This window comes from Paractinoplanes ovalisporus, from assembly GCF_016834655.1.
In the GTDB taxonomy this organism is placed as follows: Bacteria; Actinomycetota; Actinomycetes; order Mycobacteriales; family Micromonosporaceae; genus Actinoplanes; species Actinoplanes ovalisporus.
This window is the reverse complement of the sequence record NZ_JAENHP010000004.1, coordinates 1-55,804: the sequence shown is the minus strand read 5'-3', so window position 1 is coordinate 55,804 and position 55,804 is coordinate 1. Positions and strand designations below refer to the sequence as shown.

58 protein-coding genes, 3 tRNA genes and 1 rRNA gene (1 of these 62 cut by a window edge) are annotated in these 55,804 nt (G+C 70.7%); 34 read left to right on the top strand and 28 right to left on the bottom strand.

What is annotated here, in order from left to right:
- Both JIG36_RS14405 and JIG36_RS14400 read left to right on the top strand, forming a co-directional pair.
- A protein-coding gene (locus JIG36_RS14405; protein WP_203376801.1) for an ADP-ribosylglycohydrolase family protein crosses the window boundary here: on the top strand, positions 1–317 show its final stretch. 685 nt of this gene lie to the left of the window's left edge; only the last 317 of its 1,002 coding nucleotides appear in the window; its start codon lies beyond the left edge, outside the window; its stop codon occupies positions 315–317.
- 78 nt (positions 318–395) lie between these two features.
- Complete coding sequence (locus tag JIG36_RS14400; RefSeq protein WP_203376800.1) at positions 396–818, top strand: DUF3151 domain-containing protein; 423 nt, start codon at positions 396–398, stop codon at positions 816–818.
- 4 nt (positions 819–822) lie between these two features.
- Here JIG36_RS14400 and JIG36_RS14395 read toward each other — a convergent pair whose 3' ends face one another.
- The 3 genes from JIG36_RS14395 to JIG36_RS14385 form a co-directional block, all read right to left on the bottom strand.
- The gene (locus tag JIG36_RS14395; RefSeq protein ID WP_438870724.1) at positions 823–2,706 is read right to left on the bottom strand and encodes a MinD/ParA family ATP-binding protein; all 1,884 of its coding nucleotides are present in this window, start codon (positions 2,704–2,706) and stop codon (positions 823–825) included.
- Positions 2,707–2,769: 63 nt separating this feature from the next.
- Positions 2,770–3,726, bottom strand: coding sequence for a diacylglycerol kinase family protein (locus JIG36_RS14390; RefSeq protein ID WP_203376799.1), 957 nt, complete (start codon positions 3,724–3,726; stop codon positions 2,770–2,772).
- A 1-nt stretch (position 3,727) separates the two neighbouring features.
- The gene (locus JIG36_RS14385) at positions 3,728–5,020 is read right to left on the bottom strand and encodes an adenylosuccinate synthase (RefSeq protein ID WP_203376798.1); all 1,293 of its coding nucleotides are present in this window, start codon (positions 5,018–5,020) and stop codon (positions 3,728–3,730) included.
- Positions 5,021–5,139: 119 nt separating this feature from the next.
- Here JIG36_RS14385 and purD point away from each other — a divergent pair, with 119 nt between their 5' ends.
- Positions 5,140–6,381 carry a phosphoribosylamine--glycine ligase gene (gene purD, locus JIG36_RS14380; RefSeq protein WP_203376797.1) on the top strand — a complete coding sequence of 414 codons (1,242 nt, stop codon included), beginning with the start codon at positions 5,140–5,142 and terminating at the stop codon, positions 6,379–6,381.
- Here the strand turns inward: purD and JIG36_RS14375 are convergent.
- Positions 6,327–6,929: a hypothetical protein gene (locus JIG36_RS14375; RefSeq protein ID WP_203376796.1), complete on the bottom strand. Its 603-nt coding sequence runs from the start codon at positions 6,927–6,929 to the stop codon at positions 6,327–6,329. The genes purD and JIG36_RS14375 overlap by 55 nt on opposite strands.
- Before the next feature lie 137 nt (positions 6,930–7,066).
- On the opposite strand from JIG36_RS14375, the gene JIG36_RS14370 reads away from it, so the two are divergent.
- Together JIG36_RS14370 and JIG36_RS14365 are read left to right on the top strand one after the other, a co-directional pair.
- The gene (locus JIG36_RS14370; RefSeq protein ID WP_203376795.1) at positions 7,067–8,170 is read left to right on the top strand and encodes a sensor histidine kinase; all 1,104 of its coding nucleotides are present in this window, start codon (positions 7,067–7,069) and stop codon (positions 8,168–8,170) included.
- On the top strand, positions 8,167–8,802 hold the full coding sequence (locus JIG36_RS14365; protein ID WP_203376794.1) for a response regulator: 636 nt from the start codon (positions 8,167–8,169) through the stop codon (positions 8,800–8,802). The genes JIG36_RS14370 and JIG36_RS14365 overlap by 4 nt, the downstream gene beginning before the upstream one ends.
- A 34-nt stretch (positions 8,803–8,836) precedes the next feature.
- Here the strand turns inward: JIG36_RS14365 and JIG36_RS14360 are convergent, their stop codons facing one another.
- A complete protein-coding gene (locus JIG36_RS14360) occupies positions 8,837–9,289 on the bottom strand; it encodes an SCP2 sterol-binding domain-containing protein (protein WP_203376793.1) in 453 nt (150 codons plus the stop codon).
- A gap of 132 nt (positions 9,290–9,421) precedes the next feature.
- On the opposite strand from JIG36_RS14360, the gene JIG36_RS14355 reads away from it, so the two are divergent.
- From JIG36_RS14355 to purL, 6 genes are all read left to right on the top strand, one after another.
- The gene (locus tag JIG36_RS14355) at positions 9,422–9,952 is read left to right on the top strand and encodes an ArsR/SmtB family transcription factor (protein ID WP_236047063.1); all 531 of its coding nucleotides are present in this window, start codon (positions 9,422–9,424) and stop codon (positions 9,950–9,952) included.
- Positions 9,952–11,208, top strand: coding sequence for an MFS transporter (locus JIG36_RS14350; protein WP_203376792.1), 1,257 nt, complete (start codon positions 9,952–9,954; stop codon positions 11,206–11,208). Before JIG36_RS14355 ends, JIG36_RS14350 begins: the two co-directional genes overlap by 1 nt.
- Positions 11,205–12,626 carry an adenylosuccinate lyase gene (purB, locus tag JIG36_RS14345; protein WP_203376791.1) on the top strand — a complete coding sequence of 474 codons (1,422 nt, stop codon included), beginning with the start codon at positions 11,205–11,207 and terminating at the stop codon, positions 12,624–12,626. The genes JIG36_RS14350 and purB overlap by 4 nt, the downstream gene beginning before the upstream one ends.
- 338 nt (positions 12,627–12,964) lie before the next feature.
- Complete coding sequence (gene purS / locus JIG36_RS14340) at positions 12,965–13,222, top strand: phosphoribosylformylglycinamidine synthase subunit PurS (RefSeq protein ID WP_203377391.1); 258 nt, start codon at positions 12,965–12,967, stop codon at positions 13,220–13,222.
- The gene (gene purQ, locus JIG36_RS14335) at positions 13,219–13,926 is read left to right on the top strand and encodes a phosphoribosylformylglycinamidine synthase subunit PurQ (RefSeq protein WP_203377390.1); all 708 of its coding nucleotides are present in this window, start codon (positions 13,219–13,221) and stop codon (positions 13,924–13,926) included. Before purS ends, purQ begins: the two co-directional genes overlap by 4 nt.
- Positions 13,926–16,505 carry a phosphoribosylformylglycinamidine synthase subunit PurL gene (purL, locus tag JIG36_RS14330; protein ID WP_203376790.1) on the top strand — a complete coding sequence of 860 codons (2,580 nt, stop codon included), beginning with the start codon at positions 13,926–13,928 and terminating at the stop codon, positions 16,503–16,505. The genes purQ and purL overlap by 1 nt, the downstream gene beginning before the upstream one ends.
- Before the next feature lie 58 nt (positions 16,506–16,563).
- Here the strand turns inward: purL and JIG36_RS14325 are convergent, their stop codons facing one another.
- A complete protein-coding gene (locus tag JIG36_RS14325) occupies positions 16,564–18,555 on the bottom strand; it encodes a carboxypeptidase-like regulatory domain-containing protein (protein WP_203376789.1) in 1,992 nt (663 codons plus the stop codon).
- 155 nt (positions 18,556–18,710) lie between these two features.
- Here JIG36_RS14325 and JIG36_RS14320 point away from each other — a divergent pair, with 155 nt between their 5' ends.
- From JIG36_RS14320 to amcA, 5 genes are all read left to right on the top strand, one after another.
- Positions 18,711–19,082 carry a sterol carrier family protein gene (locus tag JIG36_RS14320; protein WP_307872714.1) on the top strand — a complete coding sequence of 124 codons (372 nt, stop codon included), beginning with the start codon at positions 18,711–18,713 and terminating at the stop codon, positions 19,080–19,082.
- 93 nt (positions 19,083–19,175) lie between these two features.
- The gene (purF, locus tag JIG36_RS14315) at positions 19,176–20,741 is read left to right on the top strand and encodes an amidophosphoribosyltransferase (protein WP_203376788.1); all 1,566 of its coding nucleotides are present in this window, start codon (positions 19,176–19,178) and stop codon (positions 20,739–20,741) included.
- A gap of 34 nt (positions 20,742–20,775) precedes the next feature.
- On the top strand, positions 20,776–21,927 hold the full coding sequence (gene purM, locus JIG36_RS14310; protein ID WP_203376787.1) for a phosphoribosylformylglycinamidine cyclo-ligase: 1,152 nt from the start codon (positions 20,776–20,778) through the stop codon (positions 21,925–21,927).
- Positions 21,928–22,081: 154 nt separating this feature from the next.
- Positions 22,082–23,185, top strand: coding sequence for a cyclophane-forming radical SAM peptide maturase AmcB (gene amcB / locus JIG36_RS14305; protein ID WP_203376786.1), 1,104 nt, complete (start codon positions 22,082–22,084; stop codon positions 23,183–23,185).
- On the top strand, positions 23,154–23,378 hold the full coding sequence (gene amcA / locus JIG36_RS14300; protein ID WP_203376785.1) for a multiple cyclophane-containing RiPP AmcA: 225 nt from the start codon (positions 23,154–23,156) through the stop codon (positions 23,376–23,378). The genes amcB and amcA overlap by 32 nt, the downstream gene beginning before the upstream one ends.
- Positions 23,379–23,734: 356 nt before the next feature.
- Here the strand turns inward: amcA and JIG36_RS14295 are convergent, their stop codons facing one another.
- Together JIG36_RS14295 and JIG36_RS14290 are read right to left on the bottom strand one after the other, a co-directional pair.
- Positions 23,735–23,947: a DUF3073 domain-containing protein gene (locus tag JIG36_RS14295; RefSeq protein ID WP_133873684.1), complete on the bottom strand. Its 213-nt coding sequence runs from the start codon at positions 23,945–23,947 to the stop codon at positions 23,735–23,737.
- A gap of 243 nt (positions 23,948–24,190) precedes the next feature.
- Entirely contained in the window at positions 24,191–25,270 is a 1,080-nt protein-coding gene (locus JIG36_RS14290) for a Glu/Leu/Phe/Val family dehydrogenase (protein WP_203376784.1), read from the bottom strand.
- Positions 25,271–25,423: 153 nt separating this feature from the next.
- On the opposite strand from JIG36_RS14290, the gene JIG36_RS14285 reads away from it, so the two are divergent.
- A complete protein-coding gene (locus JIG36_RS14285) occupies positions 25,424–26,263 on the top strand; it encodes a DUF8083 family protein (protein WP_203376783.1) in 840 nt (279 codons plus the stop codon).
- A 282-nt stretch (positions 26,264–26,545) separates the two neighbouring features.
- Entirely contained in the window at positions 26,546–26,755 is a 210-nt protein-coding gene (locus JIG36_RS14280) for a BldC family transcriptional regulator (RefSeq protein ID WP_014687221.1), read from the top strand.
- Positions 26,756–26,842: 87 nt separating this feature from the next.
- Here the strand turns inward: JIG36_RS14280 and JIG36_RS14275 are convergent, their stop codons facing one another.
- Positions 26,843–27,220 (bottom strand): PPOX class F420-dependent oxidoreductase, encoded by a 378-nt coding sequence (locus tag JIG36_RS14275; protein ID WP_203376782.1) that lies wholly within the window; start codon positions 27,218–27,220, stop codon positions 26,843–26,845.
- Between the two features lie 18 nt (positions 27,221–27,238).
- Here JIG36_RS14275 and JIG36_RS14270 point away from each other — a divergent pair, with 18 nt between their 5' ends.
- From JIG36_RS14270 to JIG36_RS14255, 4 genes are all read left to right on the top strand, one after another.
- The gene (locus tag JIG36_RS14270) at positions 27,239–28,015 is read left to right on the top strand and encodes a class I SAM-dependent methyltransferase (RefSeq protein ID WP_203376781.1); all 777 of its coding nucleotides are present in this window, start codon (positions 27,239–27,241) and stop codon (positions 28,013–28,015) included.
- Complete coding sequence (locus JIG36_RS14265; RefSeq protein WP_307872713.1) at positions 28,012–28,578, top strand: RNA 2'-phosphotransferase; 567 nt, start codon at positions 28,012–28,014, stop codon at positions 28,576–28,578. Before JIG36_RS14270 ends, JIG36_RS14265 begins: the two co-directional genes overlap by 4 nt.
- Positions 28,579–28,650: 72 nt before the next feature.
- The gene (locus JIG36_RS14260) at positions 28,651–29,217 is read left to right on the top strand and encodes a hypothetical protein (protein ID WP_203376779.1); all 567 of its coding nucleotides are present in this window, start codon (positions 28,651–28,653) and stop codon (positions 29,215–29,217) included.
- The gene (locus JIG36_RS14255; RefSeq protein ID WP_307872712.1) at positions 29,214–30,482 is read left to right on the top strand and encodes a PrsW family intramembrane metalloprotease; all 1,269 of its coding nucleotides are present in this window, start codon (positions 29,214–29,216) and stop codon (positions 30,480–30,482) included. Before JIG36_RS14260 ends, JIG36_RS14255 begins: the two co-directional genes overlap by 4 nt.
- Positions 30,483–30,484: 2 nt before the next feature.
- Here JIG36_RS14255 and JIG36_RS14250 read toward each other — a convergent pair whose 3' ends face one another.
- Positions 30,485–30,733 (bottom strand): hypothetical protein, encoded by a 249-nt coding sequence (locus JIG36_RS14250; RefSeq protein WP_203376777.1) that lies wholly within the window; start codon positions 30,731–30,733, stop codon positions 30,485–30,487.
- Between the two features lie 146 nt (positions 30,734–30,879).
- Here JIG36_RS14250 and JIG36_RS14245 point away from each other — a divergent pair, with 146 nt between their 5' ends.
- Both JIG36_RS14245 and JIG36_RS14240 read left to right on the top strand, forming a co-directional pair.
- Positions 30,880–31,299 (top strand): PaaI family thioesterase, encoded by a 420-nt coding sequence (locus JIG36_RS14245; protein WP_203376775.1) that lies wholly within the window; start codon positions 30,880–30,882, stop codon positions 31,297–31,299.
- A gap of 51 nt (positions 31,300–31,350) precedes the next feature.
- The gene (locus tag JIG36_RS14240) at positions 31,351–31,740 is read left to right on the top strand and encodes a hypothetical protein (protein WP_127505369.1); all 390 of its coding nucleotides are present in this window, start codon (positions 31,351–31,353) and stop codon (positions 31,738–31,740) included.
- A 28-nt stretch (positions 31,741–31,768) separates the two neighbouring features.
- On the opposite strand, the gene JIG36_RS14235 is transcribed toward JIG36_RS14240, so the two are convergent.
- Positions 31,769–32,077: a hypothetical protein gene (locus tag JIG36_RS14235; RefSeq protein ID WP_203376773.1), complete on the bottom strand. Its 309-nt coding sequence runs from the start codon at positions 32,075–32,077 to the stop codon at positions 31,769–31,771.
- Between the two features lie 42 nt (positions 32,078–32,119).
- On the opposite strand from JIG36_RS14235, the gene JIG36_RS14230 reads away from it, so the two are divergent.
- A complete protein-coding gene (locus JIG36_RS14230) occupies positions 32,120–32,746 on the top strand; it encodes an HAD family hydrolase (protein ID WP_203376771.1) in 627 nt (208 codons plus the stop codon).
- Here JIG36_RS14230 and JIG36_RS14225 read toward each other — a convergent pair.
- A complete protein-coding gene (locus JIG36_RS14225) occupies positions 32,738–33,940 on the bottom strand; it encodes an RNA polymerase sigma factor (RefSeq protein WP_203376769.1) in 1,203 nt (400 codons plus the stop codon). The genes JIG36_RS14230 and JIG36_RS14225 overlap by 9 nt on opposite strands.
- The gene (locus tag JIG36_RS14220) at positions 33,928–34,299 is read right to left on the bottom strand and encodes a YciI family protein (RefSeq protein WP_203376767.1); all 372 of its coding nucleotides are present in this window, start codon (positions 34,297–34,299) and stop codon (positions 33,928–33,930) included. The genes JIG36_RS14225 and JIG36_RS14220 overlap by 13 nt, the downstream gene beginning before the upstream one ends.
- A 112-nt stretch (positions 34,300–34,411) precedes the next feature.
- Between JIG36_RS14220 and JIG36_RS14215 the strand changes: the two genes are divergently transcribed.
- Entirely contained in the window at positions 34,412–34,834 is a 423-nt protein-coding gene (locus JIG36_RS14215) for a YybH family protein (RefSeq protein WP_203376765.1), read from the top strand.
- Positions 34,835–34,927: 93 nt separating this feature from the next.
- Here the strand turns inward: JIG36_RS14215 and JIG36_RS14210 are convergent, their stop codons facing one another.
- Positions 34,928–35,824, bottom strand: a complete 897-nt coding sequence (locus JIG36_RS14210; protein ID WP_203376763.1) for a LysR family transcriptional regulator — start codon at positions 35,822–35,824, stop codon at positions 34,928–34,930.
- 70 nt (positions 35,825–35,894) lie between these two features.
- Here JIG36_RS14210 and JIG36_RS14205 point away from each other — a divergent pair, with 70 nt between their 5' ends.
- Positions 35,895–36,938: a TDT family transporter gene (locus tag JIG36_RS14205; RefSeq protein ID WP_203376761.1), complete on the top strand. Its 1,044-nt coding sequence runs from the start codon at positions 35,895–35,897 to the stop codon at positions 36,936–36,938.
- Between the two features lie 41 nt (positions 36,939–36,979).
- On the opposite strand, the gene JIG36_RS14200 is transcribed toward JIG36_RS14205, so the two are convergent.
- From JIG36_RS14200 to JIG36_RS14150, 11 genes are all read right to left on the bottom strand, one after another.
- The gene (locus JIG36_RS14200; RefSeq protein WP_203376759.1) at positions 36,980–37,684 is read right to left on the bottom strand and encodes a hypothetical protein; all 705 of its coding nucleotides are present in this window, start codon (positions 37,682–37,684) and stop codon (positions 36,980–36,982) included.
- A 21-nt stretch (positions 37,685–37,705) separates the two neighbouring features.
- Positions 37,706–38,437: a hypothetical protein gene (locus JIG36_RS14195; RefSeq protein WP_203376757.1), complete on the bottom strand. Its 732-nt coding sequence runs from the start codon at positions 38,435–38,437 to the stop codon at positions 37,706–37,708.
- A gap of 59 nt (positions 38,438–38,496) precedes the next feature.
- Positions 38,497–40,857, bottom strand: a complete 2,361-nt coding sequence (locus tag JIG36_RS14190) for an ATP-binding protein (RefSeq protein ID WP_203376755.1) — start codon at positions 40,855–40,857, stop codon at positions 38,497–38,499.
- A 156-nt stretch (positions 40,858–41,013) separates the two neighbouring features.
- Positions 41,014–41,310, bottom strand: coding sequence for a hypothetical protein (locus JIG36_RS14185; RefSeq protein ID WP_203376753.1), 297 nt, complete (start codon positions 41,308–41,310; stop codon positions 41,014–41,016).
- A gap of 857 nt (positions 41,311–42,167) precedes the next feature.
- Positions 42,168–42,241, bottom strand: a tRNA-Phe gene (locus JIG36_RS14180).
- Between the two features lie 22 nt (positions 42,242–42,263).
- Positions 42,264–42,337: transfer RNA gene (locus tag JIG36_RS14175), tRNA-Asp, on the bottom strand.
- A gap of 52 nt (positions 42,338–42,389) precedes the next feature.
- Positions 42,390–42,462 (bottom strand) — tRNA-Glu (locus JIG36_RS14170).
- Positions 42,463–42,611: 149 nt separating this feature from the next.
- Entirely contained in the window at positions 42,612–43,505 is an 894-nt protein-coding gene (locus JIG36_RS14165; protein WP_203376751.1) for a MerR family transcriptional regulator, read from the bottom strand.
- Positions 43,495–44,064, bottom strand: a complete 570-nt coding sequence (gene idi / locus JIG36_RS14160; protein ID WP_203376749.1) for an isopentenyl-diphosphate Delta-isomerase — start codon at positions 44,062–44,064, stop codon at positions 43,495–43,497. Before idi ends, JIG36_RS14165 begins: the two co-directional genes overlap by 11 nt.
- Positions 44,061–45,542, bottom strand: a complete 1,482-nt coding sequence (crtI, locus tag JIG36_RS14155) for a phytoene desaturase family protein (protein WP_203376747.1) — start codon at positions 45,540–45,542, stop codon at positions 44,061–44,063. The genes idi and crtI overlap by 4 nt, the downstream gene beginning before the upstream one ends.
- 23 nt (positions 45,543–45,565) lie before the next feature.
- Positions 45,566–46,699 (bottom strand): polyprenyl synthetase family protein, encoded by a 1,134-nt coding sequence (locus JIG36_RS14150; protein ID WP_203376745.1) that lies wholly within the window; start codon positions 46,697–46,699, stop codon positions 45,566–45,568.
- A gap of 67 nt (positions 46,700–46,766) precedes the next feature.
- On the opposite strand from JIG36_RS14150, the gene JIG36_RS14145 reads away from it, so the two are divergent.
- From JIG36_RS14145 to JIG36_RS14125, 5 genes are all read left to right on the top strand, one after another.
- A complete protein-coding gene (locus tag JIG36_RS14145; RefSeq protein WP_203376743.1) occupies positions 46,767–47,654 on the top strand; it encodes a phytoene/squalene synthase family protein in 888 nt (295 codons plus the stop codon).
- A 1-nt stretch (position 47,655) separates the two neighbouring features.
- Entirely contained in the window at positions 47,656–48,981 is a 1,326-nt protein-coding gene (locus JIG36_RS14140; protein WP_203376741.1) for a cryptochrome/photolyase family protein, read from the top strand.
- A gap of 232 nt (positions 48,982–49,213) precedes the next feature.
- Complete coding sequence (locus tag JIG36_RS14135) at positions 49,214–49,696, top strand: MarR family winged helix-turn-helix transcriptional regulator (protein ID WP_203376738.1); 483 nt, start codon at positions 49,214–49,216, stop codon at positions 49,694–49,696.
- A gap of 363 nt (positions 49,697–50,059) precedes the next feature.
- A complete protein-coding gene (locus JIG36_RS14130; RefSeq protein WP_203376736.1) occupies positions 50,060–50,404 on the top strand; it encodes a hypothetical protein in 345 nt (114 codons plus the stop codon).
- Positions 50,405–50,524: 120 nt separating this feature from the next.
- Positions 50,525–51,457 carry a phosphotransferase family protein gene (locus JIG36_RS14125; protein WP_203376734.1) on the top strand — a complete coding sequence of 311 codons (933 nt, stop codon included), beginning with the start codon at positions 50,525–50,527 and terminating at the stop codon, positions 51,455–51,457.
- On the opposite strand, the gene JIG36_RS14120 is transcribed toward JIG36_RS14125, so the two are convergent.
- The 3 genes from JIG36_RS14120 to JIG36_RS14110 all read right to left on the bottom strand — a co-directional run bounded on the left by JIG36_RS14120 (position 51,446) and on the right by JIG36_RS14110 (position 54,252).
- The gene (locus tag JIG36_RS14120) at positions 51,446–52,306 is read right to left on the bottom strand and encodes a hypothetical protein (protein WP_203376732.1); all 861 of its coding nucleotides are present in this window, start codon (positions 52,304–52,306) and stop codon (positions 51,446–51,448) included. The genes JIG36_RS14125 and JIG36_RS14120 overlap by 12 nt on opposite strands.
- A 99-nt stretch (positions 52,307–52,405) precedes the next feature.
- Entirely contained in the window at positions 52,406–53,422 is a 1,017-nt protein-coding gene (locus tag JIG36_RS14115; RefSeq protein ID WP_203376730.1) for a serine hydrolase domain-containing protein, read from the bottom strand.
- Between the two features lie 17 nt (positions 53,423–53,439).
- A complete protein-coding gene (locus tag JIG36_RS14110) occupies positions 53,440–54,252 on the bottom strand; it encodes an MEDS domain-containing protein (RefSeq protein ID WP_203376728.1) in 813 nt (270 codons plus the stop codon).
- Between the two features lie 48 nt (positions 54,253–54,300).
- On the opposite strand from JIG36_RS14110, the gene JIG36_RS14105 reads away from it, so the two are divergent.
- A complete protein-coding gene (locus tag JIG36_RS14105; protein WP_307872711.1) occupies positions 54,301–55,155 on the top strand; it encodes a Rieske (2Fe-2S) protein in 855 nt (284 codons plus the stop codon).
- A gap of 581 nt (positions 55,156–55,736) precedes the next feature.
- Positions 55,737–55,804, top strand: a 16S ribosomal RNA gene (locus tag JIG36_RS14100); the annotation flags it as partial.

Here is a 55,804-nt window from a genome sequence, read left to right as displayed (position 1 = left end):
TCGACCGGGTGCGCGACGCCCTCGCGGCCGGCCGCTTCGCGGGCGACCCCTGCCTGGCCACCGGCGAGGGCTGGATCGCCGAGGAGGCGCTGGCGACGGCGCTCTACTGCTATCTGATCTCGCCCGACGAGCCGGTGGCGGTGCTGGGCCGGGGCGCCGCGTCGTCCGGCGACTCCGACTCGATCGCGTGTCTGGCCGGGGCGTTCGCGGGTGCGGCGCTCGGCCTGGCGGCGTGGCCGGCGTCGTGGCGCGAGCAGATCGAATACACCGACCGACTGGCGCGCATCGCCTCCGCGTGGGACGTCGGGGCGGCCTGAGCGAACGTCCGGCGAAATCCTGGGTGATCTCTGCCGCCCGGCCGGAATGCATCGGTGCCGGGCCGGTTGAATAGGGTCATGCAGAACCTCCTTCCCGAGCCTCCGGCCACCCGCCTCCCCGCCGACGTCGAGGCCGACAAGGCTCTCGCGGAGGCCACCGCGAGCGGAACCACCGTGGCCCTCAAGACCGTGGCGGCCGCTCACCCGGCCTACAGCGGTGGCTGGGCCGCCCTCGCGGCCGAGGCCCTCGCCGCCGACGAGCCGGTGACGGCTTACGCGTACGCCCGCACGGGTTACCACCGCGGCCTCGACGCGCTGCGCCGCAACGGCTGGAAGGGCCACGGCCCGATCCCGTGGTCGCACGCGCCCAACCAGGGTTTCCTGCGGTGCCTGCATTCGTTGTCGCAGGCCGCGGCCGAGATCGGCGAGGCCGACGAGGCGGCCCGGTGCGCCCAGTTCCTCCGCGATTCGGACCCGGCGGCGGCTGATGCTCTGACCTGAGTCCCTACAGCCCTTCCGCTACGGCTGCGGCGATTTTTAGCCAAGCGTCCTTGGTGTTGCTGGACAAGTGGCCGTAGCGGATGGGCTCTCCGGAGTCGATCAGCTTTTCGTAGGGGGCCAGCAGGACTGCTCTGGTGCGGGCGGCGAAGTGGCGTTGGATTGCTGGGAGGTCGATGTCTTTGCGGGTGGGGGGCATCGACACGACGCTCACGGCCTGGCGCACCAGGCGCTGGCGGCCGCTTTGTTCCAGGTGGTCGAGCATGCGGGCGGCGGTCTCGGCCGAGTCGTTACGGGCCGACATGGTGATCACGAGCTGGTCGGTGGCGTCCATGGCCGCCTGCCAGTTCTGGGCTCGCACGTTGTTACCGGTGTCCACAAAGATCAGTTTGTAGAACCGGCTCACGATCTCGCGGATCTCGCCGAAGGCGTCGGCCGTCAGCATCTCGCCCGCGGTGGCCGACTCGTCGGAGGCGAGCACGTCGAACATGCCCTCGCCCTGGGCCCTCACGTACTGCGAGAGATCGCCGACCCGGCCGTGGGAGCCGCGGAACAGGTGCAGGTCGCGCATCATGTCGCGCACCGTGCGGGCGTGGAAGTCCTGCTGGGCCCGCATGCCGAGGGTGCCCTGGGTCTCGTTGTTGTCCCAGGCCAGCACGTAACCGCCGCGCTTCTGCCCGAACGTCATCGCCAGCAGCAGCACGGCCACGGTCTTGCCGGCGCCACCCTTGGGGTTGACGACGGTGACCTGCCGGAGCCCGCCGAAGTTGCGGCGGACCATCTCGACGTCCTGCTTGAACTCCTGCTCACGCTTGCCCGGGGCCAGCTTGACCAGGCCCATCGTCCCCTTGCGGAGCATCGCCCGGGCGCCCTGCGTGGCCACCGGGTCGGCCGGCTTGGCCATGCGGCGACGGGCGAACTCCTCGGCCGTCGGCGTGCCGTCGGAGACCCACGGAAGGTCTTGGAACGGGTCGGTCGAGGGCTGCGGAGGCACCGGGGCCGGCGGGTGCTGCATGGCCCGCGGGTCCATGGTCGGCGGATAGGGGCCCGGCATCTGCCGAGGCGGATAAGGCTGCTGCGGGGGGTACGGCGGGTGGGCCGGCTGCTGCGGCGGCGGGGGCGTTTGCGGCGGTACGGCGGCAGCGCCGTGCGCGGGCGGCGGGGGAGCGGCCGGCCGGTAGACCGCGCCGTTGGCCGGTTCCTCGTCGGCGGGCGGCTCGGCCTGCGGGGCCGGGGACGTCTCGGGCCGCGTGACCGGCACCGCAGCAGAGGCGGCCGCTGGCCGAGGATCTTGCGGCTCCGGCGTGGGCGCAGTGCGGTGCGGCGGCTGCGACCAGGGCGAATCGGGCGAACTGTGCACACCGGACTCGTGTGAACTGGACTCGGGACCGCCGGATGTCGGCGCGGGCGACAGCGGCTCAGGCTCGACGGCTGGACCGGAGACGGGAGAGGGCGCGGGAGCCTGCGGCGGCTCGGCCGGGGCAAAAGGCTCATGCGTGAAGGGCTCTTGCATGAAGGGCTCTTGCGCGAAGGGGGCCTGCGGCTCCAGGTTCGGCCAGGCCTGCGTCGGCGGCGGACCGGGAGCGGGCCGCGGCGCGGGGATCGGGACCTGCCCGGACGGCGGCGGCACCGGCACGGCGTTGGGCGGCGGCACCGGAATGCGGTCGCCCGGCCGATACATGCCCGGCGCACCGTTCGGCGGGTGCGGCGTCGGCGAGTGTGGCAGCGGAACGGCCGGCGGCGCGTCGTGCGGCACGGGCCGCCCGTGCACCGGCGCCTCCATCTCCTCCGGCTCCCAGAACGGTTCGACGTCCCGATCGGGCGGCGCGGGGTTGCCGGACGTGCCCGGGACGTAGACGCGGTCAGCGTCCTCGTCCTCCACCGGTGCCACTGATGCAACCCTCCCCAGGATGCCGACTCGTACCTGCGTACTACTTCAGACTTGCACAGTAGGTCAGCCTGCGTACACCGCCCAGGCCCCGGCCTCGGTCCACCACGAGCGCTTGCGGTTCATCGCCCCGCCGACCCCGTCGTCCAGGAACTGGATCTCGCCGTCGCGGGGGAGCACCGACACCGCACGACCGCGGGCCCGGCGCACCTCGACGCGCATCTTGGTGCCCCGGAAACGCTGCTTGACCACCGTCGGCACGGCCACCGCGACCTCGACCTGGCCGTCGAGCGCATCCCCCTCGGCCAGCATGCGCATGCCCGCGAACTCGGCGTAGCCCGCGCTGTTGCCGATCGCGCAGGCCAGGATCGGGTCGTCACCGTTGGACAGCACCGCGTCGTCGACCTCGACCCGGCCGCGCCACGGCACCGCTCGGCCGTCGTCGTCCATGCCGCCGACCAGCGCACCGTCCACCGTGACCGAACCGCCGTCGTTGCGCAGCAGGTCGAGGCGCCGCACCGAGCCGTTCATGACGGCGGCGGCCACGGCCTCGGGCTCCCGGGGAAGCCCGAGCTGAGCGGCCAGATCGGTGGTGTTGGACGCGTCGAGCGGCAGGATCGCCAGCGGCGGCAGGTCGGGCACCGTGCGACCGGCGACCAGGTCGTCGGGGCGTTTGCTGGGCGGCGGAGCGTAGCGGCGGACGAGCCGGCGCACGACGGCCCGCAACTGCCCGTCGGTCGCCGTGGCCACCACCAGCCGCAGTTTGCTCTGCGCGTCGGGCCAGGTCAGGCCGTCGGGCCGGGCGGGGGCGTCGAACCGGGCGATGACGTCGTCGATCTCCTGGTCGGAGCCCGCCGTGACCGTCTCGACCCGGGCCCCGGCCGCGGTCAGCGCGTCAGTGATCTTGAGCACCGGCACCCGCGGGGCGCACGCCGTGGTGGGCGCGCACCCGCCGCACCCGTCGCCGCACGCGCCCCCGGAACCCTGCCCCTCGGCGAGGCTGAGCACCACCACGTCGTACATGTCAGGCTCCGCTCAGCACCGAGTGGCGCTCGATGACCTGGTCGCGGGCCGGTCCGACGCCGACGACCGAGATGCGGGCCCGGATGCGCTCCTCGACGAAGACGACGAAGTCTTGTGCCTCCTTGGGCAGATCGTCGAACGAACGGGCACCCGAGATCGTCTCCTTCCAGCCGGGCAGCGTCTCGTAGATCGGGATCGCGTGGTGGAAGTCGGACTGGCTGATCGGCATCTCGTCGTGGCGGACGCCGTTCACCTCGTACGCGACGCAGACGGGAATCTCATCGAGGTCGTCGTAATTGTCCAGTTTGGTCAGGACGAAGTCGGTGACCCCGTTGATCCGCTGGGCATAGCGGGCCATGACCAGGTCGAGCCAGCCGATGCGGCGCGGACGTCCGGTGGTCGTGCCGTATTCCTGGCCGACCTCACGCAGGTGGTCGCCGAACTTGTCGTGCAGCTCGGTCGGGAACGGGCCCTCACCGACGCGCGACGTGAACGCCTTGAGCACCGCGACCACGCGGTCGATGCGGGTCGGGGGGATGCCGGAGCCGGTGCAGGCGCCCCCGGCCGTGGCGTTCGAGCTGGTCACGAACGGGTAGGTGCCGTGGTCGACGTCGAGCAGGGTCGCCTGGCCGGCCTCGCACAGCACGACCTTGCCCTCGTCCAGCGCCTCGGAGAGCTCGAGAGCGGTGTCACCCACGTACGGGCGGAGACGTTCGACGTAGGACAGCAGCTCGTTGACGACATCGTCCGGCTTGACCGCCGACCGGTTGTAGATCTTCGAGAGCACCTGGTTCTTGAACGACAGGGCCGCCTCGACCTTCTGCCGCAGAATCGACTCGTCGAAGAGGTCCTGGATGCGGACGCCGACGCGGTTCATCTTGTCGGCGTAGGTCGGGCCGATGCCGCGACCGGTGGTGCCGATGCGCCGCGCGCCCAGGTAGCGCTCGCTGACCTTGTCGAGCGAGCGGTTGTAGGACGCGATGACGTGCGCGTTGGCGCTGATGCGCAGCCGCGACGTGTCGATGCCGCGCGACTCGAGGCCGTCGATCTCCTGGAAGAGCACGTTGAGGTCGATCACCACACCGTTGCCGATCACCGGGGTCACGCCCGGCGAGAGGATGCCGCTCGGCAGCAGGTGGAGCGCGTATTTCTCGCCCTCGATCACCACGGTGTGACCGGCGTTGTTCCCGCCGTTGAACTTCACCACGTAGTCAAGCCGGTCGCCCAGCAGGTCAGTGGCCTTGCCCTTGCCCTCGTCGCCCCATTGGGCGCCGACCAACACGATCACCGGCACTTGCTTGACGCCTTCCGTCGAACAGGTCGTACTCGGCAGAGGTCCGGGTACTGCCGAAGTTTACGCGACTGCCCTGGTGTGCGACGTGGGGAAGCGGAGCGCCGGTAGGATCGCCCGTCGTGCGCGTACTTCTGATCGGTTCCGGCGGCCGCGAACACGCCCTCGCCGTCGGCCTCGCCGCCGACCCCTCCGTCAGCTACCTGGCCGCCGCTCCCGGCAATCCCGGCATCGCCCAGGTCGCCGAGCTGCACCCGGTCACGGCGACCGATCCGGCCGCGGTCGCCGCGCTCGCCGTCGAGCTGGCCGCCGACCTGGTCGTGGTCGGTCCCGAGGCGCCGCTGGTGGCCGGGGTGGCCGACGCGGTGCGGGCCAAGGGCATCGCCTGCTTCGGCCCGAGCGCCGCGGCCGCCCAGCTCGAGGGCTCCAAGGCGTTCGCCAAGGACGTGATGGCCGCCGCCGGGGTGCCGACCGCCCGCTCGTACGCCTGCACCGATGAGGCCGCCGTGCGGCGCGCGCTCGACGACCTGGGTGCGCCGTACGTGGTCAAGAACGACGGTCTCGCCGCCGGCAAGGGTGTGGTCGTGACCGACGACCGCGCGAAGGCGGAACAGCACGCGGCCGACTGTGGCACGGTCGTCATCGAGGAATACCTGTCCGGCCCCGAGGTCTCGCTCTTCGTGGTCACCGACGGCACGACCGCCGTCCCGCTGATGCCGGCCCAGGATTTCAAGCGGCTGGCCGACGGCGACGAGGGCCCCAACACCGGCGGCATGGGCGCCTATGCCCCGCTCCGCTGGGCTCCGAAAGACCTGGTGCCCCGGGTGCTGATCGAGACGGTGGAGCCCACGCTGGCCGAGATGCGCCGCCGTGGCACCCCGTTCGCGGGTCTGCTCTATGTCGGGCTCGCGCTCACCCCCGACGGTCCCAAGGTGATCGAGTTCAACGCGCGCTTCGGCGACCCCGAGACCCAGGTGGTGCTGGCCCTGCTCGAGACGCCGTTGGGCGGGCTGCTGAACGCGGCCGCCACCGGCACCCTGGCCGAGCAGCCGGCCCTGCGGTGGAGCGACGGGGCCGCGGTCACGGTCGTGGTGGCCAGTCAGAACTATCCGGCCACCCCGCGTACGGGCGATGTGATCGAGGGCGCCGAGGTGGCGGGCGTGATCCACGCGGGTACGGCCCGGCGCGACGACGGCGCCCTGATCTCGGCCGGCGGCCGGGTGCTCAGCGTCACCGCCACCGGTCCCGACCTGGCTTCGGCCCGCGACGCCGCCTACACCTTGGTCGACGGCGTGCGGCTGGACGGGGCTCAGTTCCGCCGCGACATCGCGCTGGGCGCGGTCGAGGGTCGCATCCGGCTGTAGCCGAGCAGGGCGGTCGAGAGCCAGAGCACGCCGGCCGAGCCGACGAGCAGGCCGCCCAGATAGACCGCCTCCGGCACCGAGGTGCGCAGGGCGGCCGCGCTCAACCCGGCCGCGTAGAGCACGAGCGCGCCCCGGGGGAGCACTCCGGCCCGCCACGACGCGAAGCCGAAGACGAGCACGCCGATCAGGAAGATCAGCGCCACCACCAGGAAGTAAGGCCGGCCGGGACCGGTGAGGATCCGCTCCCGGCCCGCCGCGTCCTGATACTGCAGCACGGCGTGGGTCAGGAACTCGATCGCGAACAGCCCGCTCAGGCCCAGGTGGTTGAGCACGAAGCCGACCAGGCCCACGCGCCCGGCCGACCCGCGTTGCACCAGGTAGAACGCGGTCAGCGTGAACAGCAGCAGGGCGGTCGCGGGCGGGGCCAGGGCATGGGTGAGGGCGTTCTCGGGAACGAGGCCGGCGCGACGCGCGGCGGCCAGCACGGTGAGGCCGCCGCCGGTCAGACCGGCGATGGCGGCGAGGCGGTACAGCATGCTCTCGGTCATGCCGTCACCGTGCCGGGGCGGCGTCCGCACCCGACAGTGCCGACCGGCCACGATCGACCTCGACCGGCACATGACCAATGGCCAAACCTCGCCGCGGAAGGTAGGCAGCGCGGCGGTGCGGCCCTAGCGTCACTGACATGGTCCGCTGGATGGCGTCGGCGCTCTATTCCGCCGTGCTCGCGACCGGCCTCTATTTCGCAGCGGCCGGATTGGCGCCGGACCGGCCGGTGGCGTCGCTCGCCGTGTTCGTGGCCGGGCTGGCCGCGCTGCTGGCGATCGAGTGGATCCCCGGGAATGGCCGCCGCCGGGCGGTCGTGCTGCTCGCGACGCGCGTCCTCCTGCTCGGCGCAGTCGTGGCGGCCGACCCGGGCGGGTTCGCCCGGGCGCTGTTCGTGCTCGTGCCGTTCTTCGCCTATTTCTCGCTCGGCCGCCGGGTTGCGCTCGGGCTGGCCGCCGCCTGCCTGCTGGCCGCGACGACGCAGGCGGCGCTGTCGCCGGGCTGGCCGGACGATCCCGAGGTGGTGTCGGACCTGCTGATGTTCTTCGTCGGGCTGGTGCTGACCCTGGCCACGGCGGCGGTCGCGGACGGTCAGCGACGCGCCCGGATGCAGCTCGAGGCAGCGCACCGGCAGGTCGCCGAGCTGAGCGCGGCGGCCGAGCGCAACCGGCTGGCCCGCGACATCCACGACAGCGTCGGGCACCACCTGACCGCGGTCAGCGTGCAGCTGGAGAAGGCCGAGGCGTTCCGGAGCCGTGACTCCGCCGTGGCCGACCGGGCCGTGTCCGACGCGCGCTCGGCCGCGACCCGGGCCCTGCAGGAGGTCCGCGAGTCGGTCGGCGCGCTCCGGGCCGAGCCGTTCTCGCTGGTGGCCGCGATCGCGGCGCTGGCCGACGGGCTCGACGACCCCAGTTTCCGGGTGGCCGTCGAGTGGACCGGCAGCGAGACCGGGCACGCCCGGGCCGGTCTGGAGGCGCTCTACCGGGTCGTGCAGGAGGCGCTGACCAACGCCCGCCGGCACGCGGGCGCCGACCGGGTGCGGGTCGCGGTCCGGTTCGGCGATCCGGGGGCCGCGACCGTCGAGGTGGCCGACAACGGCCGGGGATTCGCGGTCGAGGCGGCGAGCGGCGGTGGGTTGCGGGGCATGCGGGAGAGGCTGGCCGGGCTGGGCGGGGTGGTCAGCGTCGAGTCGGCTCCGGGCCGGGGCACCCGGGTCACGGCCAGTGTGGGCGGTGCGGCATGACCGAGCCCGTACGGGTCCTCGTCGTCGACGACCAGGCCCTGATCCGGGAGGGGATCGCGTCGCTGCTGGGCATCGAGGAGGGGATCGTCGTGGTCGGCACCGCCGAGGACGGGCGGGCCGCCGTCGAGCGCGCGGTCGAGACCACGCCGGACGTCGTGCTGATGGACGTCCGCATGCCGGGGCTCGACGGGCTGCGGGCGGCCGAGATCCTGCGGGAGCGGCTGCCGTCGTGCCGGGTGCTGATGCTCACCACGTTCGACGACGAGGAGTACGTGCTGAGCGCGCTGCGCGCCGGGACCAGCGGATATCTGCTCAAGAACCTGCCCGCGCGCGAACTGGCGCAGGCCGTGCGGCTGGCCCACGCCGGGGTCGCCCAGCACGACGCCTCGGTGGTGCGGAGGCTGGCCGGGGCGCTCGACCGGGCACCGGCCGTCCGCCGGCCCGACCTCACCGAGCGGGAGATCGAGGTGCTGAGGCGGATCGCCCGTGGTGCCACCAACCGCGAGATCGCGGCCCAGCTCTTCGTGAGCGAGGGCACCGTGAAGAACCACGTGTCGCACATTCTGAGCCGGCTCGGGCTGCGTGACCGCACCCAGGCCGCGCTCTACGCCCGCGAGAACGGGCTGCTCTGAAGGGGACGCCGCGGGGCGTCCCCTTCCACGAGCGTCAGGCCTTGGGGATGTCGAACAGCTTGGCCACGTTGGCGGCCAGGCCCAGGTCGCCCTTGGCCTTGATCTTGCCGGTCATGAACAGCATCATCGGGTTGCCGTCGCCCGAGACGACCTTGAGGAACGTGACCGCGTCCATGGTCATGGCCAGCTTCGGGTCGCGGACCGGCTGGTTGGTGACCGTGCAGGCGCCGTTCTCGATCACCGTCTCGTAGGTGTCGCTCGCACCGCCGGCGCCGCCGGTGATGATCCAGTGGATGACGGCCGTGGTGCTGCCGGCCCGCTCGGGGCGGAACAGCGCGGGCATCCGGTTGAAGACCTCGTCGAGGATCTTGGTGCGGGAGTCGCCGGACATCACCTCGGCGATCTTCGAATCCGGAGTCGCCTTGACGAGCTGCGCGAACTCCTTCGGCCCGATGGAGGCGAGCGCGTCGGGGTTGAAATCAGTCATCGGTGGACCTTTCGGGATGAGCCAACTACCTACTCGTCAGTAACCCTAGCGACAATGCCGCGTCTCCGTGCAGTGTGCCACTCCCAAACAAGCATTGGACAGTCGACGCGCGGGTGCCCTAGACTCCCCAACATGTCTTTGGGAGAGGGAAACGCCGGGCTGCGAGCGATGGCCCACCCCGTACGGCTGCAGATCTTGTCGCTGCTGACCGGTTCCGCCCTGACCGCGGCCGAGGTGGCCCGCGAGCTCGGCCTGACCCACGCCAACGCCAGCTACCACCTGCGCAACCTGCACTCCGCCGGCGTGATCGTGCTGGCCGGCGAGGAGAAGATCCGCGGCGGCGTCGCCAAGCGCTACCGCTACGAGGCCGCCCGTGACCGGCTTCCGGAGAGCGCGGAGGAGCGGGGTGAGATCTTCGTGGCCCTCGGGCACGAGCTCATCCGCCGCGCGGCCCAGGGCCGCTGGTCGGCCACCGCCGAGCCGCCGCCCGCGCCGGCCCTGATGGCGGACGGCGATCTGTGGATCGATCCCGTTAAATGGCGTGAGATTCACGGCAAGATCGCCGAGGCTGTCCGCGAACTGCACGACATCGCCCAGCCGCCCCGCACCCCCGGCACCATCCGCACCAACACCAGCGTCGCGATGTTCGAGATGGAGTCTTGATGAGCGGCACCTTCACCCCGCTGCGCTACGCCCCCTACCGCTACCTCATCGCCGGCCGCACGATCAACGCGCTCGGCAACTCCTTCGCCCCCATCGCGCTGGCCTTCGCCGTCATCGACCTGGGTGGCTCGGCCACCGACCTCGGCCTGGTGGTAGGCGCGCGCACGGTGGTCAACGTCGCCTTCCTGCTCTTCGGCGGCGTGCTGGCCGACCGGATGCCCAAGCACCTGCTGATGGTCGGGGCCAGCGCCGCCGCGGCCGTGACGCAGGGCCTGGTGGGCGCCCTGGTGCTCACCGGCACGGCCACCGTCCCGCTGCTGATGGCGCTCGGCGCGATCAACGGCATGGTCGGCGCGCTCGCGCTGCCCGCCAGCTCCTCGATCCTGCCGCTCACCGTCCCGGCCGAGATCCGTCAGCAGGCCAACGGCTTCAACCGGCTCGCGTTCAACTCGGCTGCCATCCTCGGCGCGCCGCTGGCCGGCGTGGTCGTCGCCGCCACCAACCCGGGCTGGGGCATCGTGGTCGACGCGGTGACCTTCGCCCTGGCCGCCCTGCTCTTCCTGCCGCTGCGCCGTCTGCTGCCGGCCGCCCCACCGGCGCCGCCGTCCCGGCCCAACCTCTTCGCCGACCTGCGTACGGGATGGTCGGAGTTCCGCTCGCGCACCTGGCTCTGGGTCGTGGTGGCCGCTTTCGCCGTGATCAACGCCTCCTGGGCCGGAGGTCTCTATGTGCTCGGCCCGGTGGTCGCCGACGACACGATCGGCCGCCGGGCCTGGGGTCTGGTGCTGGCCGCGCAGACCGGCGGCATGATCCTCGGCGCCCTGCTGGCCATGCGGTTGCGGCTGCGCCGTCTGCTGCTGTTCGGCGTGGTCAGCACGTTCGGCATGGCCATCCCGCTGCTGATCCTCGGCGCCTACCCGCACTTCTGGCTGATGGTCGCCGGTGCGCTGGTGGCGGGCGTGATGTTCGAGCAGTTCGGCATCGCGTGGGAGACGACGATGCAGGAGCACATCCCGCCCGACAAGCTGGCCCGCGTCTACTCGTACGACATGGTCGGGTCGTTCGTCGCCCTGCCCGTCGGCGAGATGCTGGTCGGACCGATCGCGGGCGTCGCCGGGGTCGAGGTGACCCTGATCGGCGCGGGCCTGCTGATCACTCTCGCGGTGGCCGGCATGCTGATCAGCCGGGACGTCCGCACCCTGCGGCATGAGCTGCCCGAACGCGATCCGGGTCCCGTGAAAGAATCGGTCGCGTGACCATCCCGAACGTCCTCGCCGCCCGTTACGCCTCCGCCGACCTCGTCGCCCTGTGGTCCCCGGAAGAGAAGATCCGCATGGAGCGCCGCCTCTGGCTGGCCGTCCTGCGGGCCCAGCGCGACCTCGGCGTGGCCGTTCCCGAGGGCGCCGTGGAGGCGTACGAGTCGGTGCTCGACCAGGTCGACCTGGGCTCGATCGCGGCCCGCGAGCGGGTCACCCGGCACGACGTCAAGGCCCGCATCGAGGAGTTCAGCGCGCTCGCCGGTTTCGAGCAGATCCACAAGGGAATGACCTCGCGCGACCTGACCGAGAACGTCGAGCAGCTGCAGATCAAGGCGTCGCTCGAACTGATCCGGGCCCGGGTGATCGCCACCCTGGCCCGGCTCACCGAGCGTGCCGTCGAATACTCCGACCTGGTGATGACCGGTCGCTCGCACAACGTCGCGGCCCAGGCCACCACGCTGGGCAAGCGGTTCGCGTCGGCCGCCGAGGAACTTCTCATCGCGTACGAGCGTCTCGACGACCTGATCGCGCGGTATCCGTTGCGGGGCATCAAGGGCCCGGTCGGCACCGCCGCCGACCAGCTCGACCTGCTCGACGGCGACTTCGAGGCGCTGGCGACGCTCGAGCAGCGGGTCGCCGGCCACCTCGGCTTCGACCGGGTGCTCAGCAGCGTCGGCCAGGTCTATCCGCGCTCGCTCGACTTCGACGTGGTCTCGGCGCTGGCCCAGATCGTCGCCGGGCCGTCCTCGCTGGCCACCACGATCCGCCTGATGGTCGGCCAGGAACTGGTCACCGAGGGCTTCAAGCCGGGCCAGGTGGGCTCGTCGGCGATGCCGCACAAGATGAACACGCGCTCCTCCGAGCGGGTCAACGGTCTCGCCGTGATCGTCCGCGGTTACCTGTCGATGGTCGGTGAGCTCGCCGGTGACCAGTGGAACGAGGGTGACGTCTCGTGCTCGGTGGTGCGCCGGGTCGCGCTGCCCGACGCGTTCTTCGCCGCCGACGGCCTGTTCCAGACGTTCCTCACGGTGCTCGACGAGTTCGGCGCCTACCCCGCGGTGATCGCCCGCGAGCTCGACCGGTTCCTGCCGTTCCTCGCCACCACCAAGATCCTTGTTGCGGCCGTACGCAAGGGGGTCGGCCGAGAGGTCGCGCACGAGGTGATCAAGGAGCACGCCGTCGCTGTGGCGCTCGCGATGCGGGAGAAGGGCGCCGCCGTGAACGACCTGTTCGACCGGCTCGCCACCGACGGCCGGCTCCAGCTGACCCGGGCCGAGATCGACACGCTGGTGGCCGATCGGGCCGCCTTCGTGGGGGCGGCGCCGTCGCAGGTCCGTAGCGTGGCCGACCGGGTCGCCACGATCGTGGCCGCACACCCCGACGCCGCGAAGTACGCCCCGGCCCCGATCCTCTAGCGAGTTTGCCGCTGGGGCACGGCGGAGATCATGATCACGCCGCGCCCCGGCGGAGCCCCCGTTCCGATGCGACCGCGGGGCGGCTGTCGCACGGCCTTGGTGGAGATCGTGACCCGACCGTACGAGCCCCTCCGCCGCACGCCTAGAACCCAGTTCTCCCCTATCACCGTGTGATGACCCGACGTTGATTGAAGTTTTGATCGACACGGTGGCCGAGATCACCGGGGAGTTGGCTGCTCAGCGCCCCCGGCGTCGCGTGCGCGACACCGGGCGAGAATCCCGTAGCGTGGTTCGCAAGGTAGGCTCCACGTGCTTACACCTATCAGTCAGGAGTGCCCGTGGCTCGCGTCGTGGTCGACGTCATGCTGAAGCCGGAGATCCTCGACCCGCAGGGCCAGGCGGTAGCGAACGCGCTGCCCAGGCTCGGGGTCACCGATGTCTCGTCCGTCCGCATCGGTCGGCGGATCGAGATCGAGTTCGCGGGCGAGCCCGACCTCGACCGGGCTCGGGAGATCGCCGACAAGCTGCTCGCCAACCCGGTGATCGAAGACTTCACCATCCACGTCCACGAGGACGCCTCGGCGGAGGTCGTCTGACCATGCGCATCGGTGTGGTCACTTTCCCGGGTTCGCTCGACGACGGGGACGCGGCCCGCGCCGCGCGCATCGCCGGCGCGGACGTCGTCCGCCTCTGGCACGGCGACCCCGACCTGCACGGCGTCGACGCCGTGGTCCTGCCCGGCGGCTTCTCCTACGGCGACGCCCTGCGCTGCGGCGCGATCGCCCGGTTCGCCCCGGTCATGGAGTCGCTGGTCGACGCGGCCCGCGGCGGGCTGCCGGTCCTCGGCATCTGCAACGGCTTCCAGATCCTCTGCGAAGCGCACCTGCTTCCCGGTGCGCTCACCCGCAACCAGCACCTGCACTTCCGCAACCGCGACCAGTTCCTGCGTGTCGAGTCCACCGACACCGCCTGGACCAACGGCTTCACCGACGGCCAGGAGATCCTGATCCCGGTGAAGAACGGCGAGGGCTGCTACGTCGCCGACCAGCGCACGCTCGACCAGCTCGAGGCCGAGGGCCGCGTGGTCGCGCGCTACATCCGCGGAAACCCGAACGGTTCGCAGCGTGACATCGCCGCGATCACCAACGAGGCCGGCAACGTCGTCGGCATCATGCCGCATCCGGAACACGCGGTGGAGACGCTGACCGGCCCGTCACTCGACGGCCTCGGCTTCTTCACCTCCGTCCTGCGGGCCCTGGCCGGGGCCTCCGCGGGGGCACACGCAGGGGGACACCAGTAATGACGACGCAGCCGGACACGTCCGCCGCGCCGAAGCAGACGGGCTTTGCCGCGACCGATGTGCTGGTCAACGAGTTCGACGGCGGCCCCGACACCGTGCAGCGCGCCGCCGGCACCCCCGAGGAACTGCAGCCGCACACCGAGCTCGGCCTCAAGGACGACGAGTACGAGCGGATCCGGCAGATCCTCGGCCGCCGTCCCACCGCCTCCGAACTGGCGATGTACTCGATCATGTGGAGCGAGCACTGCTCCTACAAGTCGAGCAAGGTGCACCTGCGCCAGTTCGGTGACAAGGCGCCGCGCGGCACCCGCATGCTGGCCGGCATCGGCGAGAATGCCGGCGTCGTGCAGATCTCCGACGACCTGGCGGTCACCTTCAAGGTCGAGTCGCACAACCACCCGAGCTTCGTCGAGCCCTACCAGGGCGCGGCCACCGGCGTCGGCGGCATCGTGCGTGACATTCTCGCCATGGGCGCCCGCCCGATCGCGGTGATGGACCCACTGCGCTTCGGTGCGGCCGACCACCCCGACACCGCCCGCGTGCTGCCCGGCGTGGTCGCCGGCATCGGTGGCTACGGCAACTGCCTGGGCCTGCCCAACATCGGCGGCGAAATCGTCTTCGACCCGACCTACCAGGGCAACCCGCTGGTCAACGCGCTGAGCATCGGCGTTCTCCCGGTCGAGCGGCTGCAGCACAAGGAGGCGGCCGGCGTCGGCAACATCGTCGTGCTGCTCGGTGCCCGCACCGGCCGCGACGGCATCGGCGGCGTATCCGTGCTGGCGTCCGCGACCTTCGACGAGGGCGCCGAACAGCGCCGCCCGTCGGTGCAGGTCGGCGACCCGTTCATGGAGAAGCTGCTCATCGAGAGCTGCCTCGAGCTCTACGACGCCGGTCTCGTGGCCGGCATCCAGGACCTCGGCGGCGCGGGCCTGACCTGCGCGCTCACCGAGACCGCGGCCGCGGCCGGCACCGGCATGCGGGTGTGGCTCGAACGGGTGCCGCTGCGTGAGGCGTCCATGTCGCCCACCGAGATCCTGGCCAGCGAGTCGCAGGAGCGCATGCTCCTGATCGTCACGCCCGACAACCTCGAGCGCGTGCTGTCGGTCGCCGAGAAGTGGGGCGTGTGGGCCACCGCGATCGGCGAGGTCACACCGTCCGGTGAGGACGGTTCGCCGGGCCGCCTGGTGATCACCTGGAACGACCACGTCGTGGTCGACGTGCCTCCGGGTTCGCTGGCCGACGACGGCCCGGTCTACGCCCGCCCGATCCGCGAACCGGCCGACTTGATACTGCTTCAGGCCGACAAGGCCGAGACGTTGCCCCGGCCGTCCACCGGTGACGAGCTGCGCGAGACCGTGCTGCGCATGATCTCGTCGCCGAACCTGTGCGACAAGACCTGGGTGACCGAGCAGTACGACCGCTACGTTCTCGGCAACACTGTGCTGGCTCAGCCGGAAGACTCGGGTGTGCTGCGCATCGACGAGAACACCGGCCTCGGCGTCGCGCTGTCGGTCGACGGCAACGGCCGTTTCGCGCGCCTCGACCCTTACGAGGGTGCGCGGCTCGCGCTCGCCGAGGCCTACCGCAACGTGGCCGTCACCGGCGCCGAGCCGGTCGCCGTCACCGACTGCCTCAACTTCGGCTCGCCCGAGGACCCGGCCGTCATGTGGCAGTTCGCCGAGGCCGTCCGTGGTCTGGCCGACGGCTGTCAGCAGCTGGGCACCCCGGTGACCGGCGGCAACGTCAGCTTCTACAACCAGACCGGTGCCGCCGCGATCCACCCCACCCCGGTGGTCGGCGTGCTGGGCGTCTTCGACAACGTCGCCCGGCGCATCCCGATGGGCTTCCCGGCGGCGGGTGGCGACGGCGACCTGATCTTCCTGCTCGGCGAGACCTCCTGCGAGCTCTCCGGCTCCGAGTGGGCGTGGGTCACCCACGGCCACTTGGGCGGCCGCCCGCCGAAGGTCGACCTCGAGGCCGAGCGCCGGCTGGCGATGCTGATGGCCCGGGCCTCCGAGGCCGGTCACGTCAGCGCCGCCCACGACCTCTCCGACGGCGGCCTGTCCCAGGCCCTCGTCGAGAGCTGCCTGCGCCGCAACGTCGGCGCCAAGGTCGCGCTGCCCGACGACGGCCAGTCCGCCTTCGTCCACCTGTTCAGCGAGTCGGCCGGCCGGGCGCTGGTCGCGGTGCCGCGCGGGCACGACAAGGCGTTCGCGGCCCTGGCCTCGGAATACGGCGTGCCCTGCGCGCCGCTCGGCGTCACGTCGGCCGAGCCGGTGCTCGAGGTGCGCGACCAGTTCAGCCTCCCGCTCGACGAGGCCCGCGCCGCGCACGAGGCGACGCTGCCGGCGCTCTTCGGTGGTGTGGCCGAGCTGGCCAACCGGCACGGCGACCCGGAGCACGCGGCCGACCCGACCGCGCCCGCCGGCCCCGACCGGGGTGACGCTGTGCTGACCACCGCGGCGTCCGGAGCGGCCATGGAGACGGCGGCTCCGATCGAGGCCGAGGGCATCCCGGCCGCCTCCGCGGCCGAGGTCAAGGAGCCGTCGCCGGGCGGTCCGATCGACCCGACCGCCTGACGCCAGACACGAGAGAGCCGGCCAGCAGATCTGCTGGCCGGCTCTCTTTTTGCTGTGCTTAGTAGTCCTGGCCTCCGCGGCGCGGGGTGGGAGCTCCCGGCTGGCCGCCGTACTGCCCGCCGCCACGCTGGTCGTAGCCGCCCTGGTTGCCGTACTGCTGCTGGTCGTCGTAGCCACCCTGGTCGTAACCGCCCTGGTAGCCGTCGTAACCGCCACGCTGGTCGTCCTGAGCCTGGTAGCCGTCGTCGTAACCGCCGCCGTACTGCTGGCCGCCCTGACCGCCCTGGCCGCCGCCGTACTGGCCGGTCTGGCCGCCGTACTGCTGGCCGCCGCCCTGGCCGCCCCCGTACTGGCCGCCCTGACCGCCGCCGTACTGACCGCCCTGGCCGCTCTGAGCGCCGCCGTACTGGCCCCCACCCTGCGGGCCGTAGCCGTTGTTGTCGATGCCGTTGCCCGGCGCGTCCCACGACGATCCGTAGCCGCCCTGATCGGGCTGCTGCTGTCCGTAACCGCCGCCCTGGTAGCCGCCACCACCCTGGTCGCCGGCGTACTGGCCGCCGCCGTACTGCTGGTCGCCGTGCTGCTGGCCCTGGTCGTAACCGCCGTAGCCGTCGTCCTGGCCGCCGTCGGGGCGGTACATGCCGGTCGCCTCGCTGTACGCGCCGTAACCGTCGCCCTGCTGGCCGTAGCCGTTGTTGTCGTTCTGCGGTCCGCCGTACTGAGTGGACTCGGCGTACTGCCCGTTGCCGCCGCCGTACTGCTGCGTGCCCCCGCCGTATTGCTGGGTCCCGCCGCCGTACTGGTTGTTGGTGCCCTGGTCGTTCCAGCCACCGGCGGCCGCCCCGGCGAACCCGCCCTGCTGCGGCATGGGAGCGCCGTAGGGGTCGGGGAACTCGTCCTCGGCGGCGGGCACCCGGTGGATCACCGTCGGGGCGTCGGCCATGGACGGCGCGCCGGAGCGCGGAGCGATCATGGTCGCGTCGTTCGCGCGGCCGCCGCCGACCGGTGCGCCGACCCGGGTGGCGTCGTTGTAGCGGCCCTGGCTCGGCGGCACGACCCCGCCGGCGCCGGAGAGGCTGCTCGGGTCGTCGTCGTCACCGCCGTTGTCGCTGTTGCGGCGGCGCAGCACCACCAGCACGATCGCGCCGATGCCGGCCGCGACCAGCAGGATGCCGATGATGATGAAGAGCATCGAGCTGCCGCTGTCTTCGGCGGCGGCGTTGTTGGTCGCGGGGTCGGTGGTGGCGACCGTTTCGTCGGGGGCCGCCTCCGTGCTCGCCTCGCTGGTCGGCGCGGAGCTGGCCGAGGCGGTCGGCGAGGCCGAGGCGGACGGGCTCGCGGTGGCATTCGCCTTCAGCGTCAGCGCGACGACCACGCTCTGGCCGGCACTGACCTGTCGCTGGACCCCGGCCTCCTCGAAGCCGGTTTTGCCGGCGCCGATCGAGATCTTGCCCGGGGTGATCGGGTTGCTGTCGGAGGACGTGAAGGAGTAGGCCCCGGAGCCGTCCGACGTGGTGCTGAAGATCCGGCCGGCACTGTCTTCCATGCCGACTGTGGCACCCGCCACAGCCTTGCCGTCCTGGTCCTTGACGCGACCCGAGACCTGCCGGACGGTCTGCGGCTTGTCGGGCCCCTTGACCGTGATCTGCTGGCTGGTGCGGCCCTGCTCACCGTTGATGGTGGCGGTGACGTTGACCGTCACCTGGCGCGTCTCGCCGGCGTTGACGTTGGGCGCGGTGAGGCGCACGGAGAACTCGCGGCCGTCGTTGTCGACCTGGGTGACCCGGTTGCAGTCGCCCTCGCAGGTCATGCCGTTCGCGTTCACCCGCACGTTGGCCGCCGCGGGCAGGCCGCCGTTGTCGTTGGTGTCGGCCACCTGGAACTTCATGTCGACCCGGCTGCCGGAGACGACCTCGGTCTGCAGGTCGGTGATCTGCACGTTCGGCGGGCTGGCAAACGCCACCGCGGGCGCGGCGAACACTCCGCCGACGACCACCGCCAGTAACGCACCGGCCTGGGCCGCCCGGGTCCGTAGGTGCGTTGCCACCATCCACCGCCTTCCGGTCGCACGGTCACCGGCTTCTTGGGGGCGCCGGTTACTTCCCGCGACTAAAAACACCGTCGGCCACTATGCCTTGTCACACGTCCATCGCGCGACCCAGGGCCGCGTACCAATCTCGCTGAAGCGAGTCGTATCGTCCCGACGTGTCCCCTGCGCACAATAAATCCGAGTTGGTGAAGCAAGCGTTGGACGCGCTGGATCGCGGCGCCCAACCCGAGAGATCAGTGCTGCGTGACGCTGTGCGAGCACTGCTGGCCGAGCTGGCCGCCAAGGCGCCTGGCCGATCGGTGGAGGTCCGGATTCCGCCTTTCGGTGCGATCCAGTGTGTTCCAGGTCCCAGGCACACCCGCGGCACACCGCCCAATGTGGTCGAAGCGGATCCGATCACGTGGCTGCTCGTCGCCACGGAGCGTGTGAGCTGGGCGGATGCGCTGAGTGACGGACGTCTGCGCGCGAGCGGTATCCGTACGGATCTGACCGAATACCTTCCGTTGACCGGCGGGACGACCGATTAGCAGCCGGGCCGACCCGCACCGGCTCGCGTACACTGGTCGGTCGGACGGTCCGACACGTTTTCCAGCAGCTCAGATCAGCATGAGGGAGCGACAGTGCCCCGAGGCGACGGCCGGTTGACCGACGATCTCGACCCCCAGGAGCGTGGCCCCCAGGACGCCTGTGGCGTCTTCGGCGTCTGGGCCCCCGAGGAAGAGGTCGCCAAACTCACCTACTTCGGGCTTTTCGCTCTTCAGCACCGCGGCCAGGAAGCGGCCGGCATCGCGGTGAGCGACGGTTCCGGCGTGGTGGTCTACAAGGACCTCGGTCTGGTGTCCCAGGTCTTCGACGAGCCGACCCTGGCCAGCCTGCGCGGCCACCTCGCGATCGGCCACACGCGTTACTCCACCACCGGCGGCTCGAACTGGGAGAACGCCCAGCCGACGATCCGGGCCACCACGGCCGGCACGACGATCGCCCTGGCCCACAACGGCAACCTGGTCAACACCGCCGAGCTGGCCCGTGAGGTCGCCGAGCGGGGCCTCGAGGCCGACAGCGCCACCTCCGACACCGCCCTGGTCACCACCCTGCTGGCCAGCCGCCCCGACCTGTCCGTCGAGGCCGCCGCGCTCGAGGTGCTCCCGGGGCTCAAGGGCGCCTTCAGCTTCGTCTTCATGGACGAGAGCACGCTCTATGCCGCGCGCGACCCTCAGGGCGTACGCCCGCTGGTCCTCGGCCGCATGGAGCGGGGCTGGGTGATCGCCAGTGAGACCGCGGCCCTCGACATCGTCGGCGCCAGCTTCGTCCGCGAGGTCGAGCCGGGCGAGATGCTGGCGGTCGACGAACACGGCCTGCGTTCCACCCGGTTCGCCGCGCCCGAGCCCAAGGGCTGCCTCTTCGAATACGTCTATCTGGCCCGCCCCGACACGACGATCGCCGGCCGCAACATGTACTCGGCCCGGGTCGAGATCGGCCGCGTGCTGGCCCGGGAACACCCCGTCGAGGCCGACCTGGTGATCCCGGTCCCCGAGTCGGGCACCCCGGCCGCGATCGGTTACGCCGAAGAGTCGGGCATCACCTTCAGCGCCGGCCTCACCAAGAACGCGTACGTCGGCCGCACCTTCATCCAGCCGTCGCAGACGATCCGCCAGCTCGGCATCCGGCTCAAGCTCAACCCGCTGCGCGAGGTCGTGCGAGGCAAGCGCCTGGTCGTGGTCGACGACTCGATCGTCCGCGGCAACACCCAGCGGGCCCTGGTGCGCATGCTGCGCGAGGCCGGGGCGCTCGAGGTGCACGTGCGCATCTCGTCGCCGCCGGTGAAGTGGCCGTGTTTCTACGGCATCGACTTCGCCACCCGGGCCGAGCTGCTGGCCAACGGGCTCGACAACGAGGGCATCCGCCGCTCGATCGGAGCCGACTCCCTGGGTTATGTTTCCCTGGACGGCCTGGTGTCGGCCACCGAGCAGCCGAAGACGCGCCTGTGCATGGCGTGCTTCGACGGCCACTACCCGATCGAGCTGCCGGCGGGCAACCTGATCGGCAAGCACCTGCTCGAGGGAGTGGGCAAGCGGGCCTCCATGCCGTCGGCCACCGACGAGGCGGCCACGGCGGCCGTCGCGGAGCTCGAAGACGAGTACGACCTGGCTGGTCAGGGCGCTCCGAGCGCGCTGAACCACCCGTGACTTTGACGACGAAGCATCTTCTAAGGGGAGAACCGTGACGCACGTGTCCGAGCGCAACAGTGCCGGGTCCAACGGCGCTGAGGGCGCCGACCGTCAGCCCTGGACGGCCGGCGCCGGCCGCGGGATGCGCAAGCGGACGGCGACGTACGCGGACGCGGGCGTCTCGATCGAGGCCGGTGACCGCGCCGTCGAGCTGCTGAAGTCGAAGGTCAAGCGGACCACCCGCCCCGAGGTCATGGGCGACCTGGGCGGGTTCTCCGGCCTGTTCAAGCTCAACACGTCGAAGTACAAGAGCCCGATCCTGGCCTCGTCGACCGACGGCGTCGGCACCAAGCTGGTGATCGCGCAGCAGCTCGACATCCATGACACGATCGGCATCGACCTGGTCGCCATGGTCGTCGACGACCTGGTCGCCTGCGGGGCCGAGCCGCTGTTCCTGCTCGACTACATCGCCTGCGGCGAGGTCGTGCCCGACAAGGTGGCCGAGATCGGCGCCGGCATCGCCGACGGTTGCCGTTACGCGGGCTGCGCGCTGCTGGGCGGCGAGACCGCCGAGCACCCGGGTGTGCTGCGCCCCGACGAGTACGACGTGTCCGCCACAGGCGTCGGCGTCGTGGAGGAGAGCGAGATCCTCAGCCGTGACCGGGTCGAGATCGGCGACGCGGTCATCGCGATGCGCTCCTCGGGTCTGCACTCCAACGGCTATTCGCTGGTCCGTCACGTGCTGCTGGGTGCCGGCCGCATGCGCCTCGACTCGGTGGTCGACGACTTCGGCAGCCAGCGCACCCTGGGCGAGGAACTGCTCACCCCCACCAAGATCTATGCCAAGGACTGCCTGGGCCTGATCGAGGAGACCGACGTCCGCGCGTTCTCGCACGTGACCGGCGGCGGCATCCCCGGCAACCTCAACCGCATCCTGCCCGCGAACGCCGACGCGGTGGTCGACCGCTCGACCTGGCGCCCGCAGCCCATCTTCGACCTCATCCAGGCCAAAGGCCGGATCGAGGACCACGAGATGGAGGCCACGTTCAACATGGGCGTGGGCATGTTCGCGATCGTCTCGTCCGACGACGCCGACCGCGCGATGGCCTATCTGACCGGCCGGGGCGTCGAGGCCTGGCAGGTCGGCGAGGTCATCGAGGGCACCGGCGAGGTGCAGATGATGGGGCAATACACCCGCGGCTGAGGCTTGCGTCGATAATGATCCGTGTGTGTCGATATATGGCACATGCGGATCTTTCGTTTACTCGGCTGGACCGCAGAGCCTAGCCTCTGACGTGAGTTCTTCACGTTTTTCGGCAGGGACGGGGGTGCGGAGGGTGGCGCGAGCCTGGAGCGGGATGCGGGGGATCGCATCCGTCCCGACCTACGTCGTCATGCAGCCCACCACCCTCTGCAATCTCGACTGTGCCTACTGCTATCTGCCGTTCCGGGCCGCCGACAAGCGGATGCCGGTCGAGGTGGCCCGGGCCGTCGCGGCCTCGGTCGAGGGCTGGGCCCGTGACAGCCGGTTCTCGGTGGTCTGGCACGGCGGGGAGCCGCTGGCGGCCGGGCGTGAGCATTTCGCGGCCCTGCTCGAGCCCTTCGGCGCCGGCGTGGAGCACCACGTGCAGACCAACGCCACGCTGATCGACGACGCCTGGTGCGAGTTCTTCCAGACCCATGACGTACGGGTCAGCGTGAGCGTCGACGGCCCCGAGGCGCGCAACGGGGAGCGGGTGACCCGGGGCGGCCGTCCCGCGTACGACCGGATCGTGCGCGGCATCGAGGCGCTGCGGCGGCACGCCATCCCGTTTTCGGCGCTCTGTGTCGTCGGTGACCCGCGGCCCGGCGCCGCCACCGAGCTCTACCGATACTTCCTCGACCTGGGCTGCGACGTGCTCGGCATCAACGTCGAGGAGCAGGAGGGTGTGAACACGCGGGTCCGTGGGCACTCGGCGGCAGACGTGACGGCGTTCTGGGCCGAGCTGGTCACGGCTTGGCGGGCCGACCCACGCATCCACCTGCGGGAGGTCGAGTGGTCGCTGCGCTACGTGTCCGCGGTGCTCGACGGCACGGCCGACGACCTGCTGCCGCGGCAGCTCGACCCGATCCCCACGGTCGCGTACGACGGCTCGGTCGTGCTGCTCTCGCCCGAACTGGCCGGCTTCTCCGACCCGCGCTACGGCGATTTCACCAGCGGGAACGTGCTGACCACGCCGCTGTCCGAGATTCTGGCCGGCGCCGCGTCGACACCGTGGATCGGCGAGTTCCTGCGCGGCGTGGAGTCGTGCCGCGCGACATGCCCGTACTTCGGCTTCTGCGGGGGTGCCCACGCGGCCAACCGCTACTTCGAGCAGGGACGGTTCGACACCACCGAGACCGACCACTGCCGGAACAGCAAGATTCGCCTACTGGAGGGAGTGCTGGACCATGCCCGAGATCACGAGCCCTCGGCTGTCTGACGAGCCGGGGACAGATCCGGTGACGGCGCGGGTGCACGACACCCGGGCCGGATTGGCAGCGCTCATCGCGGAGGCGGAAGAAGCCCGGCGGGCCCGCGACGAGAGCACGTCGGAGGACGGCTCGGCGGTGTGCGCCTGGAACCACTTCGAGAACATCCCCACGTTCTACAACTGGAACAACCGACCGCGCTGATGGCTCCGCTTCGCTCCGCGGGCGATCGCCTCTGGGAGGTCGGTGAGGAGTCAGCCGATTTCCGGCACCGCAAGCTGTGACATGGCTCCGCTTCGCTCCGCGGGCGATCGCCCCTTTGAGGCAGGCGAGGAGGCAGTCGATTTCCGGCACCGCAAACACCGCGGCGACGCAAATCGACTGCCTCCTCGCCTGCGGGGCGATCGCGGCAGTTGACGATTCACGGGTCCACGGAGAGTGGGTCCTGGTTCGAAGCCCACGCGAGGGTTAGCCCGCGTGGGCTTCGTGTGTTTGAACCCTAGGGATTGACCACCACGCACGGGAGCACGCGGAGAGCCGCGTGCTCTGTGCGGTACGGGTCAGCGCCTTGTCGGCGACCAGGAATCCTGGTCGTCGTCAGCGTCATCCTCGTCGTCGTCGACGAACTCATCGTTGTCGTCGTCGAAGTGACGGTCGGACTGGCGTGTTCCCGCCAGTTCGCGCTGCAAGGCGGTGAGGTCGGTGTTCGGGGAGTGATACTTCAACTCCCGGGCCACCTTCGTCTGCTTGGCCTTAGCACGGCCGCGCCCCATGGCTCGACCCCCTCGCACAGAATTCGGGGCAGCCCGAAGGCGGGCCCCGATGACGTCAGGCATCTCTCGTGGGTCTTACGGTACATGGACGATGCCGTCTTCGGCACCTCGGGTTGCGTGTGACACTGCCGCGCGTCGCGGTTTTCCGTCCCGGAACGCGCGGCAGGCACTAAACCGCTCTCTTTTCCGGCCCCCGGCCCGTCCGTTCGGGTCGCCGAAGCAGGCCGTTCATATGAGGTTCACTCAGCTCAGATAGATCGAACGCAGCCGGCCGACCTCGGCCATGCGCTGCTCGGCGAGCCGGTCGGCGGCGACGGCCGGGGCCACACCCTCGGTCTCGGCCATCCGCAGGATCCGCCGCGTGGTGTCGAAGATGCCGGTCGCGCGCAGCTTCGCCCGCTCGAAGTTGAAGCCCTCGATCTCGTCGGCGACCTGGATCACACCGCCCGCGTTCACCAGATAGTCGGGGGTGTAGAGGATGCCCCGCTCGGCCAGCGTCTTCTCGATGCCGGGGTGGGCCAGCTGGTTGTTGGCGCCGCCGGTCACCACCTTGGCCCGCAACGCCGGCACGGTGTCGTCGTCGAGCGCGCCGCCGAGGGCGCAGGGGGCATAGACGTCGAGGTCCGAGGTGATCAGCGCCGTGGTGTCGGCGACGAGCTCGATCTGCGGGTGCGTGGTGCGGGCCCAGCTGAGCGCGGCCTCGTTGACGTCGGTCGCGATCACCGCGGCGCCGTCCTCGATGAGGTGACCGGCCAGATATTTGCCGACCTTGCCGAGACCGGCGATGCCCACCGTGCGCCCGGCCAGCGTGGGGCGGCCCCACGTGTGCTCGGCCGCGGCGCGCATGCCCTGGAAGACACCCCAGGCGGTGAGGATCGAGGAGTCGCCGGCGCCGCCGTGCTCGACGCTGCGGCCGGTGACGTAGCGGGTCTCGCGGGCGATCACGTCCATGTCGGGGACATAGGTGCCGACGTCGCACGCCGTGTAGTAGCGCCCGTGCAGCGACTCGACGAAACGCCCGTACGCCCGCAGCAGCCCCTCGGACTTGGCGCGGGCCGGGTCGCCCCAGATGACCGCCTTGCCGCCGCCGAGGTCGAGCCCGGCCAGGGCGTTCTTGTACGCCATCCCGCGGGAGAGCTTCAACACGTCGGCGAGGGCGGCTTCCTCACTCTCGTACGGATAGAAACGGGTGCCGCCGAGCGCCGGCCCGAGGGCCGTGGAGTAGATCCCGATGATCGCCTTGAGGCCGGTCTGCCTGTCCTGGCAGAAGACGACCTGTTCGTGACCGGTGGCGTCGGTGCCGTCGGTGTCGAACACGCCCATGGCTGTTCTCCTGATCCTTTTGTCATGCCCTCGTGGGGCCGCGGGTGCCGGCGGGGGTGGTGCCGGACATACCCAGCCTAGTCAGGCGGCCTGTGGCGGGATTACGTCCGCGCGGGAAGTTCCACATGGCCGAATTCGTGAAAGGATCGCGCCGTGCCGTCACTGTTCGCGTCGTACCTGAGGGTTTACGAACCGCTGACCGCCTTCGACCGCGACCGTCAGGTTTTCTGGCGTAAGTACGCCCGTGAGGGCCGTGCGCTGGGACCGGTCGAGGGTCCGGTCCGGCAGCGCTCGGCCGTGCTCGAGGCGCTCGGCGCGGGCTGGACCAGGCTGCCCGATCTGCCCGACGAGGCGTACGTGCTGCAGTGGGGTGACTCGCTGCTGGTCTGCCCCTGGAACCTGCGCCTGCGGGTGGCCGAGGCGGCCCTGAACGCGCGCGACGGCGTGCCCAGCGTGCTGGCCGACGCCTTCGTGCCCCCGGTGCTGGCCGGCCAGGCCAAGGCCATCGTCGAGGACTGGCGCAGCGGGGCCAAGGTGCTCGAGCACGGGGTGCCGCGGGTGCACGAGCAGATCGCGACGTGGGGCGTGCCGCTGCGCTGGTTCGTCTTCGTCGACCTGGAGGAGCGCGAGATCGACCTCGCCACCGGCAAGCGCACGCTGCGCTACCGCACGGAGATCTCCAAGGCCCGCCGGCGCGCGCACCGGGGCGTGGCCGTCCTGCGCAAGTCGCTGGGCGACGCCCCGATCACCGAGGCGGTCGAGGAGGGCACCCGGTGGCTCGAGGAGTTCCATCCCCGCTCGATTGTCGAGCTTGACTACGGCGGCCTCGTCAACCTCCTCCCGGATGACGTTCTCGCTGGTGACGATTCACCCGGACTGGTGGCGGCCGGACTTTCGGCACTCTCCCGCGGAGACGCCGACGACGCCTCCGCCGCGTACGAGAAGCTCGTCGATCGCTGGCGGGCCGTCCAGTTGCTGGAAAGGTGCAACTGAGCTGCGGCGATGCGGACAGATGGGCGGTTTTCACCGCCCGTGGGAACGCTCCCGAGGCGAATACTCTTCGTAACTGGCGCTCGCCGAAGCGTGATAATCGGACTAAACGAGACACTATCTGGCGTAGAAAACACGCAAAAATCGGGCATGCTTCATCCGTCTATCTGGGGACCTTCGTCCGTTCGGCCCATGTCGGACATCGGGGACTAGCCGGACCATGAGAGACGCACCGGCCGGCGGGACCCCGGCCGTTGTCTATAGGTACCTGTGGAGGAGTGACCGATGGCATCGCGTACGCACGATCCTGAGCCGCTACTAACGCCGGCCGAGGTGGCGTCGATGTTCCGTGTCGACCCGAAGACCGTCACCCGGTGGGCGAAGGCGGGCAAGCTGAGTGCGATTCGCACTCTGGGCGGCCACCGTCGTTACCGGGAGTCGGAGGTTCGCGCCCTGCTGCAGGGGCAGATCCCCACGCAGCGCCAGGGTGACTGACGAACCTCGGTCGAAGCGAAAGATCGTTGCAAGGGGCGAGCGTCGGGGAAGGCGATCGCCCCTTCTTCGCATCTGGTGCCGGGCGATTTATGCCGGATCGATGCGAATCACGGTGATCCGGTCGCGCTGACCCAGGAGCTTGTAGCGGAGCATCCCGGCCAGACCCGCGATCTTGTATTTGCGGCCGAGCACCCCGGCGAAGTGCTCACGCTCGGCGTCGTCGGCGATGCGGGCCCGGCCCTCGGCCGTCTCGCCGCGCACGTTGCCGCGGATGTCGCAGGCGGCCAGCGTGACCCGCGGGTCGTTGCGGACCCGCTTGACCTTGAACGACTTGCTTTCCGTCCAGATCGCGACGCCGGAATCGGCGGGGAGCACCCAGACGGGGGTCGCCACGGCCCGGCCGTCCTTGCGGAACGTCGTCAGCAGGACGTACTTCTCGGAACCGAGTTGCCTCAGCGCGGTCATGCGCCAAGGGTAGTGACCATGCAGCAGCCACCGATAGGCGACGTGTTCGGCGAGATGATCCGGGACGCGTACGCCGTGCGCACCGGCGTCGGGCCCCGGCCCCTGGCCGGCGGCCGGGTGCCGCGCCCGGTCATCGAGGTCATCGAGCGCGACGACGGCCTGATCAACGGCGCCCCGGCCGACCACTACCTGGGCGAACCCGACGAGTGGCAGCCGCACGACCACCGGGCCCTGCGACTCTGCCGGGGCCACGTGCTCGACATCGGTGTCGGCGCCGGCCGCCACGCCCTCGAACTCCAGCGCCGCGGCATGGCGGTGACCGGCCTCGACACCTCGGCCGGCGCCATCGAGATCGCCCGCCGGCGCGGCCTGCTCGACACCGTCGTCGCGACCATCGACGCGTACGCCGCGGCCAGCGCCCGCTACGACACGTTCCTGCTGCTCGGCAACAACCTGGGCCTGCTCGGCGGTCCGGAACGGGCGCCGGTCGTGCTCGACGCGCTGGCCCGGCTGGCCAACCCCGGCGCCCGCATCATCGCGCAGGGCACCGATCCGTACGGCACCACCGATCCCGTGCACGTGAGCTATCACCAGTTCAACCGCGAGCGCGGCCGCCTGGGTGGGCAGTTGCGGCTGCGGCTGCGCTACCGCCTGCTCGCCACCGAGTGGTTCGACTATCTGAACTGCTCCGCGGCCGAGCTGGAGGCGCTGATCGAGGGCACGCGGTGGCGGTTGCGATCGGTCGACGAGCAGGACCGGCCCTACTATCTGGCCGTCATGGAGCTGGTGGAGTGACCGGGCTGAGCCGCGACCAGGTGCGGATGAGCCGCCGCATCTCCCTGCTGTTGCGGCACCGGCCCGAGTCGGCCGGGTTGACGCTGGACGCGAACGGCTGGGTGCCGGTCGCCGACCTGCTGGCCGCGCTGGGCATCACCCGGGCCGAGCTCGACCTCATCGTCGAGCGCAACGACAAGTCCCGCTTCGCGATCGCCCGTCGCGACAACGGCGCCGACTGGATCCGGGCCAGTCAGGGCCACTCCCGCCGGGTCGAGGTCGACCTCGGTCTGCCGTCCGAGGGACCGCCGGCGGTGCTCTTCCACGGCACGCCGCGCGGCAACCTCGGCCCGATCTTGCGCGAGGGGCTGCGGCCGCGCAGCCGGCACCACGTGCACCTGTCGCCGGACGTGGCAACCGCCCTGACCGTGGGCCGGCGCCGTTCCTCCGATGTGGTGGTGCTGCGGGTGGCCGCGGGCGAGATGGCGTCCGGCGGCCACGTGTTCCACCGCAGCGCGAACGGGGTCTGGCTGACCGCCGACGTCCCTCCCGGGTATCTCACGCTAGAACCGACAAATCCGTAATTTCCCTGGTTGATCGATGCTCCACAATGGCCGTACGTCACGGGTGTCCGCACACGCCGTTAGCGTTGGGGCATGGCGAGGATCACCCGGCGTCAGCTGATGAATCTCCTCGGTGCGCTCGGGGTCGCCGCGAGCCTCGCCGGGCTGGCGTTCGGCCTTCCCGCGATCGACCGGTCGCTCTCCTCCGAACGCGCGGTCCGCACCGACGAGCCCTATCTGATCGGGGCCGGGGTGACCGTCGTGCCGCCGGCCGGCGCGGCCCTGGACGTGACGGGAACCCGCCCCGGCGACGGTGAGGGCACGGTGCTGTTCCGGCTCGGGCCGGTGCGCTACGCGATCGTCGTGCGGCCGTTCGACGGTGACCTCGACGCGGCCGCCGAACGGTTGCGCCAGCGCATCGTCGACACCACCGGCTACCAGGTCACCGGGGTCCAGCTCGAGGTGAGTACGGCCGGCGGGCTGGCCGGGTTGCAGGGCGGATACACGGCACCGGGCCGCGGCGGACGGTACGCGGTCTTCGTCGCCGACGGTCACACCATCGAGGTGACGATCAGTGGCAACGATCTCGATCTGGGCCGCAGCCTGCCGCAGATCGAGGCGAGCACACGCACCCTGCGACGGGCGGGGGAGCCGCAGTGACCACCTCGGTGGTGCGGCCCGCCCGCCGGTCGCGCCTGTCCGCCCTGGTGCGTGTGCCGGCCTTCTGGGTGGTGCTGACGCTGCTGGTCGCCGGCACCGTGCGGATGGCCCAGATGACCGGGCACTTCCTCACCGCGTACCCGAAAGCGACCGCCACCGCGGTCCTGCTGTTCGCGCTGCTCGCCGTGCCGTTCTGGTGGTTCGTCGCGGAGCTCGACTTCATCGAACCGGAACCGGCCGAACTGCTCGTGCTGGCGTTCGCGTGGGGCGGCCTGGTCGCCACCACCGTCTCGATCCCGGGTGGCGTCGCCCTGGACAACCTGGTGGCCAAGCTGGGCTCGCCCACCCTGGCCGCCGACTGGGGCGCCGCGCTCGCCGGGCCCACGGTCGAGGAGATCGCCAAGACCCTGGGCGTGGTGGCGATCGTGCTGATCGCCCGGGCCCAGGTCAACAGCGTGCTCGACGGGGTCGTCTACGGCGCCATGGTCGGCCTCGGCTTCCAGATCGCCGAGGACATCGTGTTCGCCGTCGGTGCGGTCGCGCTGGCCGGGCAGGGCGACCAGGTGCAGCCGGTGATCGCGACGTTTCTGCTGCGCGGGTTCCTGGCCGGCGTCTGGAGCCACACCCTCTTCGGTGCGCTGGCCGGGGCCGGCATCGGCTATCTGGTGGTCAGCCGGGAAAGTGGACGCCCGCACCGGGTCGCGGTGGCGGTGCTGGCCGTCATCGGGGCGTGGGCCTCGCACGTGCTCTGGAACTCGCCGCTGCTGATCGACGGGCTCGGCAACGGAGCCCTGGCGCTGCTCGGCGTCCTGCTGATCAAAGGCTTGCCGCCGCTGCTGCTGATCCTGCTGCTGGTGCGGCGGGTGCACGACCGCGAGGCGGACTACTACGTGGAGCGGCTCGCGACCCTCGCCGACCCGCGGCTGATCACGCCGGGCGAACTCGCGGTGCTGGGTTCGGGGTCACGGCGGGCGGCGGCACGCCGGCTCGCGCGGGCCGAGGCCGGGCGAGCAGCCTCCACGGCCGTACGGCGGTTGCAGCGCGCGCAGGCCCGGCTGGCGGTCGAGCTCAGCCGGGCCGACCCGGAAGCGGCCGCCTCGCGGGAGGCGGCCGTCCGGGAACAGCGCGCGGTGCTGCTCCGGCTCGGGCATCCCGAGGCGGTCGCGGGCCCGGTCTCGTGGCGGCACCGGGCCTCGACGGTCGCCACCACGGCCGTGGCGATCGCCGTTCTCTGGGTCGCGCTCAGTGCCCTCGGCGGGGCCTGAGGTCAGACCGCCGGCGGGTGTCCGCCGTCGCCGTCGACGATCGTGTCCGGGTTGCCGTCCTGGTCGAGGTCGACCATGGTGATGTCGACCTTGCCGTCGCCATCGGTGTCGAACTGGAACAGGTCGGGCTTGCCGTCCCCGTCGGTGTCGGACACCCAGACGTCGGGCTTGCCATCACCGCTGGAGTCCTGCGCGATGAGGTCGACGCGCTCGTTGCCACGCGTCTCGACGGTCTCCTGGGGCTCGGTCATGCGGGCCTCCCTGCATTGCGGTTGGTGCGCTCGTCGACCGGCGAGCAGCCGGCCGGGTCGAACGGGCCTTGCGAACACGGTCGCAGGGAAGAGTAGGGCCCAAGTCACAGGACCGCGAGCCGGGCCTCGCCGGTAACGTTCATCGAATGGACATAGCGGCCGACAGCGTGCAAGACCTCTTCACCACCGGTGGCGGCGGATCGCTGGGCTCGCGCATGGGCATCCAGCTGACCGAGGCCTCGGCCGAGCGGGTCGTGGGCACCATGCCGGTCGAGGGCAACACCCAGCCGTACGGGCTGCTTCATGGTGGCGCCTCCTGCGTGCTGGCCGAGACGCTGGGCTCGGTGGGAGCGGTCATGCACGGCCAGAGCGTCGACCGGCCGTTCGCGGTGGGCGTCGACATCAACGCCACCCACCACAAGGCGGCTCGTTCCGGCGTTGTCACCGGTGTCGCCACGCCGGTGCACCGGGGCCGCACGATGGCCACGTACGAAATCGTCATCACCGACGACAGCGGCGAGCGGGTCTGCACCGCGCGCATCACCTGTTTGCTTCGTGGGGCTTAGATTTCACGCCCCACCGCGCGAACCTTGACCACCCCACGTACCTTCTTTGTCGTGACCGAGGTACCACAGCACGCTATCGACGACGCGGCACTCGTGCTCCAGAGTGCGCTGAGCGGCGACAGTGACGCGGTGGTCGGCACGTTCGACTCGGTGGTCGACCGTTCGGGCATTGTCGGGGCCTATGACGTCGCCTGGTGCCTGGCCGCCACGATGGTCGGGCAGGTGCCCTCGGGCGGCGCGTGGACGCTCGACTTCCCCGGCATCGACGACGCGCGGTACGACAAGCGCTGGGTGGCGCGGTTCGTCAGCGCGTACGTCAACGGTGACATCCCGACCGGCGAGGCGCTGTTCGGCGCCGCGATCGCCGACGGCCAGCTGCCCGACTGCCTGCTGGCGCTGGCCGGCTCGACAGTCGCGACGCTGCGCCACCGCGCCGCCTGACGACCTCCGAGATCTCGCGGCGCCGCGCCTAACGACCCCTGAGATACAGCGCCTTCGCATACTGCGCCGAGGCCGCCTCGTTGTACATCGACGCCTCCTGCATGTAGAACTCGTGGTCGGCCAGCGCCGCCTGCGCCTGGGACGTGCTCTTCCAGCGGATACTCGCGTCGATCTCGGAGAGGCCGCGGGCCTTGAACTGGCGGCGCATCGCCATCCGGCCCTTCCGGAACACCTCCTGGGCCTCCTCGGCGTGCTTCATGGCGATGAAGGCCTTCTCGCAAAGGGCTTCCGCCATGGTCCAAGCCGCCTGTTCGGCCGCGTTCGTGAATGTCAGCACGACGTCCTCCTTGACCCGCGAGAGCTCTGACAAGATCGACGGATGTTGCTGCTCGTCGATCTGGACAACACTCTTATCGACCGCACAGCCGCCTTCAAGGCCTGGGCACATGCCCGCTTCGGCGAGTCCGAGGTGCCGTGGCTGGTCACCGAAGATCAAGACGGCTATCGGCGCCGCGAGGATCTCGCCGCGGTGATCGCGTCGCGCTACCGCCTGGACGCCGCCGACGTGCTCGTTGAACTGCGGGCCGGCCTGGTCGAGCAGCTCCAACCGGACCCGCGGGTCGCGGCGGCGCTGACCGCGGTGACGGCGGCCGGGTTCGTGCCGGTGGTCGTCACGAATGGCACGGTGGCCCAGCAGGAGGCCAAGCTGCGCCGGACCGGCCTGGACGGTCTGGTGGCGGGCTGGATCGTGTCCGAGGGGGCCGGCGTGCGTAAACCGGAGCGCCGGATCTTCGAACTGGCCGCCGCCGCGGTCGGCCGGAATCTGTCCGAGGGCGGGTGGATGGTCGGTGACCACGCCGAGTACGACATCGGCGGTGGTCGCGCGGCCGGCCTGCGTACGGGATGGGTCTCCGCTGGTCGTTCCTGGCCGGAGACGCTGACCTTCCGTCCCGACGAGACCGCCGGAGACTGCGTCACGCTGCTGCGGGCGCTGATCTCAACGTAGGCGCGTGGCCCGTGACTCCAGGTAGCGGCGCTCGGGCAGGCTCAGCGTCAGCCGGGACGCCCACAGATACTCCTCGCGCGCACGTGCGAGGTCGCCGGCACGTTCGAGCAGGTGGGCCCGCACCGCGGCGACCCGGTGATGATCGGCCAGAGCCGGGTCGGCGGCCGCCTCGTCCAGGGCGCGCAGGCCCACCAGCGGGCCGTCCATCTCGGCGAGCGCCACGATCCGGTTCAGCGTGACCATCGGGCCGGGCGCGAGCGAGTGCAGCAGGCGGTAGAGCTGCAGGATCTGCGGCCAGTCGGTCTCCTCGGCCCGCTCCGCCTCGTCGTGCACGGCGGTGATCGCGGCCTGCACCTGGAACGGGCCGACGGCGGTGTCACGCAGCGCGGCGGTGACGATCCGTACCCCCTCGTCGATCTCCGCGCGGTTCCAGAGCGTGCGGTCCTGCTCAGCCAGCGGCACCAGAGCGCCGTCGGGGCGGGTGCGGGCCGGGCGGCGCGCGTCGGTGAGCAGCATCAGCGCGAGCAGGCCGGACACCTCGCCGTCGTGCGGCAGCCGGGCGTGCAGCTGCCGGGTAAGCCGGATCGCCTCGGCGCTCAGCTCCACCCGGTGCAGCGACGAGCCCGAGCTCGCGGTCGAGCCCTCATTGAAGATCAAATACAGCGTTTGCCGTACGGCGGGAAGCAGTGCCGTCATTTCCGTGTCGCTCGGCAGGACGAAGCGGGCTCCGGCCTCCCGGATCTTCCTCTTCGCCCGGCTGATGCGCTGACCCACGGTGCTCTCCGGCACGAGCAGCGCCCGGGCGATCTCGGCGGTGCTCAGGCCGCCCACGGCACGCAACGTCAACGCCACCTGCGAGATCGGTGTCAGCGCCGGGTGGCAGCAGAGCAGGAGCAGCGTGAGCTCGTCGTCACCCCGTACGTCGGGAACCGGATCGGGCGGCAGCGCCTCGCGCCGACGCCGGGCCTCCTCGTTGCGCGCCAGCTCGATCCGGCGACGCGACGCCACTCGGATCAGCCACGCGCGCGGATTGTCCGGAACGCCCTCCGACGGCCACTGCCGGGCCGCCGCGAGCAGCGCCTCCTGAACGGCGTCCTCGCTCGCGTCGAAATCGCCGTAACGACGCACCACCGCCCCCAGGACCTGCGGCGCGGCGGTGCGCAGAACCTCCTCGACCGGTGTCAGAACTCCCACCCGCTCATGTCCAGGATCGGGCGCACCTCGACACCGATGGTGGCCGCGTCGGGAACCTTGGCCGCCCACGCCAGCGCGTCCTTCTCGTCGGCCACGTCGATCAGGTAGAAGCCGGCCAGGTGCTCCTTGACCTCGGCGAACGGGCCGTCGGAGACGATCCGCTCGCCGTCGCGGACCGCCACCCAGCGGGCCAGCGCCGGGTCGGCCAGCCCCTCGGAGGCCACGAGCACACCCGCCTCGCCCATCTCGGCGCTCAGTTGGAGGTGGCCGCGGCCGAACTCCATCTGCTCGTCATCGGTCATCTTGTCCCAGGCCGCGAGGCTGCGCTCGTTCGACTGGATCAGGATCAGGTATTTCATGGCGTCTCCTTCTTCTCGGCTCATCGTGATTTTCCGGCTCATCCTGATGTCGAAGCCGCGGCCTCGGCTTCGACGTCCCGGGCACAAGTTCTTACAAAAGGAGGTGCTCGTCATGCAGGACATCCGAGAGGTGATCGAGGCGCGGGCGGCGCGGCTGAGCGAGGGCGACGTGAAGGCCTTCCTGTCCTACTCGGCCGACGAGGTGCGCACGTTCGACCTGGCGCCGCCGCTGGGCTCACGGGTCGACGGCAACGACCCGGCGCCGACCGAGCGGTGGCTGGCCACGTTCGAGGCGCCGCCGCGCCGCGAGGTCACCCAGCTGGAGATCACCGTCGACGGCGATGTGGCGTTTGCGACCAGTTACGACTCGATGAGCGCGACACCCAGGGGTACGACGGACGCGTTCACTCTCTGGTACCGGGTGACGCTCGGGCTGCGCCGGATCGACGGACGGTGGCTGGTCGTCCACGAGCACGAGTCGGTGCCGTTCCTGATGGACGGATCGTTCGCGGCCGCCATCGACCTCACGCCGTAATGCTCTTTGAGCGCGACGGGCGAGGGCACAGAGGTCGCCGGCTCAGCCTTTATGCGCGGCGGGTGACGGCGTAGGGGGGCGCGGGTCCGGGCTTTATGCGCGGCGGGCGATGGCGTAGAGGTCGCGGGCCGGGCCGATCAGCTGGTCGGCTGTGCGCCACACGGCCCGCAGCCGGCGCTGCAACGGGACCGCGGTCGGCACGGCCACCAGCGTGCCGGCCGCCAGTTCGGCGGTCACCGCCAGCGAGCTGAGCACCGCCGCGCCCGAGCCCGCCGCCACCGCGTGTTTGATCGCCGTGGTCGACGACAGTTCGAGCAGCGGCGCGGCCGCGGTCAGGTCGCCGAGCGCCTGGTCGAACGCCCGCCGGGTGCCCGAGCCGGACTCGCGCGACACCAGCGGGGTCGCCGCCAGCTCGGCCGCCGTCACCGACCGGCGGCGCCGCGCCCACGGATGCGCGGGCGCGACCACCACGGCGAGCCGGTCGGTCGCCACCACCTCGTCGTGCAGGCCGGCCGGCAGGTCGGGGCCCTCGACGAAACCCAGTTCGACCTGCCCGGCCAGCACCGCGGCGGCGACGTCGGCCGAGTTCGCGGCCTGCAACGTCACGGCCAGCCCCGGGTGGGCCGCGCGCAACGCGACCAGCCACGCGGGCAGCAGATATTCGGCGACGGTCTGACTGGCGGCGACGGTGAGCCGGCTCTCGTGGGTGGCCCGCAACGCCGCCAGACCCGCCGCCAGCGCGTCGGCCGCGTCGATCGCCGCGCGGGCCCAGTCGGCGACCAGGGCGCCGGTCTCGGTCAGCGTCGAACCGCGCGGGGTGCGGTGCAGCAGCGTCAGCCCGACCCGGCGTTCGAGCTCACGCAGGCGGTTGCTGGCGGCCGGCTGCGAGATGCGGTGCTCCGCCGCGGCCCGCCCCACACTGCCCAGCCGGGCGACGCTGAGCAGCAGATCGAAGCCGGTCAGGTCGGCGGTCAAAGGGGGCAGAGGCATAAGGACAGGTTATGACCTCAGGCGAGATCGACACCTACTGGCCTGGGCTTTCCCGGAGCAGGGTGGAAACATGTTCGGACCCAACTGGTTCGCCTCCGTCATGGGCACCGGGATCGTCGCCACCGCCGCCGCCACGCTGCCCGTGCAGTTCCCCGGCCTGCACACGTTCGCCACCGCGATGTGGTTGCTGGCGGCCACCCTGCTGGTCGCGGTCATCACCGCCACCGTCCGCCGCGGGACCAGCCACCTGGACGACCCCGTCCTGATGCAGTTCTGGGGCGCCCCGCCGATGGCGCTGATGACCGTGGGCGCGGGCACCCTGTTGCTCGGCCCCGGTTCGTTCGCCGTGGCGGCCGACCTGGTGCTGTGGACCGCCGGCACGCTGCTGGGCCTGATCGTCGCGGTCGCCGTCCCGTACCGGATGATGACCCGCCCCACCCTGGCCGCCGCCCCCGACGCGGCGTTCGGTGGCTGGCTGATGCCCGTGGTCTCCCCGATGGTCTCCGCCGCCACCGGCGCGCTGCTGGTCCCGCATGTGCCCTTCGGCCGCGACCTGCTGCTGGCCTGCTACGCGTTGGCCGGCATCAGCCTGTTCGCCGCGGTCATCGTCATCAGCCAGATCTGGGCCCGCCTGGTGCGGCACCAGGTCGGCGCGGCCCGGATGGTCCCCACCCTGTGGATCGTGCTGGGCCCGCTCGGCCAGTCGGTGACCGCGTTCCACCTGCTGGGCCGCTCGGCCGAGGGCGTTCTCCCCGACCCGTACGCCACCGGGGCTCAGATGGTGGCGCTGCTGTACGGCGTGCCGACGCTGGGTTTCGCCCTCTTCTGGGCCGCATTGGCCACGGCGATCACCGTCCGCACCGTACGGGAAGACCTGCCGTTCACCCTGACCTGGTGGAGCTTCACGTTCCCGGTCGGCACGGTCGTCACCGCCACCGGCGGCCTCGCGACCCGCACGGGTTCACCGGTGCTGACCGCCCTGGCCGTGGTGCTCTTCGCCGTGCTGGTCAGCGCCTGGGCGGTCGTCGCCACCCGAACCGCTCGCAGCAACCTGTGGCGCCCGGAACGGCGCGACCGCGAACCACAGCGCCTCCTCGTAGAGCTGCCCCGTTAGCGGCACCCTGCTGACCCGCCGCCGGGCCAGGGAACTCGGGCTCAGCTACACAGGAAGATCGGGCACTGCGGGTACTTGATGACCAGGGGTGGGTGGGCCGCCATCGTGTCGGTGAGCCACTGGCGGTTGCGGGCGATGCTGAGCACGCCGATCGGGCCGGTGACGTCGAGGTAGTTGTCCTCGGTCCAGCGCAGCGCGTAGTCGGTGATGCCGACCATGGTGTCGCCGACGAAGACCGGTCCGCCCTGGTCGCCTCGGACGAAGGTGGCCGGGGTGCCGGAGACGATCATGTCGGCGGTGGGGAAGCCGGCGTCGGTGTCGATGCGCGTGGCCAGCCTCACGTACTCGTCCAAGTGGCGGTCGCCGCCGGCGTAGCGCCAGGCGTCCGTGCCTACGGCCGGGTCCTGGGTGGCCAGCGTGCGCGACGGGAATCCGGTGACGGGGGCGTCGAGCCGGGCCAGCAGCAGCTTGCCGCGCAGAGCGGTGAACGTGGCGCGGCGGATCTGCCCGCCCGCGTCGATGTCGCCGTTGGTCGGGCAGCCGTCGCGGGTGAGCAGCCAGCTCGGCGTGATGAGGGCGCCGGAACAGGCGAACGAGTGGTCCCAGCTCCAGACCCGGACCAGCCAGCGCTGGCTCGGGATGGTGGTGTCGACCAGGCTGTTCTCCGCAGCCAGGGCCGGAGCGGCGGCGAAGGTGAGCGCGACGAGGGTCAGGATGACCGCGATCGCGGTACGGAGGATGCGCACAGGAGTTCTCCAGACGTCGAATCAGCGGCAGAGGAAGATCGGGCACTGTCCGGTGTCGACGATCAGAGGCGGATAGGCCGCCATCGTGTCGACGATCCACTGGCGGTGCTCGGCGATACCCAGGACGGAGATCGGGCCGTCGTAGTCCCACGAGCCGTCGGGGTTGGTTCGCGTGAGGAAGTACGAGACACCGACCAGGACGCCGCCCCAGATCACCGCGCCACCCTCATGGAACGAGGGCAGACCGTCGCCGCCCGACGTGATCAGATTGATGTCGCGATGGTCGCGGCCGTACGCGTTCTCGAGGATGGTGACCGGGCTCGACCGGTAGAAACGGGAGTCGCTGCCGCTGTAGCGGAAGACCCGCGTGCCGATCGCGGGGCTCTGCCGGGCCAGCGGAAGCACCGTGTCCGGCAGGCCGGGGATCGGGCTGGAGAGCCGGACCAGGTACATCTGGCCGTGGCGGGCACCGAAGGCGATCGGGAATCTCCGGCCGGCGGCTTCGATCTCGCTGTTCGGGCCGGGCCCCACGCAGTCCATGACGGTGAGCACCCACCAGCGGTTCAGGGCCGTACCCGAGCACCACAGGTCGCCGTAGGCGTAACCCCGGACCATCCACTGGTTGCCGGGGGCCCGTTCGTCCACGATGGTGGACGCCGGTGGTGCCGCGCGGGCGGCGGTGGGGGTCAGGACCAGGGCGGCGAGCACCGCGACGGCCACAACACGAAGGCTGCGCACACTGTTTCCGTTCATCGAGGGAACTGAGCGCGCACGACACTAGGGGCGCCGCCGGGTCGCTGTCTGCGGCAACTTCACCCCCGCGAATCTGCCACCTTTTCTGCCGGCCCGAGCTTCCCGGTCAGGAAGGCGTGCAGGTCGTGGTCGACCGGAGGCACCGGCACGTCGTGGGTGGCGCGCAGCTCGGCGGCGCGTCGTCGCAGGTCACGGGCCTCGTCGGGGGCGGCCGAGGCGCGGGCGGCGGCGAGCCGGTCCAACGTACGGGCCTGTTCCGGACGCCCGTTGGCGTGCTCGAACGCCTCGGCGAGAAGCTTCGCCGCCGTGTCCCACTCGCTGCGGGCGAGTGCGATGTCACCCAGGCGGGCCAGGGCGAGCCCGATGCCGGGCCGGTACTCGGCCTCGCGGGCCATGGCCAGCGCCTCGCCGGCGATCGCTTCGGCCTCCTCCCGCCCCAGGCCGAGCAGCGACTCGGCCAGCATGCCCAGCGCGTACGCGGTCGGTGACGTGTCGCTCAGCTCCCGGAACGCGGCCACCGCGGTGACCAGGTGGGCGCGGGCCGACTCGTACGCGCCCAGGTCGTTCTCGACCCCGGCCAGGTTCATCCGGGTCACCGCCGCGCCGCGCCGGTCACCGAGCTCGTCCTTGATCGCCAGGCTGTCCCGGTAGTGCGCGCGGGCGGTGTCGTACGCGCCGCGGTCGTGGGCCAGCGTGCCCAGGTTGTTCAGCGAGATCGTCACCCGTCGCCGGTCACCGGCGGCCCGGGCCAGGTCGAGGCTGTCCCGGTGGCTGGCCTGGGCTTCCGGGTAGCGGCCGAGGAACTTCTGCGCGTTGCCGGCCACCGTGAGTGCGGCGCTGACGTCGGCCGGTTCCGTGAACAGTTCGGCGCACCGGCCCGCGAGGCGTAACCCTTCCTCGGCCCGGCCCGACTCGTTGGCCGCCACCGCTGCGCCGTAGACGGCCCACGCCCGTACGAGGGAACCGGAAGTGGCCTCTGCGATCTTGAGGAGAACCCGGTGGGCGTCGCTGAACTGCGCCCGCGCCACGTGGAAGGCGGTCAGCGCCTTCACCAGAGCCACGTCGATCGCGTCGGCCCGGTGAGCGACGGCCCACCACACGGCGGCGCGGACGTTGTCCCGTTCGGCGTCGACGCGCTCACTGCCGGACCGCAGAAGATCAAGGAAATGAAGGGCATGAGATTCCCGTACGGCGGGAGCCTGTGACGCCGCAACCTCACGCACGGTGTCCAACATGGTGATGCGGGCGGTCCCGTCCCGGTCGACCAGTGACACGAGGCTGTCCGCCGCCAGTTGCGCCACTGAGCCCCGTACGTGGGAAACGGTCTTGAGCACCGCCTCCAGATCGGCCGGTGAAGCGCCGCCCACGAACACCGCCAGCGCCCCCAGCACCAGCCGTTCCCGCTGGTCGAGCCGGCCCGTGCTCCACTCGACGGTGAGGCGCAGCGTCTGGTGCCGGTCGGGCATGTCGGCCGCCCCGACCAGCTCCGGCAGCTTCGCCGAGATCTCGGCCAGCAGGTCCGCCGGTTCCTGAACGGCCAGTTGCGCCGCCGCCAGCTCGATGGCCAGCGGCAGTCCGTCCAGCCGGCGGCACAGCTCCCGCACCGCGGTGGTGTTGCTGTCGGTGAGCCGGAAACCCAGCCGTACGGCCGAAACCCGCTGCACCAGAAGCTCCACCGCCTGCGGCCCGGCCAGCGGCAGCAGGCGCTGCACATGCTCACCGCGCAGCCGCAACGGCGACCGGCTGGTGGCCAGGACAGTCAGCCGATGACAGCGTCCGAGCAGGTCGGCCACCCATCGCGCGGCCCCGCCCACATGCTCGAAGCTGTCCAGCACGAGCAGCCACCGCCCATCCCCGACCAGCTGGGCAAGGGCATCCAGCGGTTCCCGGCCGGCCACCCGGCACCGCACCGCATCGGCCACCGCCTGCGGCACGTCGGCCGGGTCGTCCAGCACGCTGAGATCGGCGCCCACCACCCGGTCGAACCGTCCCGCCAGCCGCCACCCGGCTTCCAGCGCGAGCCGGCTCTTACCCACCCCACCCGCACCGACGACGGACACGAGACGGACCCCCGCATCCAGCACCAGATCGGCGAGCTGGGCCAATTCGTCGTCCCGCCCGACCAGCGGAGTCGCGGCGGCGGCGAGGTCGGGCCGCTTGGAGGGCGCGCGCCGGGTCGACGGCGGGGCGGACTTGCGGGCCAGGCCATAGAGTTCGGCCCGTTCGGAGGCCTCGGGCCCGAGCCCGTCGAACAGAACCCGCAACGTCTCCCGATGCGGGCGGCGCGTGATGCCGCGTTCGATGTCCCCGATGGTGCGGAGTGCGAGGCCGGTCTTTTCGGCGAGTTGTTCCTGAGACATGCCGCGGGCCAGGCGCAGCGCCACAATCCGCCGCCCCAGTTCCGACCCCACCGCACCCACAGCGACGATTATCTACACGCCCGACCGGCGGCCCCGCCTCCGCGACGGGCAGAGGGGACTTCCGCTTGTCCGCTGTTGCCTCAGTGCGCGCGTTCCTCTGCCGGGGAGCGGCAGACCGGCTGACATTCGCCGGCCAGGGAGCAGCTGGCTGAGCTGCTATTCGCCGAGCTTGTTCTGTGTCGCGGGATCGGTCTCGGTCCTGACGACGCTCATCACGACGGCCAGCCCGTTCGGGATCGCTTCGCACGTCGCGCAGTCCGCGTGGGGGCCGCCGTGCCGCTCGGCAATGATGAGGAGCGCGTCCACCAGCCCATCCACTTCCATGACATGACGCTTCTCCACCGGCATCCGACCCAGACTCTGCGCCCCGATATCGATCACCTTCTGCGGCACGTCATACCGCGCAGCAGCCGCAGCGCCGCGTCGCAGAGCATCATCCAGAGGGATTGTCACACCGCTAGTCTAGTCGCATGTCAACCTATAGGGAAGTGCTGCACAGAGAGGTTCGACAATCCGGGGCCAACAGGAGAGCGGTCGACGCCTTTGCGCCATCCTTGGGTTCAGTGACGCGCGGTGACCCGGCATCCCACGCGTTGGTCAGGCCTGACGGCCATCCCGCCTAAAAACTGGAGGCGGTCCGCCGCGTCTCTGTCAGCATGGGAACCATGCGCCATGAACGCCGGGAAGCCGACTCGTTCGCCTATCCCGTCCGGGAGTCGCAGTCGGGCGCAGAACCAGAACGGCCCAACGCGCAACCCTGGCCGCAGCCGATCCAGGACGGCCGCTGGACCGATGACAACGGCGTCGAATGGCATATCCGAGGAGGAAGAGCACAACTCCCTGACCGGGTGCTACGCCGACTGGTCAAGCGCACCGACGTGCGGGTCTTGCACGCGTACGCCCAGATCCGACGGAGGTCGCCGGCCCGGATCGGGAAGCGCTGCTGGAGCGGGTGGAACGCTACTTCGACGGGACGGCTCCACTGCACAGCCAGTTCTGGTTGGCCGAGTTCCGCGACGAACACCGCAACATCATGCTCGTCATCGACGAGGCTTGCTAGCGATAGCCCACCGCCTCGACGAGCCAACACGTCGCCGTCCGTGGAGCGCCGCTCGATTGACGCCTAAAGTCGGCACTTTTGACCCCTCTTGGCGGCGATCGGCGAAGCCAATCGCTCGCCTACGGTCAGCGAGCGCGCGGCAGAGGGGGTGCGGGTGGCGTAGCCCCCGCTTCGCGCGACGAAGTCGCGCGGAAAGGAACGAGGCTGGCCGGTTCGCGCTTTCGGCGAACAGGATCCAGCCCCAGACTCGTGGCCAGGGGCGGGGTCGAACCGCCGACCTTCCGATTTTCAGTCGGACGCTCGTACCAACTGAGCTACCTGGCCTTGATGTTGCTTTTGTTAGTTGCGGTCCTGACGGGACTTGAACCCGCGACCTCCGCCTTGACAGGGCGGCGAGCACTCCAACTGCTCCACAGGACCTTGCTCTTTCTTGCTTCGGCAGTCTAGCGACTGTCAATCGCTAACCTACCAGTACCCCCAACGGGATTCGAACCCGTGCTACCGCCTTGAAAGGGCGGCGTCCTGGGCCACTAGACGATGAGGGCAACTCCGCCAGTATTGCACGTCTGCAACACCTTCTGGCTTTGACCCCAACCGGGCCCCCGCTTGAGGCTTGGAAAGCATACGTGATCCACCGCCCCGCCTCCAAACCGGTATCCCGTTTGGGGCGGCGGGGCTCTGACCTGGGGAAATGCTAGGCCGTGGCGGCGGCTACGGTTTCCGCGGCCGAAGACAGGTCGGTGAGGTGGACCACGCCTGGGGGTAGTTCGGCCGGCCAGCCGGGGCCGGCGGCCGCCACCAGCAGGGGTGGGTGGGGGGCCTCGAGGATCCGTGCGAGCTGGGCCGGGTCGGATGACACGGGGGTCTGTGACCAGAGCACGACCACGGTGGGGCCGGTGCGTTCGATGGCGTCGGCCAGGGCGGTGGGCGGCACCCGGGCGCCGAGCAGGCGGGTGGGCACCCCGGCTTCGGCCAGGGCGGCGGCCAGGGCCTCCAGCGGGAGGGTGTGTTGTTCCTCGTCGGCCGCGGCCAGCAAGACCCGGGGTGGGGCGGCGTTCGGGGGTCTCGGCACGGCGCCCAGCACCTCGGTGACCGTACGGGAAAGCAGGTGTTCGACCTCGACGAAGCGTTTGGTGGCCTCGTAGCGCTCGCCGATGCCGATGAGCACGGGCATGGCGACCTCGGTCCACGCGCCGATCACGCCGTGTTCGGTCACCACCATCTCGAGGATGTCGCGCATCGCGGGAGCGTCCAGGTGCATAGCGGCCCGGGCCAGTCCGCGGGCGGCGGGGGCGGCCGCGCCGACGGCGATCGTGTGGCCGCCGCCGTGCCGGGTGTTGGTGGGCGGGGCGCCGTCCAGGGGTGTGCGGCGGGCCCACGCCGCAGCCTCGGCCGGTGCCACCCCCTGGGCGGTGAGCCGGCGCATCACCTCGAGGCGGTCGAGGTCCTGCTCGGTGTAGCGCCGGTGGTGGCCGGGCACGTGTTCGCTCGGCCCGAGGCCGTAGCGCTGGTGCCACGTGCGCAGCGTGGTGACCGCCACTCCCAGGCGGCGGGCGACTGCCCCGGCGGTCAGGCCGTCAACGGCCATCGGCCCGGGATGGATGCGCCGCGAGCGGGGATGCCGCGAGCCGTTGTGCCACGCCGAGCAGCCAGGGTGCGTACGGACGGGAATCGCTCTCGATCTCACCGAGGAGCATCGGCACCGCGACCCAGCGCAGATCGGCCACCTCGTCGGGATCGGGTTCCGGGTGTACGCCGATGGGCAGGTCGCCCACCAGGACGTGGTCGTACTCGTACTCGACGCGGCCGGTCGCCGGGTCTTCCGCGTAGTAGGCGTAGACGCCCACCTCGGTCAGCGGCACGTCGGCGACGCCGATCTCCTCGACCATGCGCCGGGCGGCCGCGACCGTCACCGCCTCGCCGGGCAGCGGATGGCCGCAGCACGTGTTCGCCCAGCGCAGCGGGAACCGGGTCTTGGCCGCCGCGCGCTGTTGCAGCAGCACCCGGCCCTCGGGGTCGCGCAGGAACACCGAGAACGCCCGGTGCAGCCGTCCGGGGGCGGTGTGGGCGTCGGAGACGGTAGCCGAGCCGAGCGCCGCGCCTTCGGCGTCGACGAGTTCGACCAGGTGGGACTCGCGTGCGGTCACGACACCGCCTTCGTGATGCGGCCCGCGGCCAGCTTGCCGGAGATGAGCACCATCGGCACGCCGACGCCGGGCTGGGTGCCGGAGCCGGTGAAGACCACGTTGTCGAGGCCGGGGTGCAGGTTGGACGGGCGGAACGGACCGGTCTGGGTGAAGGTGTGCGCCGCCGCGAACGGGGTGCCGGCCGCCATACCCTGATCCTGCCAGTCGGCCGGTGTGATGATCTGCTGCACCTCGATGCCGTCGCCGAAGCCGACGTAGCCGCGCTTCTCCAGCGTGCGGACGATCGACGACGCGTACCGCTCGGCGAGGCCGCCGCGCCAGTCCATCGGGCCGGCTTCCAGGTTGGGGGTGGGGGCGAGCACGTAGTAACTGTGCCGCCCGGCCGGGGCCACGGACGGGTCGGTGTGGGTCGGGTTGGTGACCAGCAGCGAGGGGTCGCTCATCAGCTGTCCACGCCGGATCACCTCGTCGAACGTGCCCTGCCACTTCGATCCGAAGTGGATGTTGTGGTGGGCCGTCTTGGTGTAGCCCTGCCGCGATCCGATGTGCAGAACCACGCAGGAGGGTGAGTAGGTCAGGCGTCGCGGACGGGCCGGGGGCAGCAGGTCGCGCTTGGCGATCGGCAGGTCGGGGTTGAGGACCACGACGTCGGCCGGGATGCGTTCGCCGTCGGCGGTGATGACGGCGGTGGCCCGTCCGTTGGCCGTCTCGACATCGGTGACCGTGGTCTCGTACCGGAAGGTCACGCCGTGTTTCTCGGCGGCGCCGGCCAGGGCCTTGGGGACGGCGTGCATGCCGCCCTTGGGGAAGTAGACGCCGGCGACCGAATCCAGATACGCGATCACCGCATAGATGGCGAGCGCGTCGTGCGGGGCCAGTCCCGCGTACATGGCCTGGAACGAGAAGATGCGCTGCGTACGGGGGTCTCGGAAGTATTTGTTGATCTTTGGTTGGAGCCGGCGGAACCCGCCCAGGCCGAGCAGTTTGAGCAGGTTGAGGTTGACCAGGTCGACCGGCGAGTCGAGGTTGCGGTCGATGAAGTGGTCGCGTTCGAGCTTCCACAGCTGGCGGGCGAAGTCGACGAAGCGCAGGTAGCCGTCGGCCTCGCGCGGGCCGCAGACGCGGGCGATCTCGGCCGCCATCCGGACCGTGTCGGTGCGCACGTCCAGAGTGGAACCGTCGGGGTAGTAGGCGCGGTAGGCCGGGTCGAGCGGCGTGAGCTCGAGCCAGTCGGAAAGGTTCTCGCCCACCGCGGCCAGCGGCTCGGCGATCAGTTCGGGCATGGTCAGCACGGTGGGGCCGGTGTCGAACTCGTACCCCTGGAGCGACAGCCGTCCGGCCCGGCCACCCGGCACCGCCTCGCGTTCGACCACCGTCACCTGCCGGCCGGCCGCGGCCAGATGCAGGGCGCAGGCGAGCCCGCCGAGCCCGGCGCCGACGACGACCACCCGCTCGGTCGGTCCTGTCACAGTTCGCATGGTTCGTACCTCCCGGAGGGACATCATGCCGGGCGGTGGGCCACGCGGACCGCAAGCTCGATGAGTGCGGCGCGTGCGTCCTCGTGGATCGGGGCGCCGGCCAGCGCGGCGATCCCGTCGGCGACCCGCTCCTGGATCATCGCCTCGAGCCGGGCGGGCGCGCCGGTCTCGGTGATGACACGGGCGCGTCGTTCCACCTGGGCGGGGGTCAGCCCGCCGGAGCCGTCGGCGGGGTTGACGGCTCCGGCGGGGTCAAGGGTCAGCTCGGCCCGCTGCGCCGGTGTGGCGAGCTTGCGGGCGAGCATGAGCAGTGCGGTGGGTTTGCCGGTGCGCAGGTCGTCGCCCGCGGGTTTGCCGGTGACGGCCGGATCGCCGTACACACCGAGCAGGTCGTCGCGGAGCTGGAACGCTTCGCCGATGGCCAGACCATATTTCCCGTACGCCTCGTCGATGCGCTCATCGGAGGCGTCGGCCACGGCACACCCGAACTGAAGGGGCCGCTGGACGGTGTAACTCGCCGTCTTGTGCCGGGCGACCAGCAACGCCCGCTCGACCGACCAGGCGCCGGGCTGGTTCTCGCCCAGCACGTCGAGGTATTGACCCGCGATCGCTTCGACGCGCATGCGGTCGTAGTAGGCGCGCACGGCCGGCGACCCGGGTGTGCGCGCGAGGAGCTGGTCGGCCCAGACCAGGCACAGGTCGCCGATCAGGATGGCCGACGACGTGCCGAACTTCTCCGGGTCGCCGATGCTGCCGTCCTGCCGGTGGTGCCCGGCGAAGATGCGGTGGGCGGTCGGCCGGCCCCGGCGGGTGTCCGATTCGTCCATCACGTCGTCGTGCACCAGCGCGAACGTGTGCATGAGTTCGAGCGCGGCGAAGGCCGGAAGCGCCGGCTCGACCGGCTCGTCGCTGCCCACAGCGCCGCGCCAGCCCCAATAGGCGAAGACCGGCCGGAGCCGCTTGCCTCCGGCCAGCACCAGGTCGCGGGCGGTGCGGGCGAAACGGCCGAGAGCCGGATCGATCGCATCGAGGGACGCGATCTGGGGGGCCAGGAAGTCGGCCAGCGTGCCGTGGATGGCGTGTATCAGCGCGTGCGGCGACGCGCCCTGGCGGGGGATGCCCCGATGCCGGTTTCCAGCGAGCGTGTCGTGTGCCACGAGGAGTACCGTACCCTTACTTTGAAGTTGCGTCGATTCGTGCGTCGATTTTCTCCGGAGGGGTCCCGTGGACATCGATCTGGCCGCCGCCTACGAGCGGTGCCGCGAGCTGCACAAGCGCCACGGCCGGACGTATTACCTGGCCACCAAGCTCCTTCCGGCTTGGAAGAGACGGCACGTGCACGCCCTCTACGGGTTCACCAGGTATGCCGACGAGATCGTGGATCAAACCTGGGAACTTCCTGCGGACGAGCGGGCGAAACGACTCACCGAGTGGTCCGACGCGTTCGTCGCCGGTCTGCGGGGCGAACCGGTCGACGATCCGCTGCTGCCCGCGGTGCTGCACACCATCGCGGTCTTCGACCTCGACGTGGACGACTTCGCGACGTTCCTGCGCTGCATGGCGATGGATCTCACAGTCGCCGGCTACCGGACGTACGACGACCTGCTCGACTACATGGAGGGCTCGGCCGCCGTGATCGGCACGATGATGCTGCCGATCCTCGGTTCCGGCGATCCGGCCGCCGCCCGGGAACCCGCCCGCCAGCTCGGCTTCGCGTTCCAGCTCACCAACTTCATCCGCGACGTCGCCGAGGACCTCGAGCGCGGACGCGTCTATCTGCCCGAGTCGCACCTCGGCCGCTTCGGCGTCACCCGCGACGATCTCGCCCGCCGGCAGGCCACCCCCGAGATCAAAGAGCTGATCCGGTACGAGATCGGGGTCGCCCGCGAGCACTACGCGGCCGCCGCCCCCGGGATCGTGATGCTCGAACCCGCCTCCCAGGCCTGCATGCGCACCGCGTACGCGCTCTACGGCGGCATCCTCGGCGAGATCGAGGCCAACGACTACGACGTGTTCGCCGGCCGCGCGACCGTTCCCAACCGGCGCCGTGCCGCCGTCGCCGTGCGCAGCCTGCTCACCCGGGCCGGAACACCGGTCGAGATGGCGGCCTGACATGAAGACCGCCGTCGTCCTGTTCACCCGCGACCTTCGCGTACGGGACAACCCCGCGCTCGCCGCCACCTGCGCCAACGCCGAGCAGGTGGTGCCGTTGTTCGTGCTCGATCCGAAGCTGGGCGAGCTCTCGGCCAACCGGTCCCGCTTCCTGCACCAGTCGCTCGCTGACCTGCGCGCGACGCTGCGCGACAAGGGCGGCGACCTGGTGATCCGGATGGGTGACCCGGTGGCCGAGGCGATCGACGTGGCCCGCTCGGTCAACGCCGAAGGCATCGCGATGGCGGCCGACGTCAGCCGGTACGCCCGCCGCCGCGAGGAGAAGCTGAAGCGCGAGTCCGAACGGCACCGGATGGCGCTGAAGCTGTTCCCGGGCCTGACCGTGGTCGATCCCGGCGCGCTGCGGCCGGGCGGGGGCGGCGAGTCGTACCGGGTCTTCTCGCCCTATCACCGCAACTGGCGCGGGGCGGGCTGGCGGGAAGAGGTCGCCACGCCCAGCCGGATCACACTGCCGCACGGGATCGCCGTGGGCCGGCTGCCGACACTGCCCCGGGGCGAGTCGCCGGACGCGGCCGACGGCGGCGAGACCGAGGCGCGCCGGCTGTTCGCAGGCTGGCTGCGGCACATCGGGCCCTACCCCGAGCTGCACGACGACATGGCCGCCGACGGCACCAGCCGGCTCAGCCCGTACCTCCGCTTCGGTTGTCTCTCGCCCCTGGAACTGGCCAACGCCGCGGTCAAGCACGACGCCGAGGAGTACGTGCGGCAGCTGTGCTGGCGTGACTTCTACTACCAGGTCGCGTTGTCGGTGCCGAAGCTGTCGACCGAGCCGATCCGCCCGTCCGGCGACACCGACTGGCGCGACGACGCCGACGCGCTGCAGCACTGGCAGGACGGCCTGACCGGGGTGCCGGTGGTCGACGCCGGCATGCGCCAGCTGCGCGCCGAGGGCTGGATGCACAACCGGGCCCGGCTGATCACGGCGGCCTTTCTCACCAAACATCTCGGCGTCGACTGGCGGCCCGGCGTGAAGTGGTTCTTCCGCTGGCTGCTGGACGGGGACGTGCCGAACAATTCGGGCAATTGGCAGTGGGTGGCGGGTACCGGGAACGACACCCGCCCCTATCGGAAGTTCAATCCGATCCGCCAGGCCCAGCGTTTCGACCCCGAGGGCGTGTACGTTCGGCGCTACGTACCCGAACTCAAGGGAGTCGAGGGCGGCGCCGTGCACCAGCCCTGGCGCCTGCCGGACCAGGTCCGGCGCGGCCTCGACTACCCGGGGCCGCTCGAGTCGCACCGAGACACCGCGGTGTGGTTGCGGCCGTGACCCCGCCCGGTACGCCCGGGCGGGTCAACGCGGGGTCCGTCGGCCGGTTGCGTCCGTCATAACGTCTCGGCCGGCGGGCTCCGCCCCTGTCCCATGTCTTTGCTTGTCATGCATCCAGGAACCAGGACGCTCTTTCCCCCACCGGTCGGGTTCTCATGCACGACGGCGATATCTATGAGTGGCCTGTGTTCCGCGCCGCGATGCTTCGACTTCGTAGCGGTAGCCTGGGCCGGTGCCCGGACTTCAGCCCCACCAGCTGGGAACCTACTTCGCGCTGATCGAATCGGTGAGCCTGCTCCAGCATGCGGTCGAGCAGCAGCTCCGGGCCGACGGCGACCTCAGCGACATCCAGTTCTCGCTGCTGATGCGCCTGTTCGACGCCAACGGCCAGCTCACCATGACGGCACTGGCCGACGGCGTGGTCTACAGCCGGAGCGGCCTCACCTACCAGGCCGGCCAGCTCGAGAAGGCCGGCCTGATCACCCGTTCCCCCGACCCCACCGACGAACGGTCCACCCTGGTCACCATCACCGAGGCCGGCCACGCCCGCATCGCCAAGGTCCTGCCCGGCCACATCGAGGTCGTCCGCCGCCTGCTGATCGACCCCTTGCCCGACCGGGACGTCAAGTCCCTGGGCGACATCATGTCCCGGGTCCGCGACCACATGCGCACCGAGCCGCCGCGCTCAGCCGCCCCTCGCAAACGCCGCCCATGACCCCTTTCCCGTACGTCTGGAGGTGGCGCTACCGAACGTTGGAGTACCCGGGAGTCCACGCCCGGGTCCCGTGGTTCGGAGACAGCGTCGACCGGGCCGGCCAGCCGTGCCGGGTGATAGTCCGGGGTTCCCGAAACAGCGCGCTGCTGGAGTTCGAAGACGGCTACCGCGTCATAACAAGCCGAGCCGGCCTCCGCCGCCGCTGACCCGATACGAGTCTGGAGCGGACACCGAACCTGGCATCCGCCGCGTCCTGACCTCAACATCGACGGATCGAAGTCGCGGTTTCTCGGCGTGAAAGACGACGTTTCTTCGCCGTCCAGTGTCTGCCGGGCGCAACGCCGTCATGGTCAGATGTCATTCATGACTGAGTCTGCCCCGTACCAGCCCAGCACCCGGCGCGGTCGTCTGGTTTTCTGGGTGCTCGTCGGGCTGGTGGTCGCTGGGATCGTTGCGGTGATCAAGGTGTGGCCCGAGTCCCTCGAGGAACGACAGGACGCAGCTGTTGACCTCTGCAAGACCGAGGTCGACGCAGTGGAACCGACGCCGTGGCAGAAGCTGTGGCAGGAGTCGTCGTTCCGGATCGACGGCGACAAGGTGATTACGGTGTCGGGCAAGTTCGCCACGAAGGACGCCGGTTTCCGGCAGTTCAGCTGTGAGGTTGAGGACGGGAAGGTCACCAGCTCACAGATCGAGCCTGGCAAGTAGGCGATCGGGCCGGATCCAGCTGTCAGTCCGGCGGCGCCGGCTGGTGGGCGTACGGGGAGCCTCCGGCCTGAACGGGTAAAGCGGATGCGTTCGTGAACCGGCACGCCCTAGGTTTCGGGGGTGGAGCTTTCGGAGCTGGGTGTGCCGGTCGGGCCCATGGTCCGGGTGCACGGCGGGTTCGCCAACCAGATGTATCGGCTCGACACCGAGCGAGGGGCGTTCGCGGTCAAGGAGCTGAACTCCCTTGACCGGCGGTTGGTCTATCGGGCCGAGGACGTGTTCCGGTTCGAGCGGGCGGCCTTCGCGGCCGGTGTTTCGATGCCGGAGCCGATCTTGGTGGGGCCGCACATGCTTGTCCACCGGTGGGTCGAGGGTGAGAAAGTGCCCGAAGAACCCGTGCCGGCGGCGTACGCGTTCGAGGTCGGGCAGATCCTGGCGCGCATCCACTCGCTCGACGTCGCCTGGAACGACGACCCGGGCGCGGAACCGGTGGCGCGGGACTGGGCTGAGCTGGCCGAGCGGGCGGTGGCGACCGGGCAGCCCTGGGCCGATGACCTCAGGTCCCAGGTCGGGACGTTTCTCGCGATCGCCGAATTTGTCGACACCTGCGAGCGGCCGGGGCCCGTGGTGCTGACCCACCGGGACATTCAGCCGTGGAACCTGCTCGCCCGCGAAGGGCGGCCGGTGGTGCTCGACTGGGAGCTTTCGGGAATGCTCGACCTGTCGGGGGAGCTCGGCTCGACGGCGTTGAGCATCGCGAAGGGGCCCGGCTTCGACGACATCGAGCCCGCCGTCTTCCAGGCGGTCCTCGACGGCTACGTCGACGCAGGGGGAGAGCTGCCGCCCTGGGGGCCGAGCTGGTTCGTTTACATGATCGGGGGCTGGCTGGGGCACGTGCGGTGGAACCTGCTGCGCTGCCTCGCCGGTGTCGAGGCCGGCGCCGGTCCCGACCTCGCGCTGTCCCACGATTCCGTACGCGATGGGGTGCACGGCCTTCCCGACCTGTTCGGCCGGCTTCCCCGGCTCGTCGAGGCGCTGCGGTCAGGGGCGTAGGACCCGCCACGCGCCGTACCGGTGGACGGCGATTCCGGCGTACGCGGGGGAACTGCGGGTTGCCTTGTCCACCTGGGACAGTGTCTTCAGCATCTTGCGGGACCCCTCCTCGGCGAACGTGCAATAGGTGCACTCGGCCAGGGCGTCGGTCTCGGCGGCCAGGCGTACGCGTTTGCGGGCCGTGGCTCCCCGGCGCAGCCAGTCCTGGCTCACCGCGACCATCGAGTTGGTCCCGGTGGCGGTGTCGCGGTAACTCATGACCGTGACGGCGTCGACGCGCTTCAGGACCTCGTCGGCGAAGTTCTTCTTGTTGAGTTTGTGCTCGCCGTACCAGAACGGGACGTCGGCCTCGATCGGCAGCGGGTTGCCGGCGCGCATGCGGTCGAGCAACGTCAGGAACGCGAGCTGCGTGGCCGCGGTGTCGGTCGTCCAGGCCGGTAGGGCGTACGGCTCCACGTCGAGGTGGATGGCGCTGAACAGGCCGGTCGCCAGCACGGCGTCGCGCCAGACGATGGCGTCGTCCGGGTTGGTGGTCCAGTCGGGCTCGCCGCCCAGGGCGGACAGGCGGATGCCGGCGTCCGCGGCGCGCTCGCTCAGGTCGCGCAGGCGGGGAAGGCTGCCGTCGGTGGCTACGGACCACGGGACGTACGCGAAGACCTCGGTGACGTTCTGCGCCCCGGCCCAGGCGATCACCTCGGCCGGGTCGTAGGCGCCCCAGAGCCACATGGCCCGGGTGCCGGCCGGAGCCGCGACAAAACGCGCGGCCGAACGTGCGGCAGTGCCCGCGGGCGCGGCCGAAGCCGAGACCGCGGGCACCGTCAGCGAGGTGGCCGCGAGAATGACAGACACCAGCCCTGCCTGCCACCGCTCCCTCACGAACCGCCTCCTTCAATGAACCCTCTTCCGCGAGGGGTCAGAATCGGCAGGCGGTCTCGGGGGATAAGGGTTTTACCGCGGCAATGCCTGCTCGATACGGTCCAGCGCCGCGAAGTCGCCCAACCGCCGGCTCACGTACGCGATGACGAGGCCCCGCGCCGGGTCGGCATAACCCGCGGAGCCACCCAGACCGCCGTGCCCCCACGTGCCGTCCGGTTCGATCTGCACGCCCAGACCCCAGGTGGTCTCGTCGCCGATGAACAGATCGGGCCCGACGAACTGGGGAACCGCGACAGCCGGCAGGGAACCGTCGACAATTGCCGCATAGAAACGCGCCACTCCGGTTGCGCTGGCGTGCAGATTGACCGCCGGAACCGACGCGCGGCGCCACCGGTCGCTGTTGATGACGGCCAGGTCGCGGGCGCCGGCCGGGTTGCTGACCGCCCGGGACCGCAGCGAACCGGGCTCGCCGGCGTTGCGTTCCGGCCAGTCGGGGCGGTCGAACTCCAGCTCGGCGCAGCGGGCGATGTCCGCATCGGACAGAGCAAACCCGAAGTCGTACGGGAGCTCCTCGGCGACAAATCGCGCGGGCGTCCGGCCGTCCACGCGACGCACCAGTTCGCCGAGCAGATGCCCGTACGTCAAAGCGTGTTCCGCCGCCACCTTTCCCGGTTCCCACTCCGGTTGCGCCGCGGCCAGGTCGGCGCAGAGCAGATCCCAGTCGGCGAACGCGGACGCCTCGCGGGGAACGGGGAACGACGCCAGTCCCGAAGTGTGCGACAACACCTGCCGTACGGAAGCGGGGGTCTGAAACGACGGCCAATAGGCGGACACCGGCGCATCGAGATCGATCAGCCCGCGCTCCGCCAGCATCACCACCGCCATGGCGATGACCGGCTTCCCGGTCGAATAGACATTGACCAGAGTGTCCGGTTTCCACGGCTGGGTGCGGGCCGCGTCGCGCCAGCCCTCGACCACCTCCACCACCGGTTCGCCGGCCCGCAGAATCGTCAGCGCCGACCCTCCGCGCGGATCGGTCGCGAACGCCTCACCGACAGCTTCGAAACCTGGTGCGATCACGCCATTCATGAACGGCACGGTAATCGCTACCGGTCGCGGACCAACAACCTCAGATTGGGTACGCCGTGCGCGCCGGCCACCCGCAACGTCCGCCCGGTCTGCCGGTCCCCGACGACGATCATGTGCCGGTTGCGGGGCAGACCCGACGCCGCCCGCACGATCACCGCGGCCGCACCGTCGTCGAGCGAGCGCAGGTGACCGAGGTTCAGGTGCACATCCGGGTCCAGCCGTACGGCCTCGGCCAGCGCGTCCTTCAAGGCACCGGCCCGGCTCACGTCCAGCTCCCCGGCGACGCGGATCCCCGGAGGCACGTGCTGCCGGCAGATCCGCACCACCGCGTCCTCGTGATAAACGGCCGCGGTCACCGTACGGGGGTGAGTCCGCGCCGCGTACGCCAAAGTCACCGAATCGAACGCCTCCCGGTCGTACGTGCACAAAGCCGTGAGGCCGCCCTCGGCGAACAGCTTGGCGACCTCGTTCTCGAAGGCGAGCAGCTGCTCGGCACCCGCCTGCGGCCGCGCCGCCCAGCTCATGTCGAGGGTGACCCGCAGCCCGTGTGGGGAGCGGTCGCGCTCGGCACTGAGCCGGCGAACCATGGCGGCCGCGTTCGGCGTCCCACCCGGACCCCACAACTCCTCGACCGGCAGCACGCTCTCACCCGCCGGCACTCCACGCTGCCGCAGCTCGTCACTGACCGGCGCCGCGGAAAAACAGAGCACCCGTTCCCCGAGCTGAAGACCCCGGCCCACGAAGGAGGCGAGCAGATCCGACCGCTCCTCGGGATCGGAGTAGGTCAGACAGGCGTGGTCGCCGCGCTCGAGCCGATCCACGGTTTCCATCAATGCGATGTACCCGACCGGTGCTCCGGCCATGCGTTTCGGCCTCCCGTGGGCGGGAACCCGCTGCTCATGCAGATCCTCAACCGGCTCGAAGAGGCCCGCTCGCTCGACGGTGTGACCGAGAAACTGCAGGCAGCGGTCACGGCCGCGGCACAACCCCAGCGCGTACGGGATGTCCTGCACGGCACCTGGCTCGGCCATCCGCTCCATCCGGTTCTGGTGCAGCTTCCCGTGGGTGCGTTCATGTCGGCCGCCGTGCTCGACCTGGTGCCGGGCGCCCACAAGGCGGCGACCACGCTGATCGCCGTCGGCACCGCAGGCGCCGCGCCCGCCGTGGCCGCCGGTTGGGTCGACTGGTCGCAGCTCACCAAGGACAGGCAGCGCGTGGGCCTGGTGCACGCGGCGGCGAACGCGATCGCGGTCGGTCTCTACGGTGCGTCCCTGGTCGCGCGGCTGCGCGGGCGTTCCGGACGGGCGCTGAGCTTCGCCGGCCTGACGGTGGCCGGGCTGGGTGCCTATCTGGGCGGCCATTTGTCGTACGCGCGGAGCGCCGGCGCCAGCCACGCGGCGACCGAGCTGACGCGGGTGCCGTCGACCTGGACTTCCGTGGGTGCGCTGACCGATTTCCCCGTACGCGAGCCGGTCGTGCGAACCGTGGGCGACGTCCCCGTGCTGCTGTGGCGGGACGGGGAGCACGTGACGGCGATGATCGAGCGGTGCGGCCACGAGGGCGGACCGCTCGGCGAGGGCGACGTGACCCCGGACGGCTGCGTGGTGTGTCCGTGGCACGGAAGCACGTTCCGCCTCGAGGACGGCACTGTGGTGCACGGCCCGGCCGCGGCGGACCAGCCCTTGGTGCGCGTACGCGTGCACGAGGGCAACGTGGAGATCGCGCAACCCTAAGGAATCTCGCAGGCGCTGTGAGTAGGGTCGGCCCACCCTTGATGGGCGGGGGTGGGGGCGGCGGTACGACCAGTAGGCGATCGCTGAGTCGTCCTGGCGGTGCCGCAGCGTCTTGGTTGCGAGCCGGTAGCCGACGGTTTCCGGGCGGTTTACCTGCGCTGAGCTGCTCATACGCGAGACACTGGTACCCGATTTGGAGCCCGGGGAACGCGCGTGTAATGTTTTCCGAGCCGGCAGGGAAACGGGCGAGGCAGCGGAGAAATCCGCACCGGCCGTCCTGCCAAATCCTTCGAACTGCGGATCGCAGCGATGCTGCGCGCCTCAGAACGCGGGGTTACTAGGACGAAGCGGCACCAACCGGGAGAAACCGGTTGACACGGCCAGGAAGACCTGGTAAAGTTGAGCGAGTGCCCCGGGGCAGTCAACCGGGTGTGGTTGTTCTTTGAGAACTCAACAGGGTGCTTGATAAGCCAGTGCCAATTAAGTAATACCCCGGCCGGCTTGCCTCTTTCTAGGGGTTAAGTTCGGTGGGTGATTCCTTTGGCAGTTGTTTAACTGCCGGGACATTTTTTCCACAGTTTTTGTTGGAGAGTTTGATCCTGGCTCAGGACGAACGCTGGCGGCGTGCTTAACACATGCAAGTCGAGCG

Coding starts and splice junctions, on each gene's coding strand:
- JIG36_RS14230 (WP_203376771.1), top strand. CDS start 32,120: ATGTTGCTGCTCGTCGATCTGGACAACACTCTTATCGACCGCACAGCC.
- JIG36_RS14390 (WP_203376799.1), bottom strand. CDS start 3,726: ATGTACGACGTGGTGGTGCTCAGCCTCGCCGAGGGGCAGGGTTCCGGG.
- JIG36_RS14370 (WP_203376795.1), top strand. CDS start 7,067: ATGGTCCGCTGGATGGCGTCGGCGCTCTATTCCGCCGTGCTCGCGACC.
- JIG36_RS14115 (WP_203376730.1), bottom strand. CDS start 53,422: ATGAATGGCGTGATCGCACCAGGTTTCGAAGCTGTCGGTGAGGCGTTC.
- JIG36_RS14210 (WP_203376763.1), bottom strand. CDS start 35,824: ATGCCTCTGCCCCCTTTGACCGCCGACCTGACCGGCTTCGATCTGCTG.
- JIG36_RS14325 (WP_203376789.1), bottom strand. CDS start 18,555: ATGGTGGCAACGCACCTACGGACCCGGGCGGCCCAGGCCGGTGCGTTA.
- JIG36_RS14130 (WP_203376736.1), top strand. CDS start 50,060: ATGACTGAGTCTGCCCCGTACCAGCCCAGCACCCGGCGCGGTCGTCTG.
- JIG36_RS14365 (WP_203376794.1), top strand. CDS start 8,167: ATGACCGAGCCCGTACGGGTCCTCGTCGTCGACGACCAGGCCCTGATC.
- JIG36_RS14360 (WP_203376793.1), bottom strand. CDS start 9,289: ATGACTGATTTCAACCCCGACGCGCTCGCCTCCATCGGGCCGAAGGAG.
- JIG36_RS14140 (WP_203376741.1), top strand. CDS start 47,656: ATGAAGACCGCCGTCGTCCTGTTCACCCGCGACCTTCGCGTACGGGAC.
- JIG36_RS14195 (WP_203376757.1), bottom strand. CDS start 38,437: ATGAACGGAAACAGTGTGCGCAGCCTTCGTGTTGTGGCCGTCGCGGTG.
- JIG36_RS14355 (WP_236047063.1), top strand. CDS start 9,422: ATGTCTTTGGGAGAGGGAAACGCCGGGCTGCGAGCGATGGCCCACCCC.
- JIG36_RS14350 (WP_203376792.1), top strand. CDS start 9,952: ATGAGCGGCACCTTCACCCCGCTGCGCTACGCCCCCTACCGCTACCTC.
- JIG36_RS14260 (WP_203376779.1), top strand. CDS start 28,651: ATGGCGAGGATCACCCGGCGTCAGCTGATGAATCTCCTCGGTGCGCTC.
- JIG36_RS14165 (WP_203376751.1), bottom strand. CDS start 43,505: ATGGCCGTTGACGGCCTGACCGCCGGGGCAGTCGCCCGCCGCCTGGGA.
- purL (WP_203376790.1), top strand. CDS start 13,926: ATGACGACGCAGCCGGACACGTCCGCCGCGCCGAAGCAGACGGGCTTT.
- amcB (WP_203376786.1), top strand. CDS start 22,082: ATGCGGGGGATCGCATCCGTCCCGACCTACGTCGTCATGCAGCCCACC.
- amcA (WP_203376785.1), top strand. CDS start 23,154: ATGCCCGAGATCACGAGCCCTCGGCTGTCTGACGAGCCGGGGACAGAT.
- JIG36_RS14375 (WP_203376796.1), bottom strand. CDS start 6,929: ATGACCGAGAGCATGCTGTACCGCCTCGCCGCCATCGCCGGTCTGACC.
- JIG36_RS14290 (WP_203376784.1), bottom strand. CDS start 25,270: ATGGGCGTGTTCGACACCGACGGCACCGACGCCACCGGTCACGAACAG.
- JIG36_RS14400 (WP_203376800.1), top strand. CDS start 396: ATGCAGAACCTCCTTCCCGAGCCTCCGGCCACCCGCCTCCCCGCCGAC.
- JIG36_RS14245 (WP_203376775.1), top strand. CDS start 30,880: ATGGACATAGCGGCCGACAGCGTGCAAGACCTCTTCACCACCGGTGGC.
- JIG36_RS14215 (WP_203376765.1), top strand. CDS start 34,412: ATGCAGGACATCCGAGAGGTGATCGAGGCGCGGGCGGCGCGGCTGAGC.
- crtI (WP_203376747.1), bottom strand. CDS start 45,542: ATGCGAACTGTGACAGGACCGACCGAGCGGGTGGTCGTCGTCGGCGCC.
- JIG36_RS14110 (WP_203376728.1), bottom strand. CDS start 54,252: ATGGAAACCGTGGATCGGCTCGAGCGCGGCGACCACGCCTGTCTGACC.
- JIG36_RS14250 (WP_203376777.1), bottom strand. CDS start 30,733: ATGACCGAGCCCCAGGAGACCGTCGAGACGCGTGGCAACGAGCGCGTC.
- JIG36_RS14275 (WP_203376782.1), bottom strand. CDS start 27,220: ATGACCGCGCTGAGGCAACTCGGTTCCGAGAAGTACGTCCTGCTGACG.
- JIG36_RS14280 (WP_014687221.1), top strand. CDS start 26,546: ATGGCATCGCGTACGCACGATCCTGAGCCGCTACTAACGCCGGCCGAG.
- JIG36_RS14295 (WP_133873684.1), bottom strand. CDS start 23,947: ATGGGGCGCGGCCGTGCTAAGGCCAAGCAGACGAAGGTGGCCCGGGAG.
- JIG36_RS14205 (WP_203376761.1), top strand. CDS start 35,895: ATGTTCGGACCCAACTGGTTCGCCTCCGTCATGGGCACCGGGATCGTC.
- JIG36_RS14220 (WP_203376767.1), bottom strand. CDS start 34,299: ATGAAATACCTGATCCTGATCCAGTCGAACGAGCGCAGCCTCGCGGCC.
- JIG36_RS14270 (WP_203376781.1), top strand. CDS start 27,239: ATGCAGCAGCCACCGATAGGCGACGTGTTCGGCGAGATGATCCGGGAC.